General features: G+C 39.3%; 49 protein-coding genes and 2 tRNA genes (2 of these 51 cut by a window edge). 29 read left to right on the top strand and 22 right to left on the bottom strand.

What is annotated here, in order from left to right; genetic code table 11:
• On the top strand, window positions 1-740 hold the 3' portion of the coding sequence (locus R2S10_RS24000) for a PQQ-dependent sugar dehydrogenase (protein ID WP_316842934.1). Its footprint begins 718 nt before the window's first position; the window shows 740 of its 1,458 coding nt (coding positions 719-1,458); its start codon lies off the left edge, out of view; its stop codon occupies window positions 738-740.
• On the opposite strand, the gene eboC is transcribed toward R2S10_RS24000, so the two are convergent.
• Together eboC and R2S10_RS23990 are read right to left on the bottom strand one after the other, a co-directional pair.
• Window positions 733-1,626 carry a UbiA-like protein EboC gene (gene eboC, locus R2S10_RS23995; protein WP_316842933.1) on the bottom strand — a complete coding sequence of 298 codons (894 nt, stop codon included), beginning with the start codon at window positions 1,624-1,626 and terminating at the stop codon, window positions 733-735. The two genes, R2S10_RS24000 and eboC, sit on opposite strands and share 8 nt — an antisense overlap.
• Before the next feature lie 245 nt (window positions 1,627-1,871).
• Window positions 1,872-2,924, bottom strand: a complete 1,053-nt coding sequence (locus tag R2S10_RS23990) for a glycoside hydrolase family 105 protein (RefSeq protein ID WP_316842932.1) — start codon at window positions 2,922-2,924, stop codon at window positions 1,872-1,874.
• Between the two features lie 308 nt (window positions 2,925-3,232).
• On the opposite strand from R2S10_RS23990, the gene R2S10_RS23985 reads away from it, so the two are divergent.
• Window positions 3,233-4,054, top strand: a complete 822-nt coding sequence (locus R2S10_RS23985) for an ATP-binding protein (protein WP_316842931.1) — start codon at window positions 3,233-3,235, stop codon at window positions 4,052-4,054.
• Between the two features lie 2 nt (window positions 4,055-4,056).
• Here the strand turns inward: R2S10_RS23985 and R2S10_RS23980 are convergent, their stop codons facing one another.
• Window positions 4,057-4,563, bottom strand: coding sequence for a cupin domain-containing protein (locus R2S10_RS23980; protein ID WP_316842930.1), 507 nt, complete (start codon window positions 4,561-4,563; stop codon window positions 4,057-4,059).
• Window positions 4,564-4,673: 110 nt separating this feature from the next.
• Between R2S10_RS23980 and R2S10_RS23975 the strand changes: the two genes are divergently transcribed.
• Together R2S10_RS23975 and R2S10_RS23970 are read left to right on the top strand one after the other, a co-directional pair.
• The gene (locus R2S10_RS23975) at window positions 4,674-5,519 is read left to right on the top strand and encodes an AraC family transcriptional regulator (RefSeq protein WP_316842929.1); all 846 of its coding nucleotides are present in this window, start codon (window positions 4,674-4,676) and stop codon (window positions 5,517-5,519) included.
• Between the two features lie 15 nt (window positions 5,520-5,534).
• A complete protein-coding gene (locus R2S10_RS23970; RefSeq protein ID WP_316842928.1) occupies window positions 5,535-6,635 on the top strand; it encodes a DNA alkylation repair protein in 1,101 nt (366 codons plus the stop codon).
• A 474-nt stretch (window positions 6,636-7,109) separates the two neighbouring features.
• Here R2S10_RS23970 and R2S10_RS23965 read toward each other — a convergent pair whose 3' ends face one another.
• The 5 genes from R2S10_RS23965 to R2S10_RS23945 form a co-directional block, all read right to left on the bottom strand.
• Entirely contained in the window at window positions 7,110-8,030 is a 921-nt protein-coding gene (locus tag R2S10_RS23965) for a collagen-like protein (protein WP_316842927.1), read from the bottom strand.
• A 589-nt stretch (window positions 8,031-8,619) separates the two neighbouring features.
• Window positions 8,620-8,697, bottom strand: a tRNA-Val gene (locus R2S10_RS23960).
• A 45-nt stretch (window positions 8,698-8,742) separates the two neighbouring features.
• A tRNA-Val gene (locus R2S10_RS23955) sits at window positions 8,743-8,820 on the bottom strand.
• 127 nt (window positions 8,821-8,947) lie between these two features.
• A complete protein-coding gene (recO, locus tag R2S10_RS23950) occupies window positions 8,948-9,673 on the bottom strand; it encodes a DNA repair protein RecO (RefSeq protein WP_316842926.1) in 726 nt (241 codons plus the stop codon).
• A complete protein-coding gene (locus R2S10_RS23945) occupies window positions 9,663-10,019 on the bottom strand; it encodes a diacylglycerol kinase family protein (RefSeq protein WP_316842925.1) in 357 nt (118 codons plus the stop codon). Before R2S10_RS23945 ends, recO begins: the two co-directional genes overlap by 11 nt.
• Before the next feature lie 244 nt (window positions 10,020-10,263).
• Between R2S10_RS23945 and R2S10_RS23940 the strand changes: the two genes are divergently transcribed.
• The 6 genes from R2S10_RS23940 (at window position 10,264) to rlmF (ending at window position 19,287) form a co-directional block, all read left to right on the top strand.
• Entirely contained in the window at window positions 10,264-10,833 is a 570-nt protein-coding gene (locus R2S10_RS23940) for an RNA polymerase sigma-70 factor (RefSeq protein WP_316842924.1), read from the top strand.
• 82 nt (window positions 10,834-10,915) lie between these two features.
• A complete protein-coding gene (locus R2S10_RS23935) occupies window positions 10,916-12,043 on the top strand; it encodes a FecR family protein (protein ID WP_316842923.1) in 1,128 nt (375 codons plus the stop codon).
• A 168-nt stretch (window positions 12,044-12,211) separates the two neighbouring features.
• Window positions 12,212-15,583, top strand: coding sequence for a SusC/RagA family TonB-linked outer membrane protein (locus R2S10_RS23930; protein WP_316842922.1), 3,372 nt, complete (start codon window positions 12,212-12,214; stop codon window positions 15,581-15,583).
• 11 nt (window positions 15,584-15,594) lie between these two features.
• Entirely contained in the window at window positions 15,595-17,124 is a 1,530-nt protein-coding gene (locus tag R2S10_RS23925; protein ID WP_316842921.1) for a SusD/RagB family nutrient-binding outer membrane lipoprotein, read from the top strand.
• 89 nt (window positions 17,125-17,213) lie between these two features.
• Window positions 17,214-18,278 carry an endonuclease/exonuclease/phosphatase family protein gene (locus tag R2S10_RS23920; RefSeq protein ID WP_316842920.1) on the top strand — a complete coding sequence of 355 codons (1,065 nt, stop codon included), beginning with the start codon at window positions 17,214-17,216 and terminating at the stop codon, window positions 18,276-18,278.
• 37 nt (window positions 18,279-18,315) lie between these two features.
• Complete coding sequence (rlmF, locus tag R2S10_RS23915) at window positions 18,316-19,287, top strand: 23S rRNA (adenine(1618)-N(6))-methyltransferase RlmF (RefSeq protein ID WP_316842919.1); 972 nt, start codon at window positions 18,316-18,318, stop codon at window positions 19,285-19,287.
• Window positions 19,288-19,331: 44 nt separating this feature from the next.
• Here rlmF and R2S10_RS23910 read toward each other — a convergent pair whose 3' ends face one another.
• The 3 genes from R2S10_RS23910 to R2S10_RS23900 are packed head-to-tail and all read right to left on the bottom strand — an operon-like array spanning window position 19,332 to window position 21,635.
• Window positions 19,332-19,637 (bottom strand): hypothetical protein, encoded by a 306-nt coding sequence (locus R2S10_RS23910; RefSeq protein ID WP_316842918.1) that lies wholly within the window; start codon window positions 19,635-19,637, stop codon window positions 19,332-19,334.
• Between the two features lie 3 nt (window positions 19,638-19,640).
• Window positions 19,641-20,927: a DUF2130 domain-containing protein gene (locus tag R2S10_RS23905; RefSeq protein ID WP_316842917.1), complete on the bottom strand. Its 1,287-nt coding sequence runs from the start codon at window positions 20,925-20,927 to the stop codon at window positions 19,641-19,643.
• A 45-nt stretch (window positions 20,928-20,972) separates the two neighbouring features.
• On the bottom strand, window positions 20,973-21,635 hold the full coding sequence (locus R2S10_RS23900; protein ID WP_316842916.1) for a metal-dependent transcriptional regulator: 663 nt from the start codon (window positions 21,633-21,635) through the stop codon (window positions 20,973-20,975).
• Window positions 21,636-21,740: 105 nt separating this feature from the next.
• Here R2S10_RS23900 and R2S10_RS23895 point away from each other — a divergent pair, with 105 nt between their 5' ends.
• Together R2S10_RS23895 and R2S10_RS23890 are read left to right on the top strand one after the other, a co-directional pair.
• Window positions 21,741-24,020 carry a TonB-dependent receptor gene (locus tag R2S10_RS23895; protein WP_316842915.1) on the top strand — a complete coding sequence of 760 codons (2,280 nt, stop codon included), beginning with the start codon at window positions 21,741-21,743 and terminating at the stop codon, window positions 24,018-24,020.
• Between the two features lie 23 nt (window positions 24,021-24,043).
• The gene (locus R2S10_RS23890; RefSeq protein ID WP_316842914.1) at window positions 24,044-25,186 is read left to right on the top strand and encodes a putative sensor domain DACNV-containing protein; all 1,143 of its coding nucleotides are present in this window, start codon (window positions 24,044-24,046) and stop codon (window positions 25,184-25,186) included.
• A gap of 78 nt (window positions 25,187-25,264) precedes the next feature.
• Here R2S10_RS23890 and R2S10_RS23885 read toward each other — a convergent pair whose 3' ends face one another.
• On the bottom strand, window positions 25,265-25,423 hold the full coding sequence (locus R2S10_RS23885) for a hypothetical protein (RefSeq protein ID WP_222537432.1): 159 nt from the start codon (window positions 25,421-25,423) through the stop codon (window positions 25,265-25,267).
• 314 nt (window positions 25,424-25,737) lie between these two features.
• Here R2S10_RS23885 and R2S10_RS23880 point away from each other — a divergent pair, with 314 nt between their 5' ends.
• Entirely contained in the window at window positions 25,738-26,094 is a 357-nt protein-coding gene (locus tag R2S10_RS23880; protein ID WP_316842913.1) for a PadR family transcriptional regulator, read from the top strand.
• A 6-nt stretch (window positions 26,095-26,100) separates the two neighbouring features.
• Window positions 26,101-27,654 (top strand): PspC domain-containing protein, encoded by a 1,554-nt coding sequence (locus R2S10_RS23875; protein ID WP_316842912.1) that lies wholly within the window; start codon window positions 26,101-26,103, stop codon window positions 27,652-27,654.
• A gap of 5 nt (window positions 27,655-27,659) precedes the next feature.
• Here the strand turns inward: R2S10_RS23875 and R2S10_RS23870 are convergent, their stop codons facing one another.
• On the bottom strand, window positions 27,660-30,377 hold the full coding sequence (locus R2S10_RS23870; protein WP_316842910.1) for a carboxypeptidase-like regulatory domain-containing protein: 2,718 nt from the start codon (window positions 30,375-30,377) through the stop codon (window positions 27,660-27,662).
• Window positions 30,378-30,913: 536 nt separating this feature from the next.
• Window positions 30,914-31,546: an NAD(P)H-dependent oxidoreductase gene (locus R2S10_RS23865; RefSeq protein WP_316842909.1), complete on the bottom strand. Its 633-nt coding sequence runs from the start codon at window positions 31,544-31,546 to the stop codon at window positions 30,914-30,916.
• A 310-nt stretch (window positions 31,547-31,856) separates the two neighbouring features.
• Between R2S10_RS23865 and R2S10_RS23860 the strand changes: the two genes are divergently transcribed.
• Both R2S10_RS23860 and R2S10_RS23855 read left to right on the top strand, forming a co-directional pair.
• Entirely contained in the window at window positions 31,857-33,065 is a 1,209-nt protein-coding gene (locus tag R2S10_RS23860; RefSeq protein ID WP_316842908.1) for an OmpP1/FadL family transporter, read from the top strand.
• 23 nt (window positions 33,066-33,088) lie between these two features.
• Window positions 33,089-34,369: an SGNH/GDSL hydrolase family protein gene (locus tag R2S10_RS23855; protein WP_316842907.1), complete on the top strand. Its 1,281-nt coding sequence runs from the start codon at window positions 33,089-33,091 to the stop codon at window positions 34,367-34,369.
• A gap of 74 nt (window positions 34,370-34,443) precedes the next feature.
• Here R2S10_RS23855 and R2S10_RS23850 read toward each other — a convergent pair whose 3' ends face one another.
• Both R2S10_RS23850 and msrA read right to left on the bottom strand, forming a co-directional pair.
• Complete coding sequence (locus tag R2S10_RS23850) at window positions 34,444-34,899, bottom strand: copper resistance protein NlpE (RefSeq protein ID WP_316842906.1); 456 nt, start codon at window positions 34,897-34,899, stop codon at window positions 34,444-34,446.
• A gap of 141 nt (window positions 34,900-35,040) precedes the next feature.
• On the bottom strand, window positions 35,041-35,643 hold the full coding sequence (gene msrA, locus R2S10_RS23845) for a peptide-methionine (S)-S-oxide reductase MsrA (protein WP_316842905.1): 603 nt from the start codon (window positions 35,641-35,643) through the stop codon (window positions 35,041-35,043).
• A gap of 245 nt (window positions 35,644-35,888) precedes the next feature.
• Between msrA and R2S10_RS23840 the strand changes: the two genes are divergently transcribed.
• Window positions 35,889-36,851, top strand: coding sequence for an isopenicillin N synthase family dioxygenase (locus tag R2S10_RS23840; protein ID WP_316842904.1), 963 nt, complete (start codon window positions 35,889-35,891; stop codon window positions 36,849-36,851).
• Between the two features lie 78 nt (window positions 36,852-36,929).
• Here R2S10_RS23840 and R2S10_RS23835 read toward each other — a convergent pair whose 3' ends face one another.
• Window positions 36,930-37,502 carry a DUF1579 domain-containing protein gene (locus R2S10_RS23835; protein WP_316842903.1) on the bottom strand — a complete coding sequence of 191 codons (573 nt, stop codon included), beginning with the start codon at window positions 37,500-37,502 and terminating at the stop codon, window positions 36,930-36,932.
• Between the two features lie 48 nt (window positions 37,503-37,550).
• On the bottom strand, window positions 37,551-39,383 hold the full coding sequence (locus R2S10_RS23830; RefSeq protein ID WP_316842902.1) for a serine hydrolase domain-containing protein: 1,833 nt from the start codon (window positions 39,381-39,383) through the stop codon (window positions 37,551-37,553).
• 307 nt (window positions 39,384-39,690) lie between these two features.
• Here R2S10_RS23830 and mutL point away from each other — a divergent pair, with 307 nt between their 5' ends.
• From mutL to R2S10_RS23795, 7 genes are all read left to right on the top strand, one after another.
• Entirely contained in the window at window positions 39,691-41,571 is a 1,881-nt protein-coding gene (mutL, locus tag R2S10_RS23825; protein ID WP_316842901.1) for a DNA mismatch repair endonuclease MutL, read from the top strand.
• 6 nt (window positions 41,572-41,577) lie between these two features.
• Window positions 41,578-42,318 carry a rhomboid family intramembrane serine protease gene (locus R2S10_RS23820; RefSeq protein ID WP_316842900.1) on the top strand — a complete coding sequence of 247 codons (741 nt, stop codon included), beginning with the start codon at window positions 41,578-41,580 and terminating at the stop codon, window positions 42,316-42,318.
• Complete coding sequence (locus tag R2S10_RS23815) at window positions 42,311-43,174, top strand: rhomboid family intramembrane serine protease (RefSeq protein ID WP_316842899.1); 864 nt, start codon at window positions 42,311-42,313, stop codon at window positions 43,172-43,174. The genes R2S10_RS23820 and R2S10_RS23815 overlap by 8 nt, the downstream gene beginning before the upstream one ends.
• Window positions 43,174-44,286 carry an endonuclease/exonuclease/phosphatase family protein gene (locus tag R2S10_RS23810; protein ID WP_316842898.1) on the top strand — a complete coding sequence of 371 codons (1,113 nt, stop codon included), beginning with the start codon at window positions 43,174-43,176 and terminating at the stop codon, window positions 44,284-44,286. Before R2S10_RS23815 ends, R2S10_RS23810 begins: the two co-directional genes overlap by 1 nt.
• An 18-nt stretch (window positions 44,287-44,304) precedes the next feature.
• A complete protein-coding gene (cysS, locus tag R2S10_RS23805) occupies window positions 44,305-45,765 on the top strand; it encodes a cysteine--tRNA ligase (protein ID WP_316842897.1) in 1,461 nt (486 codons plus the stop codon).
• 152 nt (window positions 45,766-45,917) lie between these two features.
• Window positions 45,918-46,775, top strand: coding sequence for a DUF4440 domain-containing protein (locus R2S10_RS23800; protein ID WP_316842896.1), 858 nt, complete (start codon window positions 45,918-45,920; stop codon window positions 46,773-46,775).
• A gap of 170 nt (window positions 46,776-46,945) precedes the next feature.
• Complete coding sequence (locus R2S10_RS23795) at window positions 46,946-47,833, top strand: glycerophosphodiester phosphodiesterase family protein (protein WP_316842895.1); 888 nt, start codon at window positions 46,946-46,948, stop codon at window positions 47,831-47,833.
• 94 nt (window positions 47,834-47,927) lie between these two features.
• On the opposite strand, the gene R2S10_RS23790 is transcribed toward R2S10_RS23795, so the two are convergent.
• From R2S10_RS23790 to R2S10_RS23780, 3 genes are all read right to left on the bottom strand, one after another.
• Complete coding sequence (locus R2S10_RS23790) at window positions 47,928-48,890, bottom strand: MoxR family ATPase (protein WP_316842894.1); 963 nt, start codon at window positions 48,888-48,890, stop codon at window positions 47,928-47,930.
• A gap of 4 nt (window positions 48,891-48,894) precedes the next feature.
• A complete protein-coding gene (locus R2S10_RS23785) occupies window positions 48,895-50,253 on the bottom strand; it encodes a peptidylprolyl isomerase (RefSeq protein WP_316842893.1) in 1,359 nt (452 codons plus the stop codon).
• 62 nt (window positions 50,254-50,315) lie between these two features.
• A complete protein-coding gene (locus R2S10_RS23780; protein WP_316842892.1) occupies window positions 50,316-50,870 on the bottom strand; it encodes a hypothetical protein in 555 nt (184 codons plus the stop codon).
• Between the two features lie 145 nt (window positions 50,871-51,015).
• Between R2S10_RS23780 and R2S10_RS23775 the strand changes: the two genes are divergently transcribed.
• Together R2S10_RS23775 and rdgB are read left to right on the top strand one after the other, a co-directional pair.
• The gene (locus R2S10_RS23775; RefSeq protein WP_316842891.1) at window positions 51,016-51,735 is read left to right on the top strand and encodes a hypothetical protein; all 720 of its coding nucleotides are present in this window, start codon (window positions 51,016-51,018) and stop codon (window positions 51,733-51,735) included.
• On the top strand, window positions 51,735-52,310 hold the full coding sequence (gene rdgB / locus R2S10_RS23770; RefSeq protein ID WP_316842947.1) for an RdgB/HAM1 family non-canonical purine NTP pyrophosphatase: 576 nt from the start codon (window positions 51,735-51,737) through the stop codon (window positions 52,308-52,310). The genes R2S10_RS23775 and rdgB overlap by 1 nt, the downstream gene beginning before the upstream one ends.
• On the opposite strand, the gene R2S10_RS23765 is transcribed toward rdgB, so the two are convergent.
• Entirely contained in the window at window positions 52,285-54,639 is a 2,355-nt protein-coding gene (locus R2S10_RS23765) for an OstA-like protein (RefSeq protein ID WP_410479023.1), read from the bottom strand. The genes rdgB and R2S10_RS23765 overlap by 26 nt on opposite strands.
• A gap of 330 nt (window positions 54,640-54,969) precedes the next feature.
• On the opposite strand from R2S10_RS23765, the gene tilS reads away from it, so the two are divergent.
• From tilS to bshA, 3 genes are all read left to right on the top strand, one after another.
• Window positions 54,970-56,346 carry a tRNA lysidine(34) synthetase TilS gene (gene tilS / locus R2S10_RS23760; RefSeq protein WP_316842889.1) on the top strand — a complete coding sequence of 459 codons (1,377 nt, stop codon included), beginning with the start codon at window positions 54,970-54,972 and terminating at the stop codon, window positions 56,344-56,346.
• A 57-nt stretch (window positions 56,347-56,403) separates the two neighbouring features.
• The gene (locus tag R2S10_RS23755) at window positions 56,404-56,886 is read left to right on the top strand and encodes a hypothetical protein (protein WP_182957471.1); all 483 of its coding nucleotides are present in this window, start codon (window positions 56,404-56,406) and stop codon (window positions 56,884-56,886) included.
• A gap of 198 nt (window positions 56,887-57,084) precedes the next feature.
• A protein-coding gene (gene bshA / locus R2S10_RS23750; protein ID WP_316842888.1) for an N-acetyl-alpha-D-glucosaminyl L-malate synthase BshA crosses the window boundary here: on the top strand, window positions 57,085-57,671 show its 5' portion. 586 nt of this gene lie beyond the right edge of the window; 587 of the gene's 1,173 nt are visible here — the first part of the coding sequence; the start codon lies at window positions 57,085-57,087; its stop codon lies beyond the right edge, outside the window.

The raw sequence follows: 57,671 nt of genomic DNA, 5'->3' as shown, positions 1-57,671 counted from the left end.
TGGAAGGAAATCAGCTGATCGATCAAAAAGATATTTTTGTGGCGAAACCATGGTCAAAAACCCAGCACCATTATGGCTCCCGATTGGCTTTTGGTAAAGACGGATATCTATATATCTCTGTTGGAGAACGTGGAAATGAAAAAGAAAATCCTCAGGAGATCAAAGGAAACGACCTGGGTAAGATCCACAGGATTAAAACTGATGGCAGTATTCCATCCGACAATCCTTTTGTGAAAACTGAAGGTGCGGAAGCCTCCATCTATACTTATGGAAATAGAAATCCACAAGGGATGACGATCCACCCAACAACAGGTGCGATCTGGGAAAATGAACACGGACCAAGGGGAGGCGATGAAATCAATATCGTGCAGCCAGGTAAAAACTATGGCTGGCCAATCGCTACCTATGGCATCAATTACAATGGTAAAGTTATTAGTGATATTTCCGAAAAAGAGGGGATTACAGCGCCAATACATTACTGGATTCCTTCTATCGGCCCAAGTGGAATGGCATTCGTAACCGGGAGCCGTTATAAAGGATGGGAAGGGAATCTATTAACTGGTTCTTTGCGTTTTCAGTACCTCAACAGAAGTGTGCTAAAAGATAACAAAGTGACTAAAGAAGAGATCCTATTCAAGAACATTGGCAGATTGAGAGATGTGAGAATGGCACCAGATGGTTATATCTACATTGCTGTAGAATCTCCGGGGATCATTTACAAACTGGTACCGGTTAATTAACCGAGAAAGTTTTACTTAACCATAAGGATAAAGGGAGTAATAGCAGGATGATCAATGCAATGTACCAGATGCCAAAAGCGCTGGCCCATGCTGCATTGAGCAGGATCAGAGCAATTACTCCCGCCTTTACTGATTTATCAATGTTCTCTCCGGTAGGATTGTCCAATGCTTTAAATAAAGGCGTAAAGATCATTAGGTAAAAAGGAATTACAAAGAGAATTGTCATTAGAAAAAAACCTTTACTATTGGCAATAATAAGGATACAGGCGATGACAAACGCGTATAAAAACGCAGCTAGATACAAAGAGTTTTTGTTCTTATCCTCTTCTTTTCTTCTGTTGATGATGGTGAGTGAGGCGATGTAAACAATAGGGATAATGGCGATCACGAGCCACCATAATTCCGGGCTTCTGGAAAAAACGCTTACTCCTAAAAGCAGGTTTAAACCTCTGCATATTCCCATATTAATTGGTCCCAGAACTGTTAAATGCTTAGACCATTTGTCGTAAGTCAAGGCCGCGATCAGAATCATTAGCGCAAAAGCCAGTGAGGTCAGATTTACAAATGCCGCTGCAACAACCCCAATTGTAAAGCAAATCCCTCCAAATACTGCTGCATCTTTCCTTGAAATTGCAGCACTAGGAATTGGGCGCCCCGGACGTTCTTTCTTGTCCTTTTCTGCATCAAATACATCATTAAAGATCACTCCTCCACTATAGAGGCCGAGTGTAGAAATGCAAAGTAATAGAATTGGAAGGAGGTGTTCGAAGTCGAAATTTGTTGTTAAGAAGTATCCAGAAATGGCCACACCGGCAAGTACATCTGCAACAGACGTAACCAGATTGGCTGGACGCATGATGGTAATATAAGCGATTTGGTTCTTCACAGGGTATTCAGTTTACATTACAAGTTATACGCTGAAAAAAACTCAGCTTCCAGCTGTATAACAATGTGAATTAAGTTTAGGTTGGTTTATCTCTGCAAATAAACATATAAAAAACCCTATTTACCCTCAATTTATTCTTTTGGTAACGGTTTTTCTACTGAAAGGAAGGATTGAGGGCTGTTTTTATAGATAATAGCCCTCGGATTTGTACTGGAACTTTTGATTTAACCCTTAAAGGGCTGTGTTTAGTTGCTGAGCAATGCCGTAGCGCACCATAAAATGGGCGCCTGTCCATGCAGATCTCCGATATTTCGTTTCCGATCCAGATAATATTGCTGGTCGTTCTTTTTGTTGGTCCCTTCGCATACCTCTGAGATATCAGCATCAGCATTGAGGTAGCTAATGAGTCCCAACCAGCCATTTCTAGCGGATTTTCCATAAACCTCTTTATTCAACCATCCATTTTTAACACCCTTAATCATGGCAAAAGTGAACATTCCTGTTGCCGAAGTTTCAGGCCATGCCTCTGGATTATCGATTAGTTGATTCCACATCCCATTTTTATCCTGATATTTAAGCAGCGAAGCCATCATATCTGTGTATCCTTTCATGATTCTTGTTCTGTTAGGATGTTGTTTAGGCATAGCGCTAAGCAATTCTGCCATTCCTGCTGCCATCCAGCCATCTCCTCTTCCCCAGTAATAAGGAACATCCGGTGCATGGTAAAACAAGCCATTTGCTTTCTGAAGTTCATCCAGATAGAACACCATTTCTTTAGCGGCACGGTCGATGTATTTCTGATCTCCGGTGGCGCGGTAAGCTTGCGCCTGCAGGGCAGTAATCATATACATATCATCTATCCACAGCCTGGTTTGCCAGGTATAACCTTTATTATAGAAATCATGTGACTCTGGTTTTACTCTTGGTCCTTCTGGTGGACCCCATTGCTTATCGGCGATTCCGACTCCCATGTCCAGGTACTTCTGCTCTTTTGTCTGTTGATATAATTCTAAGGGAACAGCGCCAAATACAGCGTAATCTACATGGTCCGGAATGGGAACCATTTTCGCTTCAACACCAAAGAAGGGTTCAAATCGTGTGGCTAACTGCTTGGCCAGGCTTTTATTGCCACTGGATTTTGCAAAGGTCAGTGCCCCATACCAGGCTACCGATTCGGGATAAGTAATCACTCTTGGCGGACCAGGTTTATTAAAATTAGTATGGGGAGTGGCTATAAAACGATTGACAACCCTAATTCCGATCTCTGTTGGAGAAGCGCCTTTAGGCCAGCTTTTCAAATCTGCGGATTTTGATTGCGCCTGCAGACAGCTGGATCCGCAAAAGAAAAACAAACAGATAAGGCTGGTTATGCGATTCATGGTGCTGCTATTGTTCATGAGTTCTCTAGAGTTTAGGTGTTTAAAGTTAACTTTTATTTGTTTTCAGAAAGCTGGTCTGTTTTGCTGATCGCCTTATATTTAGCTATTTATGATGATAATCGACCATTTATGATCATATTGTTTACTAATTTGCTAACTTGAAACAGTAATTTTAATACCCGAATTATTTAATTGCAGTCGTTCAATTCATCAAACAACAGGTAAACATGAAAAAATATTTCTTTCTAAGTGCTATGGTCTTTTTGTCCATTTCTTTAAAAGCACAAAAACAGTTGATTAAACTTTGGGAAACTGATAGTGTGGTCAATATGCCAGAATCAGTTTTACACGATCCTAAAGCTAATGTGCTGTATGTATCGATTATGGGGAATGACCCTGATGCGAAAGATGGAATCGGAGGAATTGGGAAAATGCAGCCAGATGGTAAGGTGATTAACCTGGACTGGGTAACCGGATTAAATGCGCCAAAAGGGCTGGCCATATTTGGCAACTTAATGTATGCTGCGGATATAACGGATGTTGTGGTGATTGATATTGCCAAAGGAAAAGTGATCCGTAAAATCCCTATTGAAAACACAAAGTTCTTAAATGACATCACAGTGAGTGATAAAGGAATTGTATACGTGTCTGATACCAGAATCAAAAAGATTTTTAAGATAGAAAAGAATGTTCCTTCTCTGTACCTGGACAGTCTGAGCGGGGTAAACGGATTGAAAGCCATTAAAAATGACCTGTATATCCTTTCCGGTAAACAATTTCTGAAAGCAGATAAAAATAAGAAAATCAGTCAAATAGGGGTGTTGCCTGCCGGTGGTGATGGATTGGAGCCTATAGGAAACGGTGATTTTATTGCCTCTAGCTGGGGTGGTTTTATCTATTATCTAACTGCGGATGGTAAATGTGAAGTCTTATTGGATACCCATTTGGAGAAAAAAAACACTGCTGATATCGGCTATGATCCCGTAAAAAAGGTTGTTTTTATCCCTACCTTCTATAAAAAATCAGTGATGGCTTATCAATTGAAATAAAGTTATTCTTCCTGCCTGGCATCCAGTAATATTGCCAACTGGATGCAGGCTTGATCTGACCTATTACTCCAGGCATGATTTGTTCCCTTCTGGATAACGATATCCCCGGTTTTCAATAAAGTTTCTTCCTCATCAAGGATAAGATACAATTCTCCGGATAAAATGATGATGTAGTCCAGGGTGTCTGTTTTGTGCATTAAGGGATGAGGCTGATGTGTTATCGTTCCAGGAATAACTGGCGCCCTTTCCGGTATCCCAAGATCTTTGTCGGGTGGAATGCTTACATACCTGAAATAACTGCCATGTTTTGGTGGATCTGGAACTAAAGTGTTCCCGACGATCAGCTCCTTCGTTAAATCTACCGGCATGGTATTCGTTGCCCAGATATCGGAAATTAATAATCCCGGCAAATGTTCTGAAACATTCGTTACCTTTTTATCTTCAACAATTATGGAGCGGCCGTTTTTGTGGCCGGTAACAATTCTTCTGGGGATGGCAGTCATTTTCATACAGACAAAGGTCTGGATATTCCTCGCTTCGGGTAAGTACGGCAAAGGGAAAAAGCAGTATTAATATGGGATATTGCCTCGCTTGCAGGAATTGTGCCTTATCTTGCAACATGGAAATTAATCACGAAAACTTCTCTATTAGTATTGTAGCTCATGAAAGCTGGAAGAAACGTGGCAAATCAAGTAATTTCTTTGAACTGGTATATATCCTGGAAGGTGAGGGAGAGCAGTATGTAAATGGGAGTACGCATCCTTATATTGCTGAAGATATCTTTTTATTGCCCTCGGTAAGCTGTAATGGCTATGTGATTCAAAAACCAACCCGTTTTCTGTTTATCCGTTTCACCAGTAATTATTTCTCTGGTAATCCCTCTAGCGCTGTCAATTATAGCGATTGGTTCAACCGACTAAATTTCATCATCGGGAATTATGATCAGGCAGAAGGGGAATTGATTTCAAATGCGGCAGATAAAGCGCATGTGAAGTCATTGCTGAACCTGATTGTAGCGGAACATTACAGCGATAACAGCTGTTCCGTTTTTCTTGTGCAGAATTTGTTGGTCTCCATTCTGGTGATCATTTCCAGAAACATTGAGAAACAGTTGTTTCATGGACAATCATTTCAGGAGAAGCGATTTGTCAATATGCTCCATTTTATCCATTATAATCTCTTAGATCAGGAAAAGGTAAGCCTGGAAGGAGTTGCTTCACGCTTTCACATCTCTGCAACCTATTTTAGCGAGTATTTTAAAAGAAATGCAAAAGAAAATTTCCGTGATTATGTGTTACGATCTAAATTGAAAATTGCAGAAGCCCGTGCTACCTTAACCAGTAGCTCTTTTAAAGAGATTGCCAATGAGTTGGGTTTTACAGATAGTAGTCATTTGAATAAAATGATGAAAAAGTATTATCAAGTGGGAATGCGGGAAATCAGAAATAAAACGACCTTAGTTTAACGTTAGGAACCTTATATGAGTACTCTTCTTAAAAACATTTATTCCCCGGCATTTTATCAACAGCTTTCGGAGGTGTTGATAAAAACGCTTCCTTCTTTTGATCAACAGCAGTTTCTTTTCAAAATCTTTGATGAAGAATTTGAAAAGAAGGAACTGAAAGCAAGAATGAGGCATACCGCCAATGTGTTACATCAATTCCTTCCTGTAGCCTATGAAGAAAGGGTTGAATTACTGGTTAACATCGTGCAGGCGCTTCGTCGGACTGGAAAGGGAGAGGATAGTCTGGCTTTTATGTTCCTGCCGGATTATATTGAAACCTATGGACTTGATGATTTTGAAAACTCAATGAGAGCGATAGAGTTTCTTACGCAATTTGTAAGCTGCGAATTTGCAGTCAGGCCGTTCATGTTAAAGTATAGTGAAGAAATGTTGGCCCAGATGATAGCCTGGTCTTTGCATGAAAATCATAAGGTGAGGAGGCTTGCTACTGAAGGCAGCAGACCACGTCTGCCCTGGGCAATGGCATTACCAGAATTAAAAAAAGATCCCAGGGCTGTATTGCCACTGTTAGAGAACCTGAAAAACGATCCTTCTGAATGGGTGAGGAGGAGTGTGGCGAATCACCTCAATGACATTGCTAAAGATCATCCGGATTTGGTTATAGACATTGCAAAGCGATGGAAAGGAAAACATAAAGAGACTGATGCGATCATTAAACACGGTTGCCGGACTTTACTCAAGCAAGGTCATGTAGAGATTTTAAAGCACTACGGACTGGATAGTGAAAACGTGAAGATCAGCAATTTTCAGATTGCTACGCCGGTTACGCCTATTGGTGGCGACCTATATTTCTCTTTTGATCTTTTTAATGAGCTTCAGGAAGCGCAAATGATCAGATTGGAATATGGGCTATATTATAAAAGACAAAATGGGACTTGGTCTAAAAAGGTCTTTAAAATCAGTGAAAAGAGTTATGCAGGAGCCGAAAAGCTGAATATTTCCAGAAAACAAAGTTTTAAATTGATTACCACAAGGAAGTTCTATCCGGGAATACAAAGGCTGTCGATTATTGCAAATGGTGTGGAAAAGCTGATAAAAGAGTTCGAATTGAGCTAGTATGGGCTTGGAATAGTATGTTATCCACAGCTTGTCCACATAGTTATAAACGGATTGTTCACAGCTTATCCACATCATTTTATCGTTGAATTTTGTTGTTAATGTGTTGATTATTAAATGATAGCTGATTTGTGGTTCTGCTAAAAATGTGGATAACTGTGTGAATTGTTAATTAACATCTCTTTAGGTCGTGTTGCGCTGTAAAATGATAGCGGAAGAATCTCAATGGAGCCGATGTAGAGTGGTGTACCGCCAGGGCTTTGCTAGGGGTGTATTGGGATTCAACTAGCCATGACCTAGGCTGCGAAGCCAATAAGAGTACCAGGATATCCTTGGCAATCCTCAGATTAACAAGGCAGCTTTTCGGCTTGTATTGTGTTTCTGTTTCATTTGCAGTTAAATACGGTAAAATAAAAAGCCCTTTTCAAATTTAATTTGAAAAGGGCTTTTTATTTTAAAGAGGTATTGAATTGCTTATTTGTTCAGTTTCAAGAAGTTTTCAACTGCTTTAATATTTTGTGTGTCAATGTTATTGGCAGTCATTGTTCTTGCTAAAGTAGCGGAAAGCGTCACAACTTTAATGTCAAAGGCGTAAGCTCTTACAAAAGCTTCGTAAGTAGCGCTTTGATTTGAAAACGAGCCATTAATATTGATGTAGTTTTTTCGATTGATTGACCAGGCTTCAAAACCATGTTCACTAATCTCTGGTTCCCAGCCAGCTTCTGGATCTGCTATATTTTTTAGGTAAACCAATACAAGTCCATTCTCATTGTCGCTAAGGTAGTTATTGGGTGTGATCCTTAAGTTAGTTTCCCATTGGTAAGGGCTTCCAGGATATTCTGGCTCTCCTAAATAGGTGATGTTGGTAAAACGTTGCTGCCTGTAGAACTCAATTTTTACACCATTGCCGGTACCTGATCCGCCTTGTGATCCTTTAAGACTTATAGCACTTCCCCAGGAACTCGTCGTTTTAGGGCCGTAAAATTCTGTGGTTGCAGTATTGATGTAAAAATCACCAACATTTCCCAGGCTTAGTCCCGGTGCTGTAGTGCCATTTAAAATGGTCGATCCATTGGTGCCACTTGATCCGTCGGATCCATTACTTCCATCTGCTCCGGCTTCACCTTTTAAATTAATTGAAGTAGTCCAGGCTGAACTTGCCTTTGGACCATAGAAAACACTGCTGGCTATGTCCAGGTAATAGTCGCCATCAATTCCTAAAGTAGCTGCTGGGACTCCTGTTCCAGACAAGATTTTGCTTCCATTTGCTCCCGGGGCTCCAGGAACTCCAGGTGTACCTTGTTCGCCAGGTTCACCTTTGATGCTGTTTTTCTTGCAGGAAGAGAACGTAACTACTGTTAATGCTAATAAGTAAAAAAATGATTTACAATTCATAATTCAAGTGATGTAGTAATGATTTAATATAAATGGATAATCCTTAATCGGATTTTGGTTGCGAGGTTCAGGCTGGTTGTTGCTGGATAGGGTTAGCCTGTAATAGATTTGAGTGCATTATTTTGATCTTAAGCGTATTTATAAGGTGGTTGGTTGACTCTTGCGTAATGCTTGTACCAAAGGAATTGGGGCGTTTTAGAAGAGGCTGTGTAAAATTAAAAAATTATACATAGTTTGCCTCATTTGTGTTTGTAATTTTTTCATGTAAGTAAAAACACACATATCCATTAAAAAAAATGATGGTTTATAGAGTTCTCAATGATATTAATTATTCTAAAATAGGGGGCAATTGTATGGTCTGAAAAATTATTTTAACAACTGCGGAATAGCCAATGATTGGATAATCCATGTTGTATCCAGTAGTCCTTTCAAGGTTGGTCTGGGCATTTTGTGAAGATTATAAAAATAAGCGGGCAGCTAGGAGGGGTTTGAACGATTATGAAGAGTCAGGAGTTTTGAATGGCTCCGGCAGCTGGCTCGGAGGATTTTTTGGCATAAAAAAAACCTTCCAGAAGATCTGAAAGGTTTTTGGTGGGAAATGAGGGGTTCGAACCCCCGACCCCCTCGGTGTAAACGAGGTGCTCTGAACCAGCTGAGCTAATTTCCCTTTTGGTTTACTCTTTTTATTTTAAAACAGCTGAGTGTCTGTTTTTGGTGGGAAATGAGGGGTTCGAACCCCCGACCCCCTCGGTGTAAACGAGGTGCTCTGAACCAGCTGAGCTAATTTCCCTTCTGCTGTACTCTATTTGTATCAAATACGAGCTGAGTAAGCTCTTCCCGTTTTGCAAAGTTACCTTCGTTTTGGGATTGCAAATATACACCCTTAAATCAGTTTTGCAAAAATATTTTCAACTATTTTATGATAAAATATCTTCCAGGACTTGATGTGAGCGGATTTCTCCGAAAGACGCGGTATGTAAGGTATAGTAGATCAGTATTTTATCAAGTATTCTCCGGCGTGTTTTATTATCTAACTTTATTTCAATTATTTGTTCGAAAGGCAAAATATATAGTGAAATAAAGAGGGCCGCATCGTCCTTTTCTATAAAATGTGGATGCACCGGGGCTAAAGATTTAAACTCACCTTCCTGTAAATCGAAATAACTTTGATCACTTTTGGTCTGTGTACTTGGTGCGAAACCCAGGTAACGGGAGAGTTTTAATAAAAAAGCCAGGTGGAAATTCACATTTATCCCCTGGGATTCGTCAAACCAGCAGACTGCATTGAAGATAAAGTCAAATAAATATTCATCGGTCATCTGCTGACGAATGCTTTTATACAGCACCTCGTTCAGAAACATGGCTATCGTACTTTTCAGAATATCGTATGGAATGCTACTAAAAATAGGGGCAGGTCTCAGCTCAGAAATCCGTTGAATGCTCGAATTTACTTTATGGTAAACCACCATATCTACCAGATGTAAGGGTTGTAACATGTTCATTCTGATCTTTGCTTTCGGCTTTTTCACTCCATTGATCAGGTAAGACTGCATCCCGAATTTTTCCGTGAACATCTGCACCACCACGCTACTTTCACTATACAGCGTTGTTTTTAATACGATTCCACGGGTTTTATGCAGCATGAGAGATTTTTGGAAGAAAAATGATCAAGCCAATCAATAGGGCAGTAAAAGCAGCAATCAGTACTGCTCCGGCAGCAACATCTTTAATGATTTTTGCTTTCGGATGGATATCCGGTGAAACAAGATCCACCAGAACTTCTATCGCGGTATTAAACAATTCTGAAAGCAGTACCATCCCTGAAGCTGCGATAATCCATAACCATTCAGCGGTATCCAGTTCGAAATACCATCCGGCAATGCCAACAATTGTCAATGCGCATAAATGGAATCTGAAATTAAGTTGGCTTTTGCCGGTATAAGCGATTCCAGAAAACGCATAACCAAAACCTTTGATAAATTTAGTCATAGCTGCGGTACAAGTTCTATTTTGTAACCTTACAAAGTACGTCATGCTTGACTAGATATCCAATTATTAAATATTTCCTATTGGCTTAATATCTGTTAACAATAGCTTAATCTTCTGGTAAAGTAGGAGAAATGGCATATGCTGTACTTTTGCAACAATAAATCTGATATCTTTATCACGCAGATCTTGGGGAAGATAGGTGAGGGGAGCGATCATTTTCCGGAATATTTAAGAAGCAATAAAATTGGAACATAGCGATCAACAGTTACTCGCCCGTTTACGGGAAGGCGATCATGCTGCATTTACTGAGATTTACAATCGGTACTGGTCAGTGCTATACCTCCATGCGCGTCATATGCTGGGCGAACCTGATCTGGCAAGAGATGTGATACAAGAAGTTTTTATCGGAATTTGGAATAAAGCAGGAGAACTGGAGCTTCAAACCAGTTTAAAGGCCTATTTGTATAAATCGGTTAGAAATACCATACTAAACATGGTCCGCCGTGAAAAAGTGCAAATGGGTTATATGGAAGAACTTTCTCATATTTATAAGGAAGGAACTTATGATACTGAAGAACAATTGCGTTTCAATGAGCTGAGTCGGTTGATCGAAGGAGAGGTACAACTCATGCCCCCAAAGATGAGAGTGGTATTTGAAATGAGTAGAAAAGAGTACTTGAGCCATGCTGAAATTGCAAGTAAATTAAGTATTTCTGATAGTACTGTAAAAAAACAAGTCAACAAAGCATTGCGGATCCTGCGATTGCGGTTAAATATCCCGGTTTCCATATTGCTGATCCTCTTCAAAATATAAATATTTTTATTTGACGTACACCCCTGGCCTTAGCCCGGTGTCTTATCCTATGTAAGACCTTCTATGTCTTATCTAATCAAATATGGAAAAAGACGGCATAAGCCTGCTGTTGAAAAAATACGAAGAAGGACATTGCAGTCCAGAGGAGGAAGCTTTGATCGAATCCTGGTATAATCAACGGGCAAAAAAGAATAGCATGAATCCGATTCATGAAGATCTTTCGGAAGCGAAGGAGCTGATATGGAATGGTGTTCAACAAAATGTTAGGTCTCCAAAAAAGGTGGCAAGGCCTTTTATCCGCTATGCTGCTGCCGCTACAATCTTTATCATTGCAGGTACTGCTGCTTATTTCTATGTGGAGCAAGCAGAAAGCCCTATCTCAAATCAAAAAAACAATCTGACCGACATTGCCCCGGGTGGGAATAAGGCTTATCTCCTGCTTTCTGATGGGAAACGAATTGCCTTGACGGGTGCTGAAAATGGCACTTTGGCAGTCCATGATGGAGTTACGATCAGTAAAACCGCCGACGGACAATTGGTATACAATATTTCAGATAAAAACCAGAAAGATGATGGGAGTTATAATTCCATTCAAACGCCTAATGGTGGACAGTATCAGGTACGTCTTCCGGATGGGACTATCGTATGGCTCAATGCAGCATCTGTCTTAAAATACCCGGTCAGCTTTGCCAACAATAAAGAACGGATGGTTGAATTACAGGGTGAGGCCTATTTTGAAGTGGCTAAAGATCCGAAGAAACCCTTTCTTGTGAGTAGTAAAGGACAACAAGTAGAGGTACTCGGTACGCACTTCAACATCAGTAGCTATGCCAATGAAGCAGCCATAAAAACGACTTTACTGGAAGGTGCAGTGAAAGTTTCCGAAGGAAAGCAAATGAAAATTCTGAAACCCGGGCAGCAAGCCATGGTTGTCAATCATGATATGACCATTAAAGCTGCCAATCTGGAAGAAGTAATGGCTTGGAAAAATGGTTATTTCAACTTTCAGGATGAAGCACTGGAAAACGTAATGCGTCAGATTTCCCGTTGGTATGATGTGGAGGTCGAATATAAAGGAACATTAAGCCAGGAGCGCTTCAATGGGGCCATCTCGAGGTTTAAAAATATCAGCCAGGTGCTGAAAATGTTATCCTCAACAGGAGTCGTTCATTTTAAAGTGGAAGGAAGGAGGGTCATTGTGATGCCGTAAACCAAACCGCAAGCAATGATTGATGCGCATAAAAAAAGTCAGGAACCGTTGGAATCGGAATCCTGACCCTAGCTAGATCAATCAATACATCCTAAAATATATTAATGAACCCGCGATCGCCTGGTCCCATCTTCGAAAATGAAAAGGCAACCGCTAAAAACTAATCAAATGTACAATTTTTACCCTAAATCTCCACAGGGGCTACGGCGCCCTGCGGCTAAGTTTTTGCTGATTATGAAGTTGACTACCTTACTTTTGATCACATCCATCTTACAGGTGAGTGCCACTTCTTATGCACAACGCATTAGTTTATCAGAGAAAAACACCCCTTTGAGAAAGGTATTTGATAAGATCAGATCACAAAGTGGTTATGACTTTCTATTTACCACCTCCATCCTTGAAACGGCAAAACCGGTGAACATCAAAGTGAGTAACATGCCATTGGATGAGGTTCTGAATGCTATTTTTATAGGGCAACCTTTAAAATATGCAATTGAAGATAAAAGCGTAATTGTCAAAATAAAAGAACCTGTATTTTTTGAAAAGACGGCCAATGCAATGGTATTTTTAAATCTTGTAGGTAAGGTTGTTGACGATAAAGGAGCGCCACTTCCAGGAGCAACAGTTGCCATTAAAGGGACTCAGAAAAAAGCACTCAGCGATGGATTAGGGAGCTTTAAAATTGTAGCTGTAGAAAATGACCTGCTGGTAATCAGTATGATGGGTTACGAAACCCGAGAGTTCCGTGTGGGAACAGAAACAAGTGTCACCATTACTTTAAAGGAATCTAGCATGGCCTTAGAAGGCGTTATTGTGACGGCATTGGGGCTGAAAAGAGAAGAGAAATCATTGGGCTATGCCGTGCAAAAAGTGCAGGGAGGTACGCTGAACTCAGTAAAAGGAGTAGATGTAGCAACCTCTCTGACTGGTAAAGTTGCGGGATTAAACATTAAAAATAGTACTGAATTTAACGAGGCACCATCGATCAAACTCAGAGGCGCTGATGCCTTGCTGGTTGTAGATGGGGTACCTTATTATAATGTTTCTTTGCGTGATATTCCAGCCGATGACATTGAGAGTATTGATGTATTGAAAGGAGCTACAGCCTCTGCTTTATATGGCAATAGGGGAGGGAATGGTGCGATTATGGTGACCACCAAACGTGGAAATAAAGAGGGCGGATTAGACGTTTCTTTTAACAGTAGCAGCATGTTTTCTTCTGGATTTCTTGCCTTTCCTGAGGTACAAACTGCCTACAGTTCTGGTGGCGGTGGTAAATATGGCGTTGGTGATTATGTTTGGGGCGATAAGCTGGATATTGGTAGAACGGCCAAACAATACAACCCAAATACTTATCAGTTTGAGGTAATGCCATTGGTATCCAAAGGAAAAAACAATTTGGAGAACTTCCTGCAGCCAGGTTATATCTTTAACAATAATGTGAGCATCTCTCAAAGAGGAGAAAATGGAAGTTTCAGAGCTTCATTTACCCATGTTTACGATAAAGGTCAGTACCCGAATACAAAACTAAATAAGATTACTGCAAGTATGGCCGGAGAAATGAAAGCCGGAAAATTTAGTCTTGACGGAGGGTTTAATTTCAATAAAAGATATTATCCGAATAATGTTGGGTCAAAGTATGGTGGCGGTGGTTATATGTACAACCTGGTGGTTTGGTCTGGCTCGGAGTATGATGTTCGTGAATTTAAAAACTACTGGGTTGATGGTAAGGAGAATGTCATGCAAAACTGGATGGAAAATAGCTGGTACGACAATCCTTATTTTATCGCCAACGAAATCCTTCATGGGAATGATTATAACATCATAAATGGGTATGTAAATGCCAGCTATGAGCTGAAACCATGGATGAAGGTGATCTTGCGTTCTGGTATGGATAATTATTCAAGTATGGATGAATACCGCAACGCGATCAGCGCAGTAGGTGGTTGGAACAAAAAGGGGTATTATAGTGTGGGCCAAAATAATGGCTTTAGCACAAATAACGACCTAATCGTGACAGCCAAAGGTAAATTTGGAGATTTTCAAGTAGATGGATTGGTTGGTGGTAGTCTTTTCTATAGCCAAAGCAATGGCCTGAGTTCAACAACTGCAAATGGGATTTCGATTCCTGGATTTTACTCGCTTGCCGCTTCTGTAGATCCGGCAACAACAACGCCTTCCATCTGGAAAAAGCAGGTGAATAGCTTGTATTCTAAACTTACACTTTCTTATAAAAACTTCGCGTTTTTGGACGTGACAGGAAGAAATGACTGGTCTTCTTCTTTATCTCAAAAACAGCGCTCTTATTTTTATCCTTCTGTTGCGGGAAGTTTTGTATTCTCAGAATTGATCAATTTACCTGAATGGATAGACATGGCGAAAGTACGTGGGGCATGGACTCAAACCAAGAAAGATCCCAATGTATATGAAATCAACAATGTTTATACGATCAATCCTAATGTTTGGAATGGCGCTAGTTCCAGCAATTATCCCAATAAAATTAGAGGTGCTGATATTTTACCGCAAACCAATCGTACTTATGAAATTGGTGGGGCTTTCGCCTTCTTAAAGAATACGCTTCGTTTTGATGCGACTTATTTCAATAACCTTTATTATAATCGTATTGATTGGGCTAGGGTGAGTTCTGGTTCAGGATTCAATGAGGTCCTGGTGAATACGCAGGAAGAACTGGTTAGAAAAGGTATGGAGCTTACTTTGGATGCCAATATCATTAGAAATAAGGATTTTAGTTGGAGCGCTGGTGTAAACTGGTCGACCAACAGAATTTACTATGCTAAACTAGACCCGGTTTACTCTTCTCAAAAACAATGGGTAAAGGAAGGAAGTAGATACGATTGGACGAGCAATAATAAATGGGATACTTCGCCAGATGGACAGCCAATTCTGCAAAATGGTCTTCCAGTGCGTAGTCCGCAAGAATCTGTATTGGGCTATACTGATCCAGACTGGATTTGGGGAATCAACAATACATTCAACTATAAAAACTTCACTTTGGCCTTCTCATTTGATGGTCGTGTAGGTGGAACTTCTTATTCTAATACTGTTCAGGCATTATGGAATTCAGGTGCTCATATTGATAGTGATAATTCTTATAGATATGATGAGGTGGTGAATGGTAAAAAATCTTACGTAGCTCCAGGTGTAACCCTGGTTTCTGGTACTGCATTAAGAGATGTTTATGGAAATATTACTAGTGATACCCGGGTGTTTGCGCCAAATACGACTGCAGCTTCTTATGAGGCTTACATCAAAAAATATCATTCTAATGCCTATACAGGTGCGCCGCAAAATTACTTCCTACAAACTTTTTTCAAGCTTAGAGAGCTATCACTAACCTATGCACTTCCGCGTAATTTGGTGAAAAGTATCGGGATGAGAAATGCTTCTGTGGGCTTTGTTGGGCAAAATATGCTCCTGTGGACCAAAGAATGGAAATATGCAGATCCTGATAAAGGAGAAGATAACCTAAACTCGCCTTCTGTAAGATACATGGGTTTTAATGTAAAAGTTAACTTTTAAAAAGAACGAACATGAAATTATTAAATATAGTAACCTTGCTATCAGTATGCGGCTTTGCGATGCTCCAGTCCTGCAAGAAGTTTGATAGCATAAATACCAATCCGAATACGCCAACGATGTCTACTGCTCCTATGTTGGCGACCAATTTGATCCTCAATATCACCCGGAATTCTGCAGATAAGAGCTTCTTGAGCCCTGCAATCACGAGTAAGCACATTGCCTGGGGAGAACTTGCCCAGGGAGAACAATACAATAGCTTTGGTAGTGCAGGTTTTGGTGGATTACAGGTTTTAACCAATGTGCAGAAGATGATTGACCTTGCGCCGGAAGTTGATAAAAAAGCATTTACAGGGCTTGGATTGTTTATTAAAGCGTATAAGCTATATTATTTGTCTTTAAGCGTAGGAGATATTCCTTATTCCGAGGCTTTACAAGGAGAAGCAGGGAATATTAAGCCAAAATATGATACGCAAAAAGAGGTGATGTTGCAGGTGCTTCAAGATCTGGAAACTTCTGCAAATGCTTTTAAAGTTGCAAAGAACTTTGGGGGTGACCCGATCTTTAATGGTAAGGTGGATAACTGGCTGAGAGTGGTGAATTCTTTTCGTTTGAAAGTGCTGATCAGTTTGTCTAAAAAAGACACAGATGCGGAGTTGAAAATTAAAGAACGTTTTGCGCAAATCCTGGCAAATGAGCCTTTGATGAGAACAAATACAGATAACCTGCAATTGGTTTATTCCGATAAGGCTGGTCAGATTTACCCTTTCAATAATGTTCAAAACAAATACACAGTTTATGGGATGATTTCCAGTGTATTATCTGATTCATTGAAGAAATACAATGATTACAGGTTGTTTTACTATGCCGCCCCTTCTAAATTTAAGCTAGTTACTGAGTTGAAAGCAGCAAACGACTGGGATGCCTATATGGGTACTGATCCATCTATAGACTTTTCAGAAGTTGTCAAATTGTTCAATACCACTAAGTATTCTCAGCTTAATTTAAGGTATACTGATTATGCTGCAGGAGAACCTCAGGTTCGTGTTGGTTTTGCCGAGCAGAACTTTATTATCGCAGAAGCAATTGTGAGGGGATGGGCGCCGGGTGCTGCACAGACTTATTATGAACAAGGGATCAAAAATTCGATGAATTTTGTGGTAAGTTCTACACCGGATGATGTTAGGTTTCATAGTGGTAGAAAGATGACGCCAACTTATATTGATAGTTATGTTACTGGTACCTATGTTTCGTTTTCAGCCAATCCAGCTACTCAATTGAAGCAAATCTGGATGCAGAAATACCTGACCTATTTTATGCATTATTCTTATGATGCTTATTATAATTATAGAAGGACAGGTTATCCGGAACTTCCAATAAATCCTTCAACGAATACTAATCCTGACGATAAGACTAAAATTCCTGTAAGGTATTTATACCCTGGGGATGAGTATACTTATAATGTAGCCAATCTTAAAGTGGCGCTAGACAGGCAATACGGTGGAAGTGATAAAAGTAATGACCTGATGTGGATATTAAAATAGAAAATCTTAAACCCTAATTTGACCGGCCGCAGCGCAATTGAGTAGGCGGCCGGTTTTTTATATCATTTAAATCTCTTATGGTGTTCATTATGGCTAAATCTTTCAAGTATTTGATCTACAGTGTACTGATGTCTATTGCAGTTCTTTGTGTCGCCAATACTAGGGCGAGTAGTCAGGAGCTAACAGTTAAATTATTACAGCTCAATATCTGGCATGAAGGAACGCAGGTGCCCGGCGGATATGATGCTATTGTAAATGAAATTACCCGGTTGAAGCCCGATTTGGTCACCTTTAGCGAGGTTCGTAATTACAAAAATACCCGGTTCAACGAGCGGATATTACAATCATTGGCTGCAAAAGGGGAAACTTATTATTCATTCTTCAGTAATGGTGCTGGAGTGCTGAGCAAGCATCCTATTCTGGATAGTACTTTGGTGTTTAAAGAAAAGGGAAGTATTTATAGGTTGCTCACGCGCATCGGAGGTAGAGAAATTGCTTTATATGCTGCTCATTTAGATTATGAAAACTATGCAGTTTATCTGCCAAGAGGTTATAGCGGCTCCACATGGAAAAGGTTGCCTGCGCCTCTGTTGGATAAAAAGGCCGTGCTTGCCGATAATCTGGCCTCTAAACGTGATGAAGGGATTCGGGATTTCCTGCTAGCTGCAAAAGACGATTTGAAGAAAGGAAGACTTGTATTTCTTGGAGGTGATTTTAATGAGGCTTCCCATCTGGATTGGACTGCTGCTACACGGAATAAATTTGACCATAATGGGATGGTGATCCCCTGGCAAAATTCCTTAAGCCTTTATAAGAATGGTTTTAAAGATAGTTATCGGGTGTTACACCCCAATCCTGTGAGCCATCCTGGCTTTACTTTTCCTGCAGGGAATCCAGCTGTTGCCATTGATAAACTGACCTGGGCACCAGGGGTAGACGAACGTGATCGGATTGATTTTACCTACTATCATCCCGATCGGGATCTTCGTTTAATTGAAAGCAGTGTGGTTGGTCCGAAGACATCCATTGTAAAGAGTCAAATGGTTACAGAAGAGACTGAGGATCACTTTATCGAGCCGTTGGGCGTGTGGCCAACGGATCATAAGGGCGTCATGACTGTGTTTAAGCTCAAAATAAACAAGACCCAAAATTAAAATAACGTTACCTTTGGCCATCATTTAGCCGAAGGTAATGTCTATGCAAAAAAACGAGTTACACCCAAGAAACAAGCACCGTTCCAGGTATGATTTTCCGGAACTGATTAAAACGTTGCCAGAATTACGTCCTTTTGTGGCGGTTAATCCTTATGGTGATGAATCCATTGATTTTTCAAATCCTATGGCGGTGAGGTTGTTGAATAAGGCATTACTCAAACATTTTTACCAGATAGACCACTGGGATATCCCTGAAGGTTACCTTTGTCCGCCGATTCCGGGAAGGGCAGATTACGTACATTACCTGGCCGATTTATTGGCTTCCACAAATGGCGGAGCAATACCAAAAGGTGCTAAAATTAAAGGATTTGACATCGGTATTGGTGCTAATTCTATTTATCCGATCATCGGGCATCAAGAATATGGTTGGTCTTTTGTAGGTTCTGATGTAGACTCTTATGCGATAAAATCTGCAAAAAACATTGCAACGATCAATCCATCTTTGTCATCCGCTGTGTTTCCAAGGCTACAGGCCCATAAGAATCAGATTTTCAAAGGGGTCATCAAACCTGGAGAATTATTCGATTTCACGATGTGTAATCCACCTTTCCATGGCTCTCCAGAGGAAGCATTGGAAGGATCACAAAGAAAAGTTAGAAATCTAGGTACGCAGAGGGGTAAAACTCCAGTGCTTAATTTCGGGGGGCAACAGGCAGAATTATGGTGTGAAGGTGGTGAAGTAGGTTTCATTAGAAAGATGATTCAGGAGAGTGCAACGATCGGTAAACAGTGTTTTTGGTTTACTACACTGGTTTCTAAAAGCATACATCTTCCTTTTATCTATACAGCCTTAGATAAGGCTTATCCGCTGGAGATTAAAACGATAGAAATGGCGCAAGGGCAGAAGATTAGCCGTTTTATCGCCTGGACGTTTTTAATGCCAGAAGAGCAGGAAAACTGGAAAGCAGAACGTTGGTTGCAAAAGAAAGCTGCGGATACGCAAAAATAAGAATACAAAAAGATCGAAATTAACTCATAAAAGAAGGCCAGGACTTAAAAAATAAGTACACTGGCCTTTTTGTTTTTGAAAGCCCCAATTGGCGCTTCCGTTTCTATATGTTTAAAGAATAAAGCGTCACTTTCTTTGAAACGCTTTTTCATCATGCAATAAAGGTGAAGACATTTAATCCAGTTCAGGGCGGTGGCTTTATCTTTCCATATTTCAGGATATAAGAAGACCTCATTCCCTTGAATTCGGATGATGTTTTTCTCTTCCAGTTCTTTTACATTTGCAATAATTTTTGCGGTTTGGGCCGCTAAATTAGCTGTATGCTGAACTTTCTTCTTTGCGTAAATCATGTTTTATTCTAGTAATAAGTTGTCATCTTCGTCGTCGGTAAGGCTGAGTTGAATGGTATCAGTACCTGCAATTCCTTCAATAGAACCACGGATATGAGCCGCATTTAGCATCACCTTCTCCAATTGTTTCTCTCTTGCTTTCCATAGTTTTTCCATGGCATCGCGTTCTTTCTGGATGGATAACTTCATGCTCATAAAGCCTTCCCTAATGGCTTTCCATTGTTCGGAGAACTCATTGCTAGTTAGGTAATCGTATAACATGTGCATTTTATCACCACGGTTTTCCTGAGATTTTGTGGCTCCATAAAGTTTCACAATCCCATCTCTAAGGATGTAAGAAACTGCTTTTACTTCATCAAATGAACAGATCCATACACCGTCTTTTTCTCCAAAGCAATCCATTCCTTTTGGATAACACTGGGTCACAATCACAGCAACGTCTACGCCCATACTGCGCATGTCTTTCTTTAATTTCTCAATCCACTCCATAGAGAAATCCTTGGTGCGCTTACTTTCATAAATGATCTTTCCGCATTCCTGACCAAATTGATTTCTAACATGGTGGACACAGTCTGCACCTCTTACTCCTTTACCTACTTCAGAAATCAGGTCGAAAGGGAAGGCATTTCTAAGCAATTCTTCCAGGATCAGTTCCTGAACTTCTCCTTGCAATTGCATGGACCCTTGTTCTGCCTTACGCTTCATTTCTTCCGCCAGCTTTTTCTGATCATCCAATTGCTTCTCCAGTTCCTTTACGCGGAGTTGATGCTCGGTATCTTTGAGGTTATTCTTTTCTGTTTCCTGTTTTCTGATTTGTTCCACCATTTCTGAACGCTGCTCCTGTAGCTTGCGCTGCAGTTGAAGCTCCATTTCTTCTTCCTTCTCTTTCATCGCCTTTTCCTTCATCAGGAAATCCAGCTCTTTCGCACGGGCAAGTTTCAGTTTTTCTTCCGCTTCCTTTTGTGCATTGTCCATCATGGCCAGTTTGTTTTCAAAATCACTGGCAATACTTTTCCTCAATGTTTCTTCCAGAGCAGTTTGTAAGATCTTTTTCTCTTCCGCAAGCTTTTGCTCAAAAGCTTGCGCTTGTAGCTTCTGCTGTTGCTCATAAACCTGTTCCTGTTCTTTTTGTTGTTGGGTTAATTTGCTCAGCTTCAGCTGATATTCTTCATCCTTTTGCTTCGTAAAAGTAACCATCTTCTCTCTGAGGTCTTTTTTATACTCCTCAGCCATGACTTCTTCTATTGGAAAAGTGTGTGCGCAATTAGGACATTTTATTTCTGTTGACATATTTTATGATGGAGGGTGATGAACTGAATGGATTTAAATTTACAACTATCTCTTCACAAACAAACTTTCTGCAAATTTCATGGAAACATTTCTAGCCTCCTCCTCTGAAATCTGGATGCTCATAGAGCCATCAAAGTCTATTCGTTCCAATACTTTTATAGGTGTTCCAATGGTGATTTGTAATTTTTCCAGGTATTGAAGGAATACGGTAGAGGTATCTTTTACCGCTACAACCTCACATATTTCCCCTTCTCTTAGCTCGCAAAGTAAGATCTTCTCCAATGTTGGCATCTCACCATTGGCTTTTGGAATCGGATCACCATGCGGATCAAATTCCGGGAAGCCCAGGAACTCTTCCAACTTATCTACCAGCTTGGCAGATTGGATATGTTCCAGCTGTTCGGCTACCTCATGGACCTCGTCCCAGCTGAAATCCAGCTTTTTATAGAGAAAAGTTTCCCATAAACGATGCTTTCTTAGTATTTCTATAGCCTGTTGTTTTCCGGATTCGGTCAATAAGATCTTCCCGTATTTTTTATAGTTGACCAGTTCTTTCTCCTTCAGCTTTTTTAGCATATCCGTGGCAGTAGCAGGCTTTACGCCTAAATGAGCCGCCATTTCATTGGTGCCAGCCTCAGGCTTGTCCTCATTCTGAAAGCTAAGTTTCAATAAGGCTTTTAAATAGTTTTCTTCCGTGTAAGATAGCATGCTACAAATATAAAACAATAAATCTCAAATAACATTTGTTAGGTAAGTCTAACTTTTATAGTTTTGTAATGTTTTGTTAATCTAACTTTTATTTAATCCTAAACCATGAAACCATTTTTTAGCCTTTCCTTTATCTTTACCTTGTTGTTTCTTAATGTTTTATCTGCAGCTGCACAAACAGGTACGATCCGTGGAAGGGTGATTTCAGAAGGGAGCCCGGTTCCCTTAGTCAATATTAGTCTTGGCCAGTCAGCTTTAGTAGCCAGCACCGATAGCGCGGGTTTTTATGAACTGTCGGCAGTTGCCGCTGGAAATCATAAGGTTCAGGCTTCTGCCGTTGGCTTTAAGAAAATGATAAAAAGCGTTGTTCTGAAATCAGGTGAAACGCTGCGGTTGGATTTTGACCTCAGTAATTTCCAGAACGACCTGAATGAGGTGGTGGTTACAGGAACATTGAAAGAGGTGAACCGATTGGAAAGTCCGGTGCCGGTAGAGGTGTATACACCTGCTTTTTTTAGGAAAAATCCAACGCCCAGTATTTTTGATGCCCTGCAAAATGTAAATGGTGTAAGGCCACAATTGAACTGCAATATTTGTAACACAGGAGATATTCATATCAATGGATTAGAAGGTCCTTATACGATGATTTTGATCGATGGAATGCCCATTGTAAGTAGTTTGTCCACAGTTTATGGCTTATCTGGTATCCCGAATTCTTTGGTCGAGCAAATTGAGATTGTGAAGGGACCGGCTTCTTCTTTATATGGTAGTGAGGCTGTAGGTGGACTGATCAATATCATCACCAAAAAACCTCAGAATGCGCCACTATTTTCTGCGGATATTTTTGGGACTACCTATGAAGAATTTAATGTAGATCTGGGATTGAAAACGAAGGTCGGTACTGCTACTGCACTCACTGGAGTAAATTATTATAAATTCGGGAATGTGGTAGACCATAACCACGATAACTTTACCGATGTAACCTTGCAGGACAGGATCTCTGTGTTCCAGAAATGGAATTTTCAACGCAAGGAAAACAGATTGTTTACCCTGGCAGGGCGCTATTTGTACGAAGACCGTTGGGGTGGAGAGACGAATTGGAATAAATCTTATCGCGGTGGCGATGTGGTGTATGGGGAAAGTATTTATACGAAAAGATGGGAGCTGATCGGGAATTATCAGTTGCCCGTAAAAGAGAAACTGTTTTTCGCCTTTTCGGTGAATAACCATGACCAGGACAGTCGTTACGGAGATAAATCTTATATCGCTACGCAAAAGGTGGGTTTTGGTCAGTTGACCTGGGATAAAAAGATTAAAGCACATGATTTGCTAGTAGGAACAGCCTTGCGCTATACCTATTATGATGACAATACGCCGGCTACAGAATTGAACAATCCGGCAAAAAACATTTTCCTACCAGGTATCTTTGTACAGGATGAAATCAGTTTGGGTCCAAAACATACGGTACTCGCGGGTTTTCGATACGATTATAACTCTTTACATGGTCATATCCTGACGCCAAGGGTAGCCTATAAATGGAAATTGAACGATCTGAATATCCTGCGCTTAAATGCAGGAACTGGCTTTAGGGTAGTGAATATTTTCACAGAAGACCATGCTGCATTAACTGGTGCCAGAGATGTGGTGATTGCCGCAAAACTGAAACCTGAAAAAACTTATAATGTGAACTTGAATTACCTCCGTAAAATGTATGCCAGCGATGGAACTTATTTTGGTATCGAAACCTCTGCATTTTATACTTATTTCAATAACCGTATTATTGGTGATTTTGATACGGATCCAAACAAGATTATCTATAATAATCTGGACGGTTATGCGGTGAGTAAGGGCTTTACTGCAAACTTTGACATGGCTTTGAATAATGGACTAAAAGTGGTATTGGGAGGAACTTATCAGGATGTTGCCACTTACGAAAATGGAATCAAGAAGCAACAAATCCTTACGGAAAAGTTCTCAGGTAACTGGGCAGTTTCTTATAAAATCAGAAGCCTGGATCTGGGGATTGATTATACGGGTAATATTTACACTCCGATGCGTTTGCCATTGGTGAGTCCTTTAGATCCAAGAGCAGAATTTTCTCCGGTATGGAGTATTCAGAATATTCAGTTTACCTACAGTGGATTTGAGCGCTTTGAACTCTATGGCGGTATAAAAAACCTGCTAAACTGGACGCCTAACCGCGGGAATCCTTTTATCATTGCCGGAGCTAATGACCCCTTTGATAAAAAGGTGGTTTATGATGACCATGGTAAGGTGCAACCTACCGAAAGTAATCCTTATGGGCTAACATTTGACCCGAATTATGTGTATGGACCCAATCAGAATATCAGGGGATTTTTTGGCATCAGGTATACCATAAAATAATAGGAATAGTTTAACTTTATGGCATGATCTACTACTCGACCTATCAGGCAGCAAGGGTGATTGCCCCAAAAGTTGAAGCTATTTTTGCAGCGCATCTTTCTGCTGCCAGAGAAAGTGGGGAGGATGATCTTGCACCGCTGCCAACCGCAAATGTGGTCGAGGCAATCATTGATGCCACTTTTTGGGCAAGTTTGCGCAAAGAGGAGGGACATTCGCCTAAGATTTCTCTGGCTTACCTTCCTCCACATCAGGCAGGAAATCCTCTGCTTTTTAAACACCGATTGCCATTAAGTGCAGGAATCCTGACTAAGATTGCACCTGGTGTAGAAAGAGCCGGAATCCATTTGGGTGTATGGATGGAGGATGATGAACTTTTTATCTGGGGAACAACAGTAAGTATTCCAAATTTCTGCTTTGTACTGGATGTTTCTGAGCCAGCACTGCTTGTTATCAAACACCGGAGAATCTATGGATTTGGGAAATTTACCAATATCGCTGTGCTAAAAGGAGATCAGGTGAAAATGGTAGAGGAGAACAATACGGATATGAGGGATTGTCCGCCGATGCTGCTTTCTTTGCTAGATCTGACAGCACCTTCTTATTGGAACGATTCGGTCAATGTGATGATTCAGCTTGCGGTTTCCATGAGAAGTCATGGGAGAGGAGGAACCTTGTTGATTGTACCTTCTGAAACTAATCACTGGTTGCAATCCATTATCAAGCCCATTCAATATTATGTGCAGCCAGCGTTCACCGGGCTTTCTAAATTGTTGCAACAAGACCGTAAAGAAGCGAGTCAGATTTTCTGGCAAACTGCATTAAAACGTGAGGTGGAACATTTAGCAGGCTTAACCGCAGTAGATGGTGCTACAGTGATCAGCAGCGACTATGAGCTTTTGGCTTTTGGCGCGAAAATCGGTCGCGCAAAGGGGAAGGATAATATTGATGAGATCTCTTTTTCTGAACCGATTAAAGGAGGAGATGCAACTGTGGTTCATCCAACAAAAGTTGGTGGGACAAGGCATCTTTCAGCAGCGCAATTTGTACATGATCAAAGGGATGCTACTGCATTGGTGGCTTCGCAAGACGGCCATTTTACCATCTACAGCTGGTCGACTACACAGTCAAGGGTTCAGGCCCATAGAATCGATACGTTGTTGTTGTAAATAACCTGTTTATTTTGCATAAAAAAGCGTACAATAAGTACGCTTCAAAAATTAATTAACATTTGATTCTTCCGGTGTTCAAGAAAATACAATCGCTCCAATTATCGTTGCCAGGAGCAAGAAGATCAGCACTATCCGATCTGCATTAATCCACTCTCTCTGTGTCAATGCTTTTTCAGTCTTTTCTTTCTTTTGCCTCGCAAAAACATGAAATATGGAAAAGGATTTACTTAACATAGGTAGATGTTTTTAGTAGATGTACCTGATCTAATGCAAAGTGCGAGCCAAAATCAATAATAAATATTAAAATGTTAACAACTTCCGTTTTTCGTTGCTTTTTACTGTTGTTTATTGGGTTTTTGTGGTCATTATCAGCTTTTTGTCTTGTGCTAGTTATCCACACTGTCCTTTTTCTTAGGCTTTCCGTATAAAACTATTTCTATTTCATTGCTAAAATAATTATGCTGATTTTCAGTAAGTTACGAATAGTTTTTGTTTTTATATAGTACTATGTATTGCATATTACTATATAAAACACATAACTTTGAATTATGATAGCAGAAAATACGCAAACGCAAATGCGAAAGGGCATACTGGAATACTGTGTGCTACTGATCATATCCAGAGGTGAGATCTATGCTTCCGATATTATCGCAGAATTAAAATCAGCCAAGTTGCTGGTGGTAGAAGGAACCTTGTATCCTTTGCTTACCCGACTGAAGAACAATGGTTTGTTGAGTTATAACTGGGTTGAGTCGACCTCCGGCCCCCCCAGGAAATACTATTTGTTAACGGCAGAAGGAACCGCCATCCTAGGTCAGTTGGACCATACCTGGCAGGAGCTTTCCTATGCCATTAATACCTCTAAAAAAGGAACAGATCTGGAACCTGAAACCCAAATAAACTAACCAATCATGAAGAAGACATTAAATATAAATATTGGCAACTCCATCATCCACCTGGAGGAAGATGCTTATGAGATGCTCACCGTTTACCTGAATGAGGTAAAACATCATTTTGCAAAGAATGCAGATGATTTTGAAATTGTAACTGACATTGAGAACAGGATTGCAGAAATGTTTGGAGAGATCCTTACCGGACAGCAAAAGCAAGTGATCGATATTCAGGATGTGCAAGCTGTAATTGCTCAGATGGGTTCTGTGAAGGATTTTGAGAGCTCTGAAGAGGAAGAAGAATTGTCCGGGAATTATCAGGCGATGCCAGCACATGATGGGATTAAAAAGTTGTATCGTGATACCGATCAGGCAATGATAGCCGGTGTCTGCGTTGGACTTGGACATTACCTGAATATTGAAGCGCGCTGGTTGAGGTTGGCGGCATTGATTTCTATTTTTATCGGAGGCTCCGGAATTTTGATCTATCTGATTATGTGGATTGTGATTCCAAGAGCAGAAAGTAAATCTGAGAAGATGGCCATGAGAGGGGAAGCCGCTAATTTGAGAGGCTTTATGAACAGTCACCAGAATCCATTGTTGAAGCAATCTCGTGGTTTTCTAGCGGAATTTTTTGAATTCCTGGGGAACTTTATTAACGGTACAGGAAAGGTAGTACTTAAAGTAGTGGCTACAGGAGTGGTGATCTTTGGCTCTTTTTTACTCCTGATGCTGATCGTTAGTTTGGCCGGCGTATTCGGAATGTGGGATGCAGATGTGTACAATAATTTTCCATTCAGTGTCATCAATGAATCCTATTTCAGTACCATGGTATTCGCAGTATTTATTGTACTATTGATTCCAATCCTGGCATTGGTGTTGTTTTCTATTCGTGTTGCTTTCAATGGTAAACCTATTAACAAAACACTTTCGTATGGATTGCTGATGATTTGGCTGGTAGGGGTAGCAGTGAGTGTATTCTACATAGCAAAGGTAAGTGCTGAGTTTAAGGAAAGTGCTGAATTTGCACAGGTGACAGAGTTGGTGCCTCATAAAACGATCGTTTTAGCGATTGATAAAACCCGGTTCTTCACGAAGGAAGATAGTTTAAACTACAAGATTGATCCGGTAAATTATAAAGGACGCCGCATCCTGAGTGATGGACAAGGCCCTTTTGATCAGCCAAGAAATATGTACCTGAGACTGGAGAAAAGTGAAAATGGAAAGATGGTGCTTTCAGAAAATTATAGTGCGAATGGCAGGACTTTTGAAACGGCATTGAAAAATGCACAGAATATTCATTATGATTTTCAACAGGTAGATTCTGTACTGAATTTTAGCTCTGCTTTGCAATTGGTGAAAAAGGCTAACTATCGTGGTCAGGAAGTAGGTTTGACCTTAACTGTGCCAGTGGGTACCCATTTAAAGATCAACCGTGATTTCAATAGATATTTAAATGGATACAATTTCTGGGAATGTTATGAGAATGACGATCAGGAGTTTTCTGAATGGCTCATGACTGATACCGGTTTAAAGTGTCTGAATGAGCATAAAGATACCCATCCAGACCATTAACCTTTTTATTTTACTGTGTAGCGGTAGACAAAGCGGCTTAAATTACCGAATTTGTCTACCCCTTCAATTACTGCTTTATATGTTCCTCTGCCATCGGCATTCCAATATTCTAAAACTAAAGGTGCAGTCCCACTGGTATTCACTTTAGGATTCCAGTAAATAGTACTTCTTAAATCATTAAAATTATAGGTGTTAGCAGGATTGATATATTTAGGCATATAAAATTCACGCTGTTTGCTGAAGCCTTTCGGATTAAATTTAAGCATGTTTTCTTTTGGAAGGATTTTCTTTAAATCCGCAAGACTCATCGTATTTTTTACTACTTTCTTTGTATTGACTACCAGTACACCATTGGTATTATACATTCTGTTGATGGTACCTAAATCATCTTTTGTAAATACTTCTACAGATTCTACATCCTTTGGATTTACCCCCAATAAAGCCATGTAATCAAGCGCCATTCCATTGATAAATATTTGTACAGGAACTCTGCTGCCCGATTGATAATCGCGTGTTACATAGAAGTTGTTTTCGAAATAGGTTAAGCCCATAGCCATAGTTTGCAGACACAAGGCCAGTGAATTACAGTCTTTTAAACGATCTCCTTCAATTACAGTGGCATTGATAGAGCTTAATCCTGAAAGACTGGAATGATCCGAATGACTTGGTCTTTTCACTTTAGCGCCTTCAATTTTCACCTCTTTTAGGGTACGCAAAAAGTTGTATTGTTTTTTGCTATTGTTAAGGTAAGCAGATAAAGTACTGTCAATATTGTCTGCTGACCCAATATGACTGATGTTTTTACCAACTTCCGGCAATGGCGAACCATCCAGTAAAATCATTAGATTTGAACCATTGGTGCTATATTTTGCATTGATCAAAACTTCTGAAGAATCCGGAATTACCAGGTTGCCAAAAGCAAAAATACCTGAGGGGCTGGTAATGGCCTCAGCTGATATACTAGTTCCTGGAACGGTTAATCGTAAGGCACCTTTTCTCACAGGCATTCCTGTACGGTCTCTTAAAGTCCCGGTAATACGCATATCCTGCTCTGGTAAATAAGTAATTGGAGCAACTTTGCCAGTTAAAAGGTCTTTCATAGCAAAACGGCGGAAGCCCTGAGTTAATAGGAGAAGGTCCAGATCTGCCTGTTTTTTCTCATCTGGTTTAGTGAAATAGTAATTGGGTTTCTCCACATATCCACGTAGGTCGGAGGTCAATAATAATGAACTTAAAATCGTAGTTTCTGTATCCTCATCCACCGGAACTTTGGTCTCATCGGTAACGGATATCGAATAACTACCTTCCAAAGGCTGTGTCGCATTTTTAGGAATGACACTTAGTTTTACTTTTTGTCTAGGCTTATAAGTAGGTAAATCTGTTTTAAGAGATAGGTTTTCTTGTGTTGGATAATTGAAGGCCAGACGCTCATTAAGAGGCTCTCCAGTCTCAGCAATCAGGGTCACCTGTACAATTCCACTCGGAAATTTATCCTTAGGGATTTTTGCAGAATTGACTTGTGTGGCTAGTTTCGTTTTTGCTGCATAATAAATGATACCGCCCTGGGTAGCTACAATAAAGTATGTTTTGCCTTTGTTTTGCTCAAAATAAGCATCGTTGGCAAGGATTTTTAAGTTGAAATTAACCGGATCAGTATTGGTGATCTGAGTAACAATTCCAGCTGGACTCGCCTTTGGCAATTCAAAACTTTTGGTGCTGCCATCTTTGAATGTAACATTGGCTTTATAGGTTTTACCTGCTTCTGTATTCAGGTAAAAAGAGCCCATTCCTAAATTGTTGGAATTGAAATTGGTTAATGTATTACCGGTATTGTCTGTAATCGTTCCCGTTAAAGCTGCACCAAGCCCTTTAGCATTCAGTGCTTTGAAGCTGATCCTTATTGCAAGCCCATTGACAAGTTCTCCTCCTTCTGGGAAAAATTGCAGGTCATTATCTGATTTAACAGGCCTTAAGCTAAAATTAGAAGTTAGCACTTCCTTATCTGTAAGGCTCAATTCTGTGATGAGCTCCCCATTGGTGATGATCTCGTTTTTACGGGGCTCTATTTTAATTTTCAAAATTCCATTCTGATCAGTAGTCCCTTTTCCCTTACTCACCGTTTCATAATTAGAAATGACTTTCCAGTTCACCAGTTTCCCTGCTTGAACTACTTTATCTGCATTCTTAAACTGAACAATGGCATTTATAGTCTGGTTTTTATCGGTTTGGATATTGGTATAGTTAAAATGTGTAATCAGTTGCTTTTCTATTGCCTCCCCAATTGGAATGGTTTTCCTAAAAAAGAATTGGTCACCGAAGTTCATCATCCATACAGTATAGGCTTTGATGTAATAATTGCCTTGCTTATAGTTACCAGGTGTTAAAGGAATGTTTCCACTCGCCACGCTGTTAACAGTTGGTATTTTAATGGTTTCTACTAACGAATCCCGTTCATTGATTACATCTACATAAACAATCTTACTAAGTTGTGATGGAATGTTTTGCTCCATAGTCAGGTAAGCCTTAAACCAGATGGTATCCGCAACACTATAATAAGGTTTATCGAAATGTAGGTAGACCTTCTCTAAAGGGCGTTCGTCGGAAAGTTTTTTGGTTTTGCTAATGATGTTGTTTAAAACAACACTGTCCTGTTGTGCATTTGCAGAGAAGTGCAAAGTTGTGGATAGCAAAAGAAAGGCAATAACGAAGTTTATAAGTTTCATCAAAATAATTAAAATCGGTTAATATGGCTAATATATTCATTTATGAAGTGAATCGCCTTATGCTGAGTAATGTTTAACAAATTTTGACATTTAAGAAGACAGAAATGGAGGCAAGTTCTGAGAGACCATTGAAATTGTTACGGAAATTAAGTTGTGGATTGTGAATCTTATTAACCTATTGATTATTGATGACTTAACAAGTTGTTAGTAGGTTGTCCACATTATTCTGTGGATAACGATGGGAATTCAAGCAAATTAATGTGGAAAAGCTGAGGAAATGAACATATAGTACGAGAATGGTAGACTGAGGTTATAATATTTATGGCAATATGTGAATAGAATTGCATAGGATTGTGAGTTATTTAGGCCGTTAACTTGCTGATTTATTATTATTTGTCTAGTTCTTCACATTTAGTTGCTCACATAGGGTTGTGGGAAAACAGCAGGAATTGTGGATATAGCTGGATTTTGGGCAATAAAAAATGCCCCTGCGCATATTTTGTTATGCAGGGGCATTTTTAAGGCAGATGAAAGTTTTATTTCATTTCAATCAGGAACTCAGCCATTGGCGTACGTACCTTTTTAAGGTTTACTAACCAGTCGCCGTCTTCTGCTCTGTATCCAAGAGGTAACAAAGTTGTGCTACGCAGACCTTTTTCTCTTAATCCTAGCAATTCGTCTAGTTGTGCCGGGTCAAAACCTTCCATCGGAGTCGCATCAACTTTTAATAAAGCAGCTTCTGCCAAGGCAACGCCAAATCCAATGTAAGCCTGTTTTGCAGCATGATGGAAATTCTCTTCTGGTGTTTTTGCCGTATAAGTTGCAATTAATCTGTTCAAATAATCTGCGTTTGCATCTTCCGGTAAACCACGTTCTATGTTTCCCTGAACAAAGATGTTTCTGATGTTTTCTTCTGTATAGTTATCCCATGCAGCAAAAATCAATAGATGTGAAGAATCTGTAATTTGCTCCTGACCATAAGCTAATGCTTTGATTTTTTCTTTTAACTCAGCGTTGGTAACTACGATTACTTTGAATGGTTGCAAACCTGAAGAAGTAGGGGCCAAGTGTGCCGCCTTAACAATCTGATCAACTTTGTCTTGTGAAACTTTTTCACCATTCATTTTTTTGGTGGCATAACGCCAGTTTAATGCTTCAATTAAGCTCATGGGAATATTTTTTTATTATAAATGTTCTTTTTCTAAGCGATAGTTATATAGCAACTAAATAAATAACACTGTTAGCAAATGTAAGTATGTTACGGTTATCTGTATTCATTCTTTCTGACTTTTTACTTTTAGATGATACTCGTTTCTAGGGGGAAGGTCATTGACTTAATGATCAGAATTTTGCAATAACATTTGGATTGTTTTAGTTTATTCCCTAAACTCGTTAATTATTATGCAAGCATAGCTTCTGTCGCTAAAACTCTCTCCAGTTATTTTTGTTTAATAATTACCAATTTAATTCTAACCATATATGAAAAAGATTTTACTTAGTTGCTTGCTGGGCTTGCCTGTTCTTGGGTATTCCCAGTCTTTCCAGGTGAACCTGCAAGGGCAGAAACAAACCGCAATGGGCGGTGCGGGAACAGGACTTGCTTTAGATGAAGCTGCTGTGTTTTTTAATCCCGGTGCCGTATCCTTCCTAAAAAAGAATGGTGTTCAAGCCGGAATTAGTCCATTATACCTGAAAACAGCCTTTCGTGAAAATGGTTCCAATGTTACAGAGTATAATAAAGACAAGATTGCGACGCCAATTATGGGATATGCTGTTTTCGGATCTCCAGAAAATAGACTTCGATTTGGTCTCGGTATCTACACGCCTTTTGGCGGCGCGATGCACTGGAAAGAAGACTGGACGGGAAGGTATTCAGTGACTTCTCTTGATCTACAAGCCATTTATATTCAGCCGACTTTAAGTTTGAAAATCTCAGATCATATTGGTATTGGTGGTGGTTTGGTTTATTCACTAGGAAAAGTAGACCTAAGAAGGGCTTTACCTTATACGCTCAACGATGGGCGACAAGCCACCGCGAAACTTAAAGGAGATACTAAAGATTTTGGATGGAATGCTGGTATTTATGTGGAAACGGTTTCAGGCGTTTCTATTGGAGTGACGCATCGTTCACAAGTTACAGCTACTGTTAAGGATGGTGATGCGACATTTGATGTGCCCAATGCCCTTAAAGATCGCGTCCCTACTAAGTTTGGCGCAGAACTTCCTCTTCCTGCCACTACTACACTTGGCTTGGGTTTTCATCCTTCGGAAAAAACAACGCTCGCACTGGATGTAAACTGGGTACACTGGAGTAAATACAAAGAATTGGCTTTCGATTATAACAATAACTTTGTGTCCCCACCTTCTCCAAGAAATTACCATGATGCTGCAGCATTGCGTTTTGGAATTCAAAATCAAACGACAAATAGACTGGCTTTACGTGCTGGAATTGGTTATGCTTTTACTCCGGTAGGCAAAGGTTATGTAACACCAGAAGTGCCGGATGCGAATCGTCTTTTGTTAAGTGCAGGTGTTGGATTTAAAGCCACTGAGAAATTCCATATTGATTTTTCTTTCCTGTATGAAAACGTAGAGAAAAGAAATGAAACTAATATTGAAACTCAACTGAGTGGCGAGTTTAAAACATTGGCCTATATCCCAGGTATTTCTTTTTCTTATAAATGGTAATCACCCTCTTCAGCTAAAATATAATGGACTTAAAATATATCTATAAAAGTATAATCGCGGTCGCTATTCTTGGAATGGCTTCCTGTAAACCCGAATTGAGCAGCATCACTCCATCTAAAGGAACAGCTGATTTTTCCCGATACATCGCAGTGGGAAACTCCCTTACTTCCGGTTATGCAGACAATGGTCTGTATTTGGAAGGACAGAAAAACTCTTTCCCTGAAATGATCGCCGGTCAGATGAAAGCTGTTGGTGGCGGTGCTTTTTATACGCCTTTCTTTAAGGATTCTGAGGCTGATGGTTCAGGTTATAAGATCTTGACAGGATTTACAGCAACCGGCCAGCCGGTTATTGGTGATCAGAAGGCGCATACGGCCATTCGTACTACAAGTCCTGTTACGCTTTTTACGAAATATGTTGGAGAAATTAATAATTTTGGGGTTCCTGGAATTAAGCTGGCACACATTAATATCCCCCAGTACGGTAATTTGAACAATTATTTCGAACGTATGTTGCCAACTGATTTTCCTAATAACAGCACTACTTACCTTAACTTTGTGACGGCTAAGCCATTTACATTTTTTAGTATGTGGCTAGGTAATAATGATATCCTGGGTTATGCCACTACTGGTGGCGCAGATCCTAATGATCAGCCAACACCTCAAAATGCTTTTGCCAGTTTGTATTCAGCAACAGCAGAAGTAATGACTAAAAATAACGCGAAAGGTGTGGTAGCAACTGTTCCTGATATTTTAGCAACACCTTACTTTAATACGGTTACTTTGGCCTCTCTATTAGCTGCAGTACGTGTTAATGCGCCAACAATAAATGCACTTTATATCAAAACAGGTAAGAATATAACCAGAGCCGCAACGGCAAAAGACTATTTTGTACTAACCTTAGCATCGGCCAATATAATTGGTACAGGTGCTATTCCTTATGGATTATTCCCTAGCAACCCTATTGAGAGTAAATGGGTATTGGACCAAGACGAAGCAACCGTGGTTTCTGATCATGTAACGGCCTACAACAACACGATTAGATCGGTAGCAGCAAGTAAAGGATTAGCTATAGTAGATGCTTTCGCTTTGTTAAAGGAGTATGGCGCAGGAAAGGTAGTGAATGGTGTGCCAGTGAGTTCGGCCTATATCACCGGAAATCTTTTTTCTTTAGATGGGATTCACTTAACGCCAATGGGCTATGCGATGATTGGCAATGAATTTATTAAGTCGATCAATGCAAAGTATGGTTCTTCTATTCCAATTGTCGATATAACGAGATATAGAGGCGTGAAATTCCCTTAATTATGGTTCTTTGATATAGAATGCCGCCAGATTGTTGAAATTATGGCGGCATTTTATATGCTGGTCGAATTTTATTATTGGATTTTCTTAAGCGTGTAATTATCGGCAAGAGAGCCAGTAATTTCTTTTCCATCCATATCCAATTGTTTTAATATGTTTTCTCCTACAAAAAAGGTATTTGAGCGATCTTTTAATCCGATTAACTCCACTTTTGACCCAGTATTGTCCCATTTAAAACTGCCACGATCTTCTGGAAAATGGGTGTCTTTACCCATATAATTGGTCTTCAATACATAGGTCATGTCCGGATTTAAAGTCAATTCGGTTTGAATGCCTTCGCAATCGGCACAAGGAGTGACGCCGGTATAGGTTCCAGCCCAATCTAAGGAATTCTGTGCATTGTGAGAATCGACAACAACAGTTTCTTCTGTTTTTTGTGTACTGTCAGTAGTGTTACTGGTTTTTTGATCACTGTTGCAAGCCATAAAAAACATGGAAATGCCGGCAAGTGTTAAGATTTTTGTTTTCATGGGTAAATCATTTTTTAGCGTGATATCTGTAGTGTATTGCCATTTAAACGATTTTCGAAGAGATATGTTTGATATAATATAGGTTTGATAGTTCGTTAGGAGATTTAATAAAAAGTGTTGTGTAATGGTTTCACACTTTATTTAATGTTGCTTCAGCTTTGCTTTGAAGACCTTTTCTAATTTTTCCAGTTTAGGTAGAATCACCAATCTGCAGTAAGGCTGATTACTGTTCTTATTGAAATAGTCTTGATGATAGCCTTCTGCCACATAAAATGCACTCGCTTTATCTATAGCAGTCACTACAGTTCTCCCGTAAGCGTTGCTACTATTGAGTTCCTTTTTATATTTTTCAGCAATTTGTTTTTGCTCCTCATTGTGGTAGAAAATTACTGAACGGTATTGAGTACCTACATCTGCACCTTGACGGTTTAATGTAGTTGGATCATGGCTTTTCCAAAATACTTCTAGCAACTCATCATATTTAATTTTCGCAGGATCATAGGTCACCTCGATTACTTCTGCATGGCCTGTTGTTCCAGTACATACGTCTTCATAACTGGGATTGGCAATGGATCCGCCTTCATAGCCTGATCTGACGGAATTAACCCCATCCAGACGTTGAAAAAGTGCTTCTGAACACCAGAAACAGCCCATTCCAAAAGTTGCTTTCTGTATTTTTTTTGACTGCGCATCGGCGCTGCCTGCGGATAAGAGGATTAAGATCATTATTGATAAATACTTCATAGTAGTAAGGACAAGTTGAAAACACTTTCAAAATATAATACGTAAGTGTAGCATTTATAGTTTTTTAAAGACCAGCTTATAAACCGATATTACAATTTACTGATAATTTAAAAGACGGGTTCTTGAAATGTGTATAACTTAATATATTTGTTTTCAGTGTTTTGATTTTCATTTGTGTTGGTATTTAACATTTATTAACAATACTTTCTTAAATTTGTAGTGTTAATACCTATAAAAATATCGATATGTCAACACCTTATATTCCTAGTTTAGACCTGGGCTCATACATCAATGGAGATGATGCGCAGCGTAAAAAATTCTCTGATGAATTAGGCAGAGCTTTTAACGATTCTGGTTTTGTAACCATCACTAATCATGGTGTAGATCAGGAATTGATTGATAAACTTTATGCCAACATTAAAGGTGTTTTTTCTCTTAGCCCTGAGCAAAAGAAAAAATATGAAAGAGCAGAACTTGCTGGTCAGCGTGGCTACACCAGTCCTGGTAAAGAAACTGCTAAAGGTGCTAAAACAGCAGACCTAAAAGAATTCTGGCAAATCGGTCAGGAAGTTACAGATGGCGATCCAATTAAATCGGAATACCCGGATAATGAAGTATTGGAAGAACTTCCTGAATTTAATGCAGTGACCCGTGAAATTTACCAGCGTCTAGAAAATAATGGTAAACATTTGTTGCGTGCAATTGCGACCTACCTTTCTTTGCCTATTGATTACTTCGATCAGCACGTACATAATGGTAATTCAATTTTAAGAGGAATTCATTATTTTCCTATTGAAAATCCTGATGCATTAGCTGATGATGCAGTACGTGCAGGCGCACATGAAGACATCAATCTGATTACTTTACTAATTGGTGCAAGTGCGGATGGGTTAGAAGTATTGACACGTAGTAACGAGTGGTTGCCAATTAAAGCTGGCCATACTGATATCGTAGTAAATGTTGGGGATATGTTGCAACGTTTAACGAACAATAAGTTGCGTTCTACTACACATAGAGTAGTGAACCCACCACGTGAATTGATGAAGACATCTCGTTTTTCAGTTCCTTTCTTTTTGCATCCACGTGCAAATATGGATTTGACAAGTTTGCCATCTACTGTTGATGAAGCACATCCTAAAGTTTATTCTGATATGACCGCAGGTGAATATCTAGATGAGCGTTTACGTGAAATCGGCTTAAAAATGTAAGCATTTTTATGGCACATTATAGAATATAAAAAAAGGGATCAATTGATCCCTTTTTTTATATTCTATAATGTTGGTTACTTATTTTCTTCGACTAAGCTTGATTTCCATCGTTTTCATTTCTTTTCCATCCGTGCTACAGTACATTTCCATCAATTGGTGGTCACTGTCAACATATTTGAATACTTCGCGAATGTCCATGTTCTTGCCTGTCATCGGATCAACGCATGTTCCTTTAAAGTTGATCGTCTTGCTGTCATTATCCCAAGTGCCCTCCAGGTTCATAATGCCTGTACCCATATTGTCTATCCAACTGGAAACGAATACTTTTTTTGAATTGTCATAGCCCAATAGGCTCATTCCTTCAAATGGCATCCCCATCATGTTTCCTTCGTGCATAGATTTTTGATAACGGCCTCCCATGATCATTGAATTTGTGCAACTGCTTTTACTTTTTGTAGGCGGAGCATTAGGCGCCATCCACATGGTGACTTCTCCATCCCACTTTCCATCGTCTTTTGCAATCATTTTGTGTACATCGCCAGGAGTCATATAGGCTTGCCATGCTTTCATCATGGCGTCATCCTGGGCATGAACGCGGCTGGTTATGACCAGCATCAGCAAGGCCATAACAGTTAATGTTAACTTTTTCATTTTATTAGAATTAAGTTTTGTACGTAATCTAATTTACGAAAAACTGAGCTAATTAACACCTTTTTCAATGGCTTTATAAATGGCGTCCTGAATTCTAGGTCTGATTTTTAAATTCCCTAGTTTCTCTGATACAGAGGGGTTTACTCTATTTGATAGAAATATATAGACGAGTCCTTTTGCAGAGTCCACCCAGACTGCAGTTCCCGTATAACCAGTATGACCATACGTGAGGGGAGAAGCCAGTTGTGATGGATATTTTTTTGTGGCATCTGGATCCCATCGGTCAAACCCTAATCCTCTTCTACTTACATCTGACTGTTTTTTTGTAAACATATCTACAGTTTCAGGCTGAAAGTATTGGTTGCCGCCATAGCTGCCTTTATTCAATAACATCTGGTAGATAATGGCTAGGTCATTTGCGCTGGAAAATAAACCGGCATGACCGGAAACGCCACCTGATAATGCGGCACCCTGATCGTGTACATAGCCTTCTAATAGTGTTTTTCTGAAATAGTTGTCTTGTTCTGTGGGTATGATTTGATCTTTTGTAAAGCGATTTCTAGGTAGAAAGCCAGCGGTTTGCATCCCTAAAGGTTTGTAGAAATTCTCCCAAACATAAGTGTCCAGCGGCACACCACTCAGGCGCTCACAGATTTCTTTCATCACATACATGCTAATGTCACTGTAAACATATTTTCCTCGTGTTCTGATGGGGGAGTTCAACATTTTTGGCCACATTACATCCTTGAAAAATCCTTTTTTGATATAGTAGTTGTCAGCCACTTTTGTAGGATAAGCCGTACTAGAATCCCTACTGTAATCTCCGGGTTTTACAAAATCGTGAAAGGGGATGAATGGTATAAATCCTGCCTGGTGTAACATCACTTCGCGGACCCTGATCTGATTCATGGGGGATAACCTTGCTTTGGGAATGTATGCACCAATATTGGTATCGAGGTTTAGTTTATGTTCTTCAAATAAACGCATCACTGTTGGGGTTGTAGCGGTAGTTTTGGTGAGTGAAGCCAGGTCGAAAATGTCAGTTACGTTATCGGGTAAGCCGTTAATGTAGGTGTGGTTGCCATAAGCTTTGTTGAAGATTACTTTTCCATCTTTTGCTACCAGGACTACAATTCCTGGGGCAGCTTTTTCACGGATGGCTTCATTGGCAATGTTGTCAATTTCTTTGAGGTTATCGGAGTTGAGCCCTGCATCCTCAGGAAGTGTGTATTTTAGCCTGGTTTGGATAGTGGTGGCTCCCTTTCCAGTGGTGTATTTAGCAGAATAGTTTGTGTTGAGTTTTTTAGTAAATGGAATGCCTCCAAAAATCATCTGAGGAACAGTGATTGCTGCTGCTTCATTACTTTGATTGGCCCAAACAATAGGTGTTTCAAGCGCATCAAATGCTAGTAAGCTACCCGTTTCTCCAAATAAGGATAAAATGATCTTTTTGTTTTTTGCAAGGCTGTTGATGAAATTCATATTTCGAGGGTCATTTATTGCCGATACCGGTAATGTAATAATCACGAGGTTGAAATATTTAAGGTCATCTTCCAGATCATCCAATGTACTGGAAGCGAGATAGGCGTCAGAAGAGAAGCTGCTGACTTTTGTGTATTTATTTAAAAGGCTATCAAAGGTAGAATGGAAGTTAAACCCCAGGCTCACTGCAGCGATATTTTTTTGATCAAGTGCCGTTAATGGGAGGAGCTGTTTTTCATTATTGAGTAATACCGTATTGCTGATGGTGCTATTGAGTAGGTTTACTTTTTGCTGATTCTGCTGATGATTTTGTGCGCAAGCACTGAAGGTGAATAAGGCCATGAAACTGGTGGCTATGATTCCTGCAAGGTTGCTTTTTGTACTATATTTTTTCTCCATTTAGGTGTGTTTTTAAAATTGGAATGTCTGTTTTAAGACTACTGTATTTAAGTTTTTGCTGATTTATAAATAGCTGAATTGTTACGGCTATTTATAAATTTAATCCGCCTTCACTGGAAAGTATGGGTAACTCAGAAACAACAAGCTTTCAATAGCCGGGCCAATTGCTGTTATTTCTTGTTGATAAAGATAGAAAAAGGAACAAATAAAACTGGAAGAGGCATTAAAAGACAAATTATTAACAAACGAAAAATGAAGATTGAGGCTTATTTTCCCTAAATTAGCAACCTTTACCAGAGAGAAATAAATGTCAGATATAATACAACTTTTACCGGATAGTGTAGCCAATCAAATCGCGGCCGGAGAGGTGGTGCAACGCCCGGCTTCAGCCGTGAAAGAGCTTTTAGAGAACGCGATAGATGCAGGTGCAAACAAGATACAATTGATTTTAAAAGATGCGGGTAAGGCATTAATTCAGGTGATAGACAATGGTTGTGGAATGAGTGTGACAGATGCACGTATGTGTTTTGAGCGCCATGCCACGTCGAAAGTCAGAAAAGCAGAAGATTTATTTGCCATTCGTACCATGGGTTTCAGAGGAGAAGCCATGGCTTCTATTGCAGCAATTGCTCAGATAGAAATGAAGACCCGTAGACATGAAGATGAGCTGGGGACTATGGTTCAAATCGAAGGTTCTGAAGTCACCAATCAAGAGCCAGTGGCAACCTCAGTGGGTACTAGTATCTCTGTGAAAAATCTCTTTTATAATACGCCAGCAAGAAGAAATTTTTTGAAAAGTACCTCCGCAGAAATGCGTCATGTACTGGATGAATTCCAACGTATTTCTCTGTCGAACCCTGCTATTGCTTTCAGTTTACATCATGATGGGGTAGAAATTCACCGTTTACCTGCCTCAGGTATGAAACAAAGAATTGTTCACCTTTTTGGAAATAATTATAACCAACGACTGATTCCTGTAGAAGAGGAAACCAGTATTATTAATATAAAGGGCTTTATCGGAAAGCCAGAATTTGCCAAGAAAACAAGAGGGGAGCAATTCTTTTTTGTGAATAACAGGTACATTAAAGATGCTTATCTTAATCATGCAGTAAGTAAATCTTACGAAGATTTATTGCCTGATGATCATTTCCCGATGTATGTGTTGTTCATTGAAATTGATCCTGCAAAGATTGATGTGAATGTTCATCCTACAAAGACGGAGATCAAATATTTGGACGAGAAATCGATCTATGCCATCCTACATTCTGCAGTTAAACGTTCTATCGGTAGGTTTAATATCAGTCCAACTATAGATTTCGATCAGGAAACTGGATTTAGCGGGATGATTACCCATAAAGCTCCGGAAGAAATTGTGCCACCAAGCATTAGTTTCAATCCGAATTTCAATCCTTTTGCAGCGGATAAACCGAGCAAAGAATCGGCCCCTACATTTCCTAGGGCTGGTGGTGGTACTTCTAGAGATGCAAGTGCGGCGATTTTACCTAGCACTAAGGGCTGGGGTGCTTTATATGAAGTGGCCAATCACGCTGATACCGCACAACAAGCTGCAATTGAATTACCTGAAGTAGCTGTGCCCGATGACTCTTTGGAGCCTGTTCAGAAACAACTGATGCAACTTCATGGTCGATATATCATTTCTCAGATTAAGTCAGGATTGATGTTAATCGATCAGCAGGCAGCTCATGAACGAATTCTTTATGAACGATTTAGTAAACAGCTGGACGACCATAAAGGAGCTTCCCAACATAGTTTATTCCCTCAAACAGTTACTTTAAGTCCGAATGATTTTGAATTGGCCAAGAGTTTACTGGAAGAGATTAAAAGCCTTGGTTTTGAGGTGAGGGAATTTGGAAAAAACACACTGATCATTGAAGGGATTCCTGTAGATTTAGTCAATAACAATGGCAATGAAACGCGATTGTTTGAACAGCTGATCGAAGGATTTAAAAGTTCTCAACAAGAGCTTAAACTGAGTAGAAGAGATGCTCTGGCCAGAAGTATGGCAAAAAATAGCGCCATAAAAAGTGGTGCGGTTTTAGGGCAGCAAGAAATGAATACCCTGATTGAGCAACTTTTTGCCTGTCAGACGCCTAACTTTAGCATTAGTGGGAAGCCGGTAATTCAAACCATCGGGCTAACTGAACTTGATAAAAAATTTGATAAATAAGCTACGATGAATAATATCCATATCCCACCAGTGGTCAAAAACCTGCTCATTATTAATGCGCTGTTCTTTGCTGCAAAGTTTGTGATGAAAAATGCAGGAATTGACCTGGACTATATGCTAGGCGCTTTTTACTTCGATTCACAGTTTTTTAGAATTTGGCAGCTTATTACCTATATGTTTATGCATGGTGATTTTATGCATATCTTCTTTAATATGTTTGCCCTGTTTATGTTCGGTGGCGTTATTGAAAGTAGATGGGGTACGAAACGCTTTATTAATTTTTACCTTATCACCGGCCTCGGAGCCGTTGCTTTACAGATGGGGGTGCAGGCTTATGAGGTGTACCAGATTACAGGATCTGTAATGCACAATCCAGTGATGGTTGATTTAACAAGAGGTATGGCTCAAGTGGCGGTTCCAGGCATTTCAGCAGAGGCTAGAGATACTCTAATTGGGATTTATGGTTTTCCAATGGTAGGTGCTTCAGGTGCTATTTTCGGACTTCTGGTTGCCTTTGGTATGTTGTATCCAAATACGGAAATGTACATTATGTTCATCCCAATCCCGGTAAAAGCAAAATACATTATTCCTGTCTATATTTTAATGGAGTTATCTTTAGGAGTTGCACGTGTTCCCGGCGATTCTATTGCCCATTATGCACACCTTGGCGGTGCGTTATTAGGTTTTATATTGGTTAAATTATGGAAAGACAAGGACAACAATAGATTTTATCAATATTATGAATAAGTCTTTTTTTGAAGAGCTGAAATACAAAGTATTTCAATCCGGAAACCCGGGTTTTTTTTACATTGGGATCAATGTGCTGATCTTTGTTATCGTAGCATTTCTGGGTATTCCATTCTTTCTGTCGGGCATCGGATCAGTTAACTTTCCAGCCTTTATAAGGGAGTATTTGGGTTATCCAGCCTCCATCGCGAAGTTGCCAACCAGATTTTATACCGCAATTACTTATCAGTTCTTCCATGATGGATTCATGCATTTGTTATTCAATATGCTATGGTTATACTGGATGGGTAAGATTTTCCTTGATTTCTTAAAACCTAGGCAGTTTCATTTTGTATACCTCGGAGGAGGGATTGCTGGTGCAGCAATGTATACTCTGGCCTATAATGTATTCCCGGTTTTTGCAGGAACTGTGGCGGGAGCAACAGTGATCGGATCTTCTGCAGCGGTAATGGCGGTTGTTGTGGCAACGGCAACATTGGTGCCTGATTACAGCATCAGATTGTTGTTGTTGGGGGATGTGAAATTGAAATACCTGGCTATGGCCTATATTGCGATGGAGTTAATTGGTCTGGCTTCGGCTAATGCCGGGGGGAGTTTTACCCATATCGGTGGTGCTTTATTTGGCTTTGCTTACATTACGCTTTTACAAAAGGGGAAGGATTGGAGTAAGCTATTTAAAAGAAAACCTAAATTAAAGGTCGTTCGTAATGAACCGGTAAAGTCCGCAGCTAAGAGTAAACCAAATTCCGTAAATCAACATGAAATTGATACGATCTTGGATAAGATTTCTAAATCAGGATATGATAAATTAAGTAAAGAAGAAAAGGAAACTTTGTTTAAGGCCAGCAAACATTAATGAAGCGATCAAAACCAACATTTTTTGATAAACTGATTCGTTTATGTGCAGTTGCGTTAGCGATTACTTTGGTGTTGGGCTTTCTCGCGGGTAGGTTTGATCCCCGGAAATATCAATTGATTGCATTTTTTGGCCTTGCTTATCCTTTTATTCTTTTCCTGAATTTTTTTATGGTGATTTGGTGGTGCCTACGCCAACGCTGGGTATTTGCCGTCGGTACTATTGCTTTAATTCTAATGGGATGGCAAGCCCTAACTGCCACAGTGGGTGTTTTTGGAGAGACTGATAAAGGACCCAAAGAAGATCCGAAAGCTTTAAGGATGATGACTTACAACGTGCATAGTTTTAAGCCATATGGATTAGAAAATATAGAATCGGTGAAACAGCAAATGCTGGAACTGATCGAAAAGGAAAATCCAGATGTCATTTGTTTTCAAGAGTACTTTACGCGTAGGAAAGGATCATTTGATATTACTGATAGCCTGAAAAGGATTTTGAAAACCAAACACTTTTATTTTGTGCCTTCGAGTCAGAATGATTACGAAGCAACTGGGCTGGCTATCTTTTCCCGCTTTCCGATAAAGGATACCGGAACAATTGCTTTTGGGCCAAATTTTGGCGGCAATGCTAGTATTTATGTGGACATAGAAGTGCATAAAAAGAAACTGCGGGTATACAATATTCATTTACAATCCATTTCTTTTGATAAGCAAGATTACAGTTATATTGATAAGGTAGCGAAAAAGATGAATGCTGAGATTAAACCCTCTAAAAGGATTTTAGTATTACTCAGGAATGCTTTTCTTAAGAGAAGTGAACAAGTAGATATTATGAAGGCTCATATGGCAAAATGTTCCACCCCTTTTCTCATTGCAGGCGACTTTAATGATACACCAGCTTCATATGCTGTTACTCAGTTGACAAAATCTTTACATAATACTTTTCAGGAAGAAGGCACTGGCTTGGGAAGAACCTATAATGGTAAGTTCCCTAATTTTCAAATTGATTATATTGCCACTACAAAGGACATTAAAGTGTTGAATCACCTGGTGATTCCCGCTAAATTGTCAGACCACTTTCCTGTTCGCAGCGATTTAATATTAACACCCTAAAATTTTTACCTTTGCAAGATGAATACAGGCTTACAGCTCTACAATACCCTAACACGTAAAAAAGAACTTTTTGAACCGTTAAATGCACCTCATGTAGGTATGTATGTTTGCGGACCTACTGTTTACAGTGATGTTCACCTGGGCAATTGTCGTACTTTCATCTCTTTTGATTTGATCTTCAGGTATTTGAAATATAGCGGATATAAGGTTCGTTATGTGCGTAATATTACTGATGCCGGCCATTTGGAAGGAGATCGTGATGAAGGGGATGATAAATTTGCAAAAAGAGCTAAGCTCGAGCAATTGGAGCCGATGGAAATTGTACAAAAATATACTTTGGGCTTCCATGATGTATTGAGAATGTTCAATACACTGCCACCAAGCATTGAGCCGACAGCTACGGGACACATTATCGAGCAGATTGAAATGATCAAAGAGATCATGAACAACGGTTATGCGTATGAAGCAAATGGAACGATTTATTTTGATGTAGAAAAATACAGTAAAACTTTTAACTATACTATTCTTACCAATAGAAACCTAGAGGATATGTTGGCAAATACCAGGGAACTGGGTGGTCAGGATGAAAAACGCGGTAGATTAGATTTTGCGCTTTGGATTAAAGCTAAGCCAGAGACATTGATGCGCTGGACTTCTCCATGGGGTGAAGGTTTTCCGGGATGGCATATTGAATGTTCTGCAATGAGTGCAAAATATCTCGGTGCTGAATTCGATATTCACGGAGGAGGAATGGATCTTGCAGCAACGCACCATACCAATGAAATTGCGCAATCAGAAGCCTGCAGTCATAAACAACCTGCAAAATATTGGATGCATACCAATATGCTTACTGTAAATGGAACCAGGATGTCTAAAAGCGCTGGAAACGGGTTTTTACCAGAACAATTGTTTACTGGCGATCACGAATTATTGGAAAAGGGATTCAGTCCGATGACAGTGAAATTCTTTATGTTACAGGCACATTACCGCAGTACCCTTGACTTTTCAAATGAGGCTTTAGATGCTTCAGAGAAAGGATTCAGAAGGCTAATGAACGCGTTGAGCTTATTGGATAAATTAGTACCTGTTGAAAGTAGTGATTTCGAAATTGATCCGATTATTGACAATTGCGTAAAAGCAATGAATGATGATTTCAATAGCCCTGTTGTGATTGCTGAGTTGTTTGAAGCCAGTAGGATTATCAATACCATTCATGATGGTAAAGGCAAGATTTCCAGCTTAGAGTTAGATAAGCTAAAGCAATTGATGCAGGATTTTGTTTATGATATTTTTGGGTTAAAAGATGAGGAGACTTCTAATTTGGCATTGAATTCAGTGTTAGATATGGTGATTGATTTACGAAAGACCGCAAAAGAGAATAAAGATTACGCAACTTCTGATAAAATCCGATTGGGACTTCAAAGTATGGGAATCCAGTTGAAAGATAGTAAGGAAGGAACAACCTGGAATAAAGCCTAACAATGTTTAATTGTTAATTACTTTTAGCATTCAAAATTCTCAGAACTATTATATTCGTGTCAAATCAATTCTTAGTAATAATATTTTATTAAATCTATTTGCATTAAATAGATCAATGCCAAACAAATTAAGTATTCAAAATATTTTAAATCATGATCAATAAATTCCTTTATACTATAGTAGCCCTTTCTATGACTGTTGGTGCTTATGCACAAAAGTCGGACGGAACCACTAAATCTCTTGTTAAAGCAGAAAAAGAATTTGCCGAAAGCCTGGCAAAACATGGTGCCAAAAATGCTTTCACTACCTTTTCGGCCAATGATGCTTTGGTATTCAGACCAAATCCGGTAAATGCAAAAACCTATTATGCTACTCAAGGGGAGACCAAAGATTTGAGCTGGACGCCAAGCTATGCAAGACTAGCCAAAAGTGGCGATTGGGGTTTCACAACGGGATCTTTTACAGATAATGGAGTGGAAAAAGCATACGGACAATACCTGTCGGTATGGAAAGCCAAAGATGGCAAATGGGAATTAGCATTAGATTTAGGTATTACACATAATAAGCCCTTGAAAAAGGCAGAAGATTTATTCATAGAACCTAAAGAATTCTATAAACCTAAATTTGCTACAGATAAACAAAGAGCTGCAGGAACAGACATTATCGTAACTACAGAAAAGACATTAAATACTACTTTAAAATCTTACGGGATGGCCGCTTTTGCCGGTTTCTTAAATCCTGATGCCAGAGTATTGTTTCCTGGATACGAGCCAATCATTGGGAAAGATAAGGCAATTGCATTCTACAATGGAATGGTAAAAAATATGACACTTAAAACCACTAAAGCTGATAAAGCATTAGGTGGCGATTTGGCTTATACTTATGGTATTGCAACGATTGATTATAAAGCTGATCTAAGAGAAAGTTTTAACTACGTATTTATTTATGAACGTCAGGCGGATCATAACTGGAACTTGATTATGCAGGTTTTCACACCAGCTGAACGTTAATCAGAACTGATATTAGTGATGGAAAAGGGTTTTTTAAAAGTTTAATTTAAAGGCCCTTTTTTTATGCCTTGGATTTTAATCATTTGTTTTGATGCTGATCCTATATAAAGATCCTGCTTTATCTGCGTTAAGGATGATAAATAACATTAAATAATGAATAACCACAATTAATGAAGAAACATATACTAATTCTTGCGGCAATGTTGATTGCCGGTCAAAGTCAGGCTCAGAAATTTGATTTGCAGGGCCAGAGAGGCGCTAGAGGCATTATGCCAGAAAACACTATCCCAGGAATGATTAAAGCCTTAGAGCTGGGTGTAAATACCTTAGTGATGAATGTGGTCATTTCAAAAGATAAACAAGTAGTTCTTTCTCAGGAACCCTATTTTAATGCAGAAATCAGCTTAAAACCGGATGGCAAGGCGATTAGCTTGAAAGATCAAAAGAAATACAATATCTACAAAATGAATTATGATGACATAAAGAAGTTTGATGTAGGAAGTAAAGTTCACAGCCGTTTCCCTGGTCAGCAAAAATTTAGTGTTTATAAGCCTTTATTGATAGAAACAATAGATTCTGTTGAGGCATATGTAAAATCGAACAGATTACCTAAACCAAGTTATAGCATTGAAACGAAATTGATCCCTAAAGGAGATGGAGAGTTTCAACCTGAACCAGCCGAGTTTGTAGACCTGATGATGGAGATCGTTAAAAGCAAAAAATTAGAAAAAAGAGTAACGATTCAGTCATTCGATATTCGGACACTTCAATATCTTCATGAACATTATCCAAAGATAAAAACAGGTTTGTTGATTGATGAAAAAGAAGATTTTGAGAATAATATTCAGGAATTAGGTTTTAAGCCTACAGTTTATAGCCCATATTCTGTACTAGTGGGTAAAAGTCTGGTAGATCGTTGTCATGAAGCAGGGATCAAAATTATTCCCTGGACGATAAATTCGACCAAGGAAATGAAGTATTTGATTGGCCTTGGTGTGGATGGACTGGTAACTGATTATCCAAATCTGTTTAAAGTAGAAATGCTGAAAGGAGAATAAAAATAGCTTATAAAAAGAGCGGCCTTGTAAATGTTCAAGGTCGCTCTTTTTATATCGATGCTATCTGTGAGCAGATATGAAGTTTTTCTTTAATTTAAAACAAGTTTTTAATGATTTGCTCCATAGAAAGTCCTTCGGCTTCTGCGCGGTAATTCCGTACAATCCGGTGACGCAGTATGGCTGATGCTACCGCTTGGACATCTTCAATGTCCGGCGAATATTTTCCGGAAATCGCTGCATGACATTTGGCGCCAATTACAAGGAATTGAGAGGCTCTTGGCCCTGCACCCCAGCTGATATACTTGTTAACCTCTTCTGTAGCGTGTGCGGTATGTGGACGGGTTTTACTAGCCAGTTTAACAGCATATTCTATTACATTGTCTGCTATAGGAATATTTCTTACCAATTTTTGGAAATATTGAATCTGTTGTGCGTTGATAATCTTTTTCAACTGAACGTTCTGGTTGCTCGTCGTATTCTTAACAATTGTCAATTCTTCTTCAAAAGAAGGATAGCCTAAATGCACATGAAACATGAAACGATCGAGCTGTGCTTCAGGAAGTGGGTAGGTTCCTTCTTGTTCAATTGGATTTTGTGTTGCCAATACAAAGAAAGGATTTGGTAAAATATGTCTTTGTCCGGCAGCAGTAACCGCCTTTTCCTGCATGGCTTCTAATAAGGCAGCCTGAGTTTTAGGTGGTGTTCTGTTAATTTCATCTGCAAGAATAATATTCGAGAATATTGGTCCATGGATGAACTTAAAGTTGCGGTCTTCTCCAAGGATTTCTGCACCAATGATGTCACTAGGCATTAAGTCTGGAGTGAACTGGATCCTATTGAAATTAAGATCCAGTACATTTGAAACGGTTTGAACCAACAGGGTTTTTGCCAGGCCGGGAACTCCAACCAACAAGCAATGACCATTGCTGAAAATAGAGATTAAAACTGATTTTACGACTTCATCCTGACCAATAACCACCTTGCCAATCTCGGCTTTAATGTCTTTGTATAACTGATGTAAGGCGTCTACCGCTTTAATATCATTTTCAAACTGCATAGATTTATTTCTTAGAGGTTTGAGCCCAGATTTTTAACTCATCACATTGGTCATAGTCTTCACCAATTCTAATGTAAGTATTTTCTCTTCTTTTTTCGAACCACTCACTTAAGGTACGGTCAACTTTAGCCTGCTGCGCTCTTTCTTTGAATTTTGCATAATCTTGCTCCAGGTTTCCTTTGTGAGGTGGGATTTTAGATTTTAAATACAATAATTTATAACCTTCTTTACCATCTTGACCGGTGAAAAGTACAGGTTTCGAAATGTCACCAACTTTCATCGTATCTACTACTAGGAAGACTTTAGGATCAAGTTTATCTGCAGGTATAAACGTAGTTCTTGCAGTCACGTTATCTGCATAAAGGATCATTCCACCGTTGTATTGTGACTCTTTATTATCTGAGTAAAGAGAAGCGGCTGTAGCAAAAGTGATTTTTTTGTCAACCAGGTTGTTATAGATACTATCTGCCTGAAGTTTTACACGTTCTAGACTCGCAGGAGTAATTTGTGGACGAATTAAAATGTGACGCGCCTGAACCTGCTCACCACGACGCTCAATCACTTGTAAAATATGGAAACCATGTTCTGTTTCAAAAACTGGAGAAACTTCACCAGCTTTCAATTTGAATGCCCATGCAGTGAATTCTTTCACCATTCTTGTACGGTCGAAGAAGCCTAGATCACCACCATCAGGTGCTGAACCTGGATCTTCAGAGTATGATTTTGCAAGGAATGCAAAGTCTTCACCACTCTTAACCCTTAATCTTAGTGCATCAATTTTATCATAGAATTTTTGTTTCTCTGCTTTAGTTAGCTTTGGATGAAGTACAATCTCTCCAACCTCAAATTCAGTAGGAATATCAGGTAAGCTGTCTTTTTTATAAGAATCAAAGTATTTTTTAACCTCAAGAGGAGTGATGCTTACATCTTTCGTGATGTGTTGTTGCATATTGTCAGAAATCAATTGCTCTTTGATATCTGGTCTGATTTCATCTTTGTATTGCAGAACCGAACGGTTTAAGAATTGCTCTAGACGCTCTTCTCCACCGGCACGTTGGATTTGCATACGCATTCTTTTTTCGACTTCGTTATCCACCTGATTTTCATCTACCGTAATTGAATCGATTTCCGCCTGTTGTTTCAGCAATTTTTGCGCTAACATTTGTTGTAAAATGTAGCATTTTACCTTTTCATCGGCTGGGTTTCCAGAATTCAGGTATTGCGCATATTGCTGGTTTAGATCAGATAATAAAATGATATTATTCCCTAATACTGCAACAACTTTATCTATATTTTTCTTTTGCGCTTGTGTGTTTATAAACAAACAGATCAATCCGCCTGCAATCACTAAAAATTTCTTCATTCTATGTACGTTCAATTATAATCTTTTGCAAATTTAACATTAATATTTTTGAGGCGTTATTCTTATAATTTCGCCAGTTTTCTCAATTCCGCTTCATTTACTTTTACTTGATATCGTTCTCTAAGTTTGGAAACCCATTCTTTTTCCAACGCCCGTTGATAATCCGCGATCACTAATCCTTTTTGCTCTTCGAAAGAACCATCCCCATAGAGCGATTGGTTCCTTTCATAAAAGTTGCGGAGTTGATGTGCATCATTTTGAGCTTTATCCCAAACTTTTATCTCAGATACATTAAACATGAGTACGGCATTTTTGTACTCATTGATTACCATGGAATAAGTCGCTTTTGGAATGGATGTTCTTTTATGGGCGAGAGCGGTTTCATAATCTTTTATTTCTGAAAGATAGGCCGTATCTCTGTCAAATCCCATTTCTATAGCATCCAGTACTTTAAGTTTGAAATCCAGGTAGAGGTTTAAATAGTCTTCCAGTTCTTTAAATGCACCATTTGCAGTTCCGGTATGGGTTTTCTTATAAACCCACATAAATTCTTTACTACTTACAGCTTTCCCATTAATACTGGCTACATTTTGTGCAAATGCGCCTGCAAAGGTCATACTGAAGAAGATAATGCAACAAGTTTTTCTCACGAAAGATATATGCTATATATATTTTAAGGCATAAAAGTAATAAATAAAGGCACTATAATAAGATATTTAACTAATTTTAACAGAAAAAAGATTTCCATCAAAATCAGGATTAATGGGTAGCGAACTAACAACGAACGGAGAGGCTTTACGTTTATTTTTTACAGATGATATTTATTTGATTAAGGGGGAGGAAGGGTTTTCAACTGAGGAAGTATTGAGGTCTGTTGTTCAGGAGGTTGAGTTGGTTTCTGCAGTGGTTTCAGGGGAAGCAATTGTTCCCGATTCTATTCAGGAAGTGGTTCCAGTGATGGCAACTACACCATCCATTGATAAGAAGAAGACGCTGTCTGGTGTTTCTTCATCTCCGGCTACTCCGGCAAGTACAGTTATTCCACAACTTACTACTACTCCTGTTCAGATCCCTGCGATTGAGAAAACAGCAGCTTTACCTTTTAAATTTCTTGGAAAAAATAAAAAGAAGATTCTTATTCTGGTAAATGATGCGGAGCATGAAGTAAGTGATGAGTTGGGGAGGGAGTTGTTGCGGAAAATCGTAAAATCAATCAACCTCTCGGCTAATGATTTTGCCTTATTAAATTACGCTAATTACCCTCAAACGAGTTTTACTGCGTTGCAGCAATATTTCTCGAGTGTTCTGGTTTTCGCATTCGGTGTATCACCCTCGGCATTGCAGCTGTCAGCACAATCGGAAAATAAGATTGTAATGGAGGGAGATGTTCGCTTAATTTTTACTGCGGAATTGAGGAAGCTGGAACAAGATCCTGTTGGAAAGAAAGAATTATGGGGAAGCCTTAAACAATTGGGATTATGATCACTGAATTAGTATTTGCTACAAATAACAAACATAAAACAGAGGAGGTTGGCAATTTATTGCTTGGCCAATATAAAGTATTGAATTTAACGGATATCGGTTGTACGGTTGATATTCCAGAAACGGGTAGCACATTTGCTGAAAATGCAACTTTAAAAAGCAGCTATGTAGTGGAGAACTATCAATTGGATTGCTTTGCAGACGACAGTGGGCTGGAGATTGAAGCATTAAATCAGGAGCCAGGAATTTACTCTGCCAGGTATTCTGGTATTAAGGATGACGCTACAAACCTTAAGCTCGTACTTCAAAAAATGGAAGGCCAACAAAATAGAAAAGCCCGTTTCAGAACGGTTGTTTCTTTGTTTAAAAACCATAAGAACTACCTTTTTGAAGGTGTCATTAATGGGCAGATTGGGGAGAGGCCAATAGGAAATCAGGGTTTTGGTTATGACCCTATTTTTGTTCCTGATGGCTATGGAGAAAGTTTCGCACAGATGAGCATGGAGCAAAAGAATGAAATCAGTCACCGGGCAATAGCCATGCGCAAACTTATTGCTTTTTTAAAGGAGCAATAGGCTTAACTATCGGAGAAACTAGAGCGGCTTTAATTGGGGCCGCTTTTTTTTGGACTTCTTTTTTTATGGTATCTATTTGTGTGCTATCTAGTTTTATAGGTGAATTTTTTAACGATCGTACCGATTTTAGGCTGTCAGTTGAAGGAATAGCGACCCCTTTGACCATTTTCTTTATTGACTTTTCAGGTGATTCAGTTTCTGAAATTGATTTCCCATCAACCTCTGAAACAGCATCCACATTTTCTTCCTTCTTTTTAGGAGGCAGTTTTGGGCCTTTAGGTCCTGGAGGTTTCTTTGCACCAGGTTTCAATTTCGGTTTACCATTGATGACTTCCTTCTTAGACAAAGGTCTTAGTTCGGGTTTCCAGATAAAACCTGTTAGTAATATATCCTCTTTAAGTTCTTTAATTGGCGTTCTTACTCCTTCAGTATCTTTAATTGTAATGATCTCACTGATCTCTTTATTCTTGAAAATGATCTTTATCCGGCTACTTACCGTTTGGTTCATCTCCGTGTATATACTATCTTTTTCTCTATTGAAATAAATACTTTCGGCATTTCCATCCACAAACATCCTATTGAGCGAGCCATTAAGGAAGAAACCGGTAATCTGTTTCCCTTTTATCTGATTAAAGCGTGCAGAATCTAGGTTGACGTTCACCATAAATGCGTTACTAAGTACCTGTGAAGTGTTCAGCTGTTTGTCTTTTAACTTTAGATAAATGGTGTCGCCGGTTTGCTGTGAGCCTTCTGCCCATAGAATTGGTTTTCCATACCAGCGTAGCGTAGAATCGGAGCTGGTATAAAACAACGAATCTGCTCTGGCTTGCATATTAGATTTGTACACCTTCACATTGTGATAAGCTTTAATGATTCTTGTGGTCACCGTGTCAGCTGGATTAAAAGGAATAGAATCCTTAGCCATTACTTTATTTACGGCTTTTATCGCTGGATTTTTATTTCCTGCGGTTGTTTTATTTCCAGTTGGTGTGGCTGTTTTGTTTTTCGCTGTCTTTTTCTCCGTATTCAGTTTAGCGATTTCAGTGCCTTTAACTGTTTTTAGAGAATCTTTTGGGGCAGTTTTGACGATTTCAGGCTGTATTACCTCTACAGCTTTTAATACGGTTAGTATAGTAGTGTCTGCCAGGACTGTTTTTATTGCAGTCTTTTTTATAGGAATCTCCTTCTTTCTGATGGGGACAGTATCATTTTTCAAGGGTGTAGTCCCTTTAGAGAGCGAATCCTGAGTAATCGTTATTTTTGTCTTACTAGAATCTGCTGCGGGTACTGGGAGTGCTGTAACTGGGGTTTTATCTTTCTTCTTTGCATCTTTTTTAGCAGTAGTAGCAGTAATTGCAGGTTTTTGAGCGCCAATTTTTTCCTCTTTCTCTTCTTCTGCTTCGCCCATTTCATTGTCTTTTTTAAGGACAGGAGAGGGGATCAGTTTTAGTGATTTAAGGAGCACCATCTGAGTTTCCAAGGTGTCGGCACCCACCCAGAGCGTATCTGGGCGGAGCTTTTTGTTTACCATTATGGAATCGGTAGTTCCGAGGCCAACGTATGGGTTTTTTGTGACTACAGTACGTTGATCTATTTTGTAATAATAACCCAATTGCCCATACATCACGGTTTTATCTACCGTATCTCTAAAAACAATATTCCTTACTGCCTTACCATATCCGGCAATACCGTCGTAGTATAAACTATCTCCTTTTAGTGATTTTGAATTAGTGGTATACAGGTTTTTCTTGCCAAAATAAGCATACTGAGTTTTGGTATTATAAGCGCCATTCTCGGTGTAAAGGTTGTCGTCCTTACCTTTTATATTAGTAGGACCATAGAAATATGTCCAGTTGGTTAAGGTATTATATCTTAGTGTATCTGATTTAATGGTAGTTTCTGGGGTCACGACGACTACGTCGTAGCGAAAATAGGCATCACGACTGTTGGAAAAATAATATCCGTTTTTACTGGTCAGGGTAACATCTTTACTTACAATTTTACCGCCGGTAACATAGGTGCCTACTTTACTACCCAGGTTATAATCCAGGATATTAGTGGTTAGAATCGACTCTTTGTCGATCATTTTTACATTGCTGGTCAGGTGTGCATTTTTCGTATTCCCATCATAAGTTAATCGGTCAGAATAGATATTGATGGTATCTGCCTGGTTGATATGTACATTATCAAAGGCATCGAACACATTTCTGGATTCATAGAAAATGGCGCTATCACAAGTCAATGTAGCATTGTCTTGTTGGAATACCGGGTTTCTAAGATAAGTGGTATTGGTATTCTTTTCTACCCTCGCTCGTTTCGAGCTTTTCAATATGATTTTAGTCTTCTGCTGAGCAAGTAGAGAAAACGATAGAAGGAATAAAATAAAAAAAATAGATAGTTTCTGCACGTTACAAAGTTAGTTTTTTGCTTACCATTTTCATCAGAATAAATTTAGTTCAATTTCTCTATTTTGCTTTTGTGGAGTTGCATTGATAAAAATGGGATTATGCTGTAAAGTTTTATAAGCTAAACGTATAAAATGGCCTTATTGCTATAGGTTTAAAATTAAAGCCATTTCATCGGTCTTTGATTTGGGTAAAATAGGAGGATCAGTTGTTGCTGATAAGGATTGCTCGGAAAAAATAGATATTTTTGAAGGATGCTACCTGTTCATAATTTTAAAGCTTATATCCAGCAAAATATCCTTTTCTCTAGTAATGATCAGATCCTTCTGGCTGTTAGTGGGGGAAGAGATTCGGTTTTAATGGCTCACCTATTCAAATTGGCGGGTTATAACTTCGGAATCGCACATTGCAATTTTAACCTAAGGGGGGAGGAATCAGTTCGGGATGAACATTTCGTGAAGATGTTGGCTGCTACTTTAGAGGTACCGGCGTATATAAAGCATTTTCAAACGAAAACTTATGCCAGCAGTCATAAAATCTCTATCCAGATGGCAGCAAGAGATTTGCGTTACCAATGGTTTGAAGAGTTAAGTAAGGCGGAAGGCTACGTTTATATTGCCCTGGCTCAACATCAGGACGATGCCATAGAAACTGTACTCTTAAATCTTACCCGTGGTACTGGCATTGCCGGCTTACATGGCATCTTACCAAAAAGGGGCAAGTTGATTAGACCCTTGTTGTTTTTAACCCGCACAGAAATCAATGATTTGATCGATTCAGAAAACATTGATTATGTAGAAGACAGCTCTAATCTTAGTGTAAACTACGCAAGGAATAAAATCAGGTTAAAGGTAATTCCTCAATTAAAAGAGATCAATTCAAGTTTAGAGCTTACTTTTCAACATAATATCCAGCGCTTCGCGGATACCGAGCAGGTGTTGCAGCAAGTGGTATCGGAATTGCGCAACTCTTTGTTTAGGACGGAACATGATGGCTTATACTTGTCAATTGAGCAGGTGAAAAACTTGAATCCTCAGAAATTACTGATGTTTGAGTTGCTAAAACCTTATCATTTTTCTGAGGCTGTCATTGCAGATCTGATCCAGGGTTTAGATAAACAAAGTGGATTGTCTTTTTTCAGCAGCAGTCATCAGCTTACTTTAAACAGAGAAGAACTGATTATAAGTCCACTGAAAGATGAAGAGAGGGGGCAACATTTACTTTGGCATGCAGCAGAAGATAAAATAGAAACACCAAATGGGATTATCAACACTTTAAGAATGAGCAAAGCAGAATTTGATAAAGATTACCAGATTGCGAAAGACTCAAACCAAGCGTATCTCGATACCGATCAACTGATCTATCCCTTAATTTTAAGAAGCAGGCAGCCGGGAGATCGGTTTAAGCCATTTGGGATGAAACATTTCAAAAAGCTCAGTGATTTTTTTATTGATGAAAAAGTTCCGGTGACCAGAAAAGATGCGGTACCAATTTTGCTGAACGGAAATGGAGAGGTGATTTGGGTAGTCGGAATGCGTCAGGACAATCGGTATAAGATCAGCTCAGCAACGAAAAATATAACAATATTGACCTTTGTAACGCCATATATTACAAATTCTAAACAATCTTAATTCGCTTGTTTTGCTATGCAAAGGAAAAAACAAGTAACTTTATTGAAAATTATATAGATGGGGAACCGATACGCTTTTTTGGAGAAACAATATATAGGCCGCGATTATATCCGAATCTGTATTCGTTTGGTAATGGCTGCATTTTGTTTTGCGGCTTATGTTTATGAACGTGACCGCGACAATACCCAGGACTTATTTTTGGTAGTAGGTTTCGGGATCATTGCTGTCTCCATTATTTTGCTTTTCATGATACAATATAAAACAATCATTGAGGATAAAAAGATCCTGATAGACGGATTGTGGTCTGCCAGAAAAGTAGAAATCGACTTGAACACCATTAAGAGCGTAAGAAAAGACACCTATAGCAATTACCTGTTCAATAACCCTGTTTATAACCTGCACCGAAAGGGAAGTGTACGCTTCTATTCTTCTGGAAAAGATGCTGTTGTACTAACTGATCGTGATGGTTTCGAATACTTCATTGGCACCCAACGCCCAAACGAGATGTACCTGGTTATTAAAGACCAGATGAAATCTTAAATAATTGCATTTGTTTAACACAAAGCTCAGTTTAAGTATTGTTCTTTGCATTTGTAAAAACAAAAGAAATCAAACCGTTTTTCTGGATTGGTGTTGTCTTTACAGCACGGTAAACAAGCAAGCTGTGTCGGTTTTAAATCCTACAGCTTAAATCGTGTATTTGAGATAAGAATATCACAAAAAAACAAATTCGCTAGAATGAAAATAGGTATTGTTTGTTACCCAACTTTTGGAGGTAGTGGTGTAGTCGCTACTGAATTAGGTAAAGCGCTCGCTGATGAAGGACATCAGGTACATTTTATTACTTATAGTCAGCCTGCACGCCTCGACTTTTTCTCTGCCAACTTATTCTATCATGAAGTTTCTGTAAGGGATTATCCCTTGTTTGACTATGCACCTTATGAATCAGCACTGGCGAGTAAGCTCGTAGATGTAGTTCGTTTTGAACAATTGGATATTCTCCATGTTCATTACGCCATTCCACATGCTTCCGCTGCATTTATGGCCAAACAGATTCTGGAAACTTATGGAATAAACATTCCTTTTGTGACCACTTTGCACGGGACAGATATTACACTTGTGGGGAAAGACCCTACTTATAAGCCAGTGGTTACCTTCTCTATCAATAAATCTGATGGGGTAACTACCGTATCACAAAACCTGAAAGAAGATACAGAGGCACATTTTGAGATCACGAATGAGATCAAAGTGATCCCGAATTTTATAGATTTCAATCGCTTTAGCTTAAAGCCAAAAGATCACTTTAAAAAGGCAATTGCACCAAA

It is taken from the genome of Pedobacter gandavensis, from assembly GCF_032678745.1.
GTDB lineage: Bacteria > Bacteroidota > Bacteroidia > Sphingobacteriales > Sphingobacteriaceae > Pedobacter > Pedobacter gandavensis_C.
Note: the sequence above shows the minus strand (reverse complement) of the source record. Positions and strands in the feature narration are given on the sequence as shown.

Coding starts and splice junctions, on each gene's coding strand:
- R2S10_RS23985 (WP_316842931.1), top strand. CDS start 3,233: ATGAAAAAATATTTCTTTCTAAGTGCTATGGTCTTTTTGTCCATTTCT.
- R2S10_RS23980 (WP_316842930.1), bottom strand. CDS start 4,563: ATGAAAATGACTGCCATCCCCAGAAGAATTGTTACCGGCCACAAAAAC.
- R2S10_RS23975 (WP_316842929.1), top strand. CDS start 4,674: ATGGAAATTAATCACGAAAACTTCTCTATTAGTATTGTAGCTCATGAA.
- R2S10_RS23970 (WP_316842928.1), top strand. CDS start 5,535: ATGAGTACTCTTCTTAAAAACATTTATTCCCCGGCATTTTATCAACAG.
- R2S10_RS23965 (WP_316842927.1), bottom strand. CDS start 8,030: ATGAATTGTAAATCATTTTTTTACTTATTAGCATTAACAGTAGTTACG.
- recO (WP_316842926.1), bottom strand. CDS start 9,673: ATGCTGCATAAAACCCGTGGAATCGTATTAAAAACAACGCTGTATAGT.
- R2S10_RS23945 (WP_316842925.1), bottom strand. CDS start 10,019: ATGACTAAATTTATCAAAGGTTTTGGTTATGCGTTTTCTGGAATCGCT.
- R2S10_RS23935 (WP_316842923.1), top strand. CDS start 10,916: ATGGAAAAAGACGGCATAAGCCTGCTGTTGAAAAAATACGAAGAAGGA.
- R2S10_RS23930 (WP_316842922.1), top strand. CDS start 12,212: ATGTACAATTTTTACCCTAAATCTCCACAGGGGCTACGGCGCCCTGCG.
- R2S10_RS23925 (WP_316842921.1), top strand. CDS start 15,595: ATGAAATTATTAAATATAGTAACCTTGCTATCAGTATGCGGCTTTGCG.
- R2S10_RS23920 (WP_316842920.1), top strand. CDS start 17,214: ATGGCTAAATCTTTCAAGTATTTGATCTACAGTGTACTGATGTCTATT.
- rlmF (WP_316842919.1), top strand. CDS start 18,316: ATGTCTATGCAAAAAAACGAGTTACACCCAAGAAACAAGCACCGTTCC.
- R2S10_RS23910 (WP_316842918.1), bottom strand. CDS start 19,637: ATGATTTACGCAAAGAAGAAAGTTCAGCATACAGCTAATTTAGCGGCC.
- R2S10_RS23905 (WP_316842917.1), bottom strand. CDS start 20,927: ATGTCAACAGAAATAAAATGTCCTAATTGCGCACACACTTTTCCAATA.
- R2S10_RS23900 (WP_316842916.1), bottom strand. CDS start 21,635: ATGCTATCTTACACGGAAGAAAACTATTTAAAAGCCTTATTGAAACTT.
- R2S10_RS23895 (WP_316842915.1), top strand. CDS start 21,741: ATGAAACCATTTTTTAGCCTTTCCTTTATCTTTACCTTGTTGTTTCTT.
- R2S10_RS23890 (WP_316842914.1), top strand. CDS start 24,044: ATGATCTACTACTCGACCTATCAGGCAGCAAGGGTGATTGCCCCAAAA.
- R2S10_RS23885 (WP_222537432.1), bottom strand. CDS start 25,423: ATGTTAAGTAAATCCTTTTCCATATTTCATGTTTTTGCGAGGCAAAAG.
- R2S10_RS23880 (WP_316842913.1), top strand. CDS start 25,738: ATGATAGCAGAAAATACGCAAACGCAAATGCGAAAGGGCATACTGGAA.
- R2S10_RS23875 (WP_316842912.1), top strand. CDS start 26,101: ATGAAGAAGACATTAAATATAAATATTGGCAACTCCATCATCCACCTG.
- R2S10_RS23870 (WP_316842910.1), bottom strand. CDS start 30,377: ATGAAACTTATAAACTTCGTTATTGCCTTTCTTTTGCTATCCACAACT.
- R2S10_RS23865 (WP_316842909.1), bottom strand. CDS start 31,546: ATGAGCTTAATTGAAGCATTAAACTGGCGTTATGCCACCAAAAAAATG.
- R2S10_RS23860 (WP_316842908.1), top strand. CDS start 31,857: ATGAAAAAGATTTTACTTAGTTGCTTGCTGGGCTTGCCTGTTCTTGGG.
- R2S10_RS23855 (WP_316842907.1), top strand. CDS start 33,089: ATGGACTTAAAATATATCTATAAAAGTATAATCGCGGTCGCTATTCTT.
- R2S10_RS23850 (WP_316842906.1), bottom strand. CDS start 34,899: ATGAAAACAAAAATCTTAACACTTGCCGGCATTTCCATGTTTTTTATG.
- msrA (WP_316842905.1), bottom strand. CDS start 35,643: ATGAAGTATTTATCAATAATGATCTTAATCCTCTTATCCGCAGGCAGC.
- R2S10_RS23840 (WP_316842904.1), top strand. CDS start 35,889: ATGTCAACACCTTATATTCCTAGTTTAGACCTGGGCTCATACATCAAT.
- R2S10_RS23835 (WP_316842903.1), bottom strand. CDS start 37,502: ATGAAAAAGTTAACATTAACTGTTATGGCCTTGCTGATGCTGGTCATA.
- R2S10_RS23830 (WP_316842902.1), bottom strand. CDS start 39,383: ATGGAGAAAAAATATAGTACAAAAAGCAACCTTGCAGGAATCATAGCC.
- mutL (WP_316842901.1), top strand. CDS start 39,691: ATGTCAGATATAATACAACTTTTACCGGATAGTGTAGCCAATCAAATC.
- R2S10_RS23820 (WP_316842900.1), top strand. CDS start 41,578: ATGAATAATATCCATATCCCACCAGTGGTCAAAAACCTGCTCATTATT.
- R2S10_RS23815 (WP_316842899.1), top strand. CDS start 42,311: ATGAATAAGTCTTTTTTTGAAGAGCTGAAATACAAAGTATTTCAATCC.
- R2S10_RS23810 (WP_316842898.1), top strand. CDS start 43,174: ATGAAGCGATCAAAACCAACATTTTTTGATAAACTGATTCGTTTATGT.
- cysS (WP_316842897.1), top strand. CDS start 44,305: ATGAATACAGGCTTACAGCTCTACAATACCCTAACACGTAAAAAAGAA.
- R2S10_RS23800 (WP_316842896.1), top strand. CDS start 45,918: ATGATCAATAAATTCCTTTATACTATAGTAGCCCTTTCTATGACTGTT.
- R2S10_RS23795 (WP_316842895.1), top strand. CDS start 46,946: ATGAAGAAACATATACTAATTCTTGCGGCAATGTTGATTGCCGGTCAA.
- R2S10_RS23790 (WP_316842894.1), bottom strand. CDS start 48,890: ATGCAGTTTGAAAATGATATTAAAGCGGTAGACGCCTTACATCAGTTA.
- R2S10_RS23785 (WP_316842893.1), bottom strand. CDS start 50,253: ATGAAGAAATTTTTAGTGATTGCAGGCGGATTGATCTGTTTGTTTATA.
- R2S10_RS23780 (WP_316842892.1), bottom strand. CDS start 50,870: ATGACCTTTGCAGGCGCATTTGCACAAAATGTAGCCAGTATTAATGGG.
- R2S10_RS23775 (WP_316842891.1), top strand. CDS start 51,016: ATGGGTAGCGAACTAACAACGAACGGAGAGGCTTTACGTTTATTTTTT.
- tilS (WP_316842889.1), top strand. CDS start 54,970: ATGCTACCTGTTCATAATTTTAAAGCTTATATCCAGCAAAATATCCTT.
- R2S10_RS23755 (WP_182957471.1), top strand. CDS start 56,404: ATGGGGAACCGATACGCTTTTTTGGAGAAACAATATATAGGCCGCGAT.